Here is a 56,004-nt window from a genome sequence, read left to right on the forward strand (position 1 = left end):
GTCCAAGTCCATTTCGAAAGACGGCGGACGGACGAACTACCGTGGGCTGGTGCACATCGCCGACGGCGCGAAAGGCTCCTCGACCGCAGTCGAATGTGACGCCCTGATGTTCGACAACACGTCGACGTCGGACACGATGCCGTACATGGAGATCCAGGAATCGAACGTCGACGTCGCGCACGAGGCGACCGTCGGAAAGATCGGCGACGAAGACGTCTTCTACCTCCAGTCGCGGGGACTGGACGACGACGACGCCAAACAGATGATCGTCGCGGGCTTCATCGAACCGATCACGGAAGAGCTTCCGATCGAGTACGCTGTCGAACTCAACCGGCTGATCGAACTCGAAATGGAGGGTAGTCTCGGATAATCCCCGAGGTGATATCATGAGTACGCAGGTACACGCAAATCTGACAGCGGAACAGGTAACGGAGATCAGCGAATCGCTCGACGAGCCGGAGTGGCTCCTCGAGACACGCCTCGACGCGCTCGACGCGCTCGGCGACCTCGACATGCCGTCGGTCATCCGGACGCCCGGTCGTGACTGGACGAACCTCGACGCGCTCGAATACGAGAGCTTCGTCGACCCACTCGACTGGGCCCAGGAGAAAGACCGCGTCGACGCAGAGGGCGTCGACGTGCTCGGCTGGGAAGAGGCACTCAACGAGCACGGCGATCTGATCGAAGACCACTTCGGCAGCGTCGTCGACCCACAGCGAGATTATCTGACCGCGCTCTCGACAGCGCTGTTCAGTGCCGGCACCGTCGTCTACGTGCCAGAAGGAGTCGCCGCCGAGGACGTCAAAATCCGGACGCGGATGAACTCCCAGTCGCTGTTCAACTACACGCTCGTCATCGCGGAGGAATCCGCGAGTGTGACGATTCTGGAGCGGCAAGCCACCGGGGATGAGATCGACGGGAACCGCTACTACAGCGGTGTCGTCGAGGCCGTCGCCGGAGAGAACGCCAGCATCCAGTACGGTGCGCTCCAGGATCTCTCCGAGGAGACGTACAACTACCAGGTCAAACGCGGCCACGCCGACACCTACGCCCAGATCAACTGGATCGACGGCAACATCGGCACGCGCCTGACGAAAAGCTCCGTCGAGACACGACTGCTCGGCGACGGCAGCGAGTCCCGAATCGTCGGTGCTTTCTTCGGTCACAACGACCAGCACTTCGACATCGCCAGCCGTGTCTGGCACGAGGCCGAACACACGACGGCAGATCTCGTCACCCGAGGCGTCCTCGACGACGCCGCACGCTCGGTCTACGAGGGTGTGCAGGATGTCGGGACCGAAGCCTGGGACACCAACTCCTACCAGCGTGAGAACACGCTGATGCTCTCCGACGAGAGCGAGGCCGACGCATCCCCGAAACTGATCATCAACAACCACGACACCGAAGCGAGTCACTCCGCGACGGTCGGACAGGTCGATGCAGAGGAACTCCTCTACATGACCTCGCGTGGGATCGGCGAGCAGCAGGCGACCGACATGCTCGTGGAAGGCTTCTTCGTGCCCGTGCTCGAAGAGGTCGAAGTCGACGAACTCCGCGAGGATCTGCAGGAGAAGATCGCGGCCCGACTCCGCCAGTAAGACGTTTTTGCGGGATTTTTTGAGATTAAGTCTTGAGTGGTATCTGATTAGCTTGAGGCGTTCTTCGTAGCATGCAAAACAGCAAGAAAGCCCCGAGCTTCTGAACTCGGGGGCACCGATAGACTCGCTTCGCTCGTCTATCGAGGTCACGCTCACTATCGTTCGCGTGACACTCGTTGCGCGCTTCGCTCACTCTGTTCGCTCCAGTGCTTACGTCGTCCACCTTCGTTCAGAATCTCGCCCCTTTCAGTCCCGCCCGGTGTTGTTTTCCAGGCCAGGCGGGACTGAAAGGGGCCGTCCGTTCGCCGAGTGAGACGACGTAAGGACCGCAACGTAGTGAGGACCGCAGCGAGTCGTAACCGGCAAACGGACGGGGGCTTTCTTGCTGTATAGAGCGGTTGCAACACTTCTATTCCCCGATAAGTATTTTCTAGCCCCTCCAGAAGATACGATACATCACCCCAATCCAGCTATACAGATTCCAGGGTACACTCCACGTACTTTTTATCCTCCCCCTCGTCAGACCGCGTATGTTCGGGACGAGCGGCATCCGGGGACCAGTCGGCGAAGAAGTGACCGCAGCGCTTGCTCTGTCGGTAGGCCGTGCACTCGGTGTCGAGACAGACCGCGTCGTCGTGGGCAGAGATCCACGCGAGAGCGGAGAGACACTCCAGGATGCACTCACAGCAGGATTGCGGGAATCCGGAACGGACGTCGTCGATCTCGGAGTCGCAGCGACACCGACGATCGCCCGCAGCGTCGCCTGGGAGAACGCGGATGCTGGCGTCGCGATCACCGCCTCACACAACCCACCAGAAGACAACGGGATCAAACTCTGGCAGCCGAGCGGACAGGCCTTCGACGAATCCCGACGGGAGCGAATCACGGCCCGTATCGAGAACGAAGAAACCGATCTCGCCGACTGGGACGCGTTCGGCAGCAAAGTGACGGCAGACCACACGAGCAGCCACGCAGAGACACTGGTCGAAGCCGTGGAGATAGAGCAACCCCTCTCTGTGGTTGTCGACGTCGGAAACGGTGCGGGGAGCGTTACGGCCGAGGCGCTCGACGAACTCGGCTGTGATGTGGAGACACTGAACGCCCAGGAAGACGGCTCGTTCCCCGGGCGGCCAAGCGAGCCAACTGCCGACAACTGCCAGTCGCTCGCAGCACTGGTGGGCTCGACGGACGCTGATCTCGGTATTGCCCACGACGGCGACGCAGATCGGATGCGGGCTGTGACTGCCGACGGTGCGTTTCTCTCTGGAGACGTGATACTGGCACTGCTGGGTCGTGAGGCAGCATCAGCGGGCGAGAAAGTGGCTGTCCCGGTCGATACGAGTCTCGCTGTGGAGGATCACCTCGCCGAGGCGGACATCGAAACCACACGAACACCTGTCGGTGACGTCTACGTGGCGGAGGCCGCGAGCGAGTCAGGTGTCGCATTCGGTGGCGAACCGAGCGGGGCCTGGATCTGGCCCGAGGAAACGCTCTGTCCGGATGGCCCGCTTGCGGCCTGTAAACTGGCGGCGCTCGCGTCACAGATACCGCTCGCCGACAGACAGGCAGCCGTGAAACAGTATCCGATCCGACGAGATAGTGTCGAAGTCGACGACAAAGCGGCGGTGATGGCGGCGATTTCGGATCGTGTCGAGTCAGAGTACGACGACGTTTCGACACTGGATGGCATCCGTGTCGATCTGGCTGCGGGGTGGTTCTTGCTCCGGGCGAGTGGAACCCAGCCCCTGGTTCGGGTAACCGCCGAGGCTCGAACAGAAGACGAGCTAGCGGAGACGTACGAACGCGCAAAAGGGCTGCTGACTGAAGCGCGAGCCACTGTCGAGTAAACAGAGCAGAGAATACTAGCCGCGGCGGGTCGACCGGGCCTGGCGAACGTCAGCCCCGTCACGGATCTTGTCCTCACACTGAGGGCAAACTCTCGGTTTGTCGACTCCGTTTGGCGTGAACACCCGTGCATAATCCGTCGTTACGAAGGCACCGCAGTTCTGACATTCCGGCATACAGATTATGATGTACGGCTGGTACGTAATAACTGTTGGTGATCTGATTAACCGAGTGACAGATCAGACCGTTGCAGTGACTGTTCCGTCCTCGGCAAGATCGATCACACCGTCGAACATCTCACGGAACTCGTCGCGGAGCTGTTCGTCGTGGACACCACGGGCGAGATGGAAGAGCCCGACGGCGTCGTACTCGTCGAGCAGATCGAGAATCTGACTGACTGCTTCCTTGGCACTTTCCTCGTCGGCGTAGTAGATCATCTCCGTGATGGAGTCGAGACTGATCCGGAGCTTTCCGTCGTGTGTATCCAGAAACTCGCGGGTCTCTTCGACGACGGCGTTCAGATCTTCCGGCGTCGAGACGTATCGGACGTGGTCGCTCTGTCGACGCGTGTAGCCACGTTCGGCCGACAGCGTATCGAGAATCGTCGCGCTGTCCTCGTCGACCTCGTAGTGTTCGAGTTTCTGTTCGACCTCGCGGGCTGTCGTCCGTGTCGAAATAACCAGTGAGTGGTCGGTATCTGTTTTGAGAAACTGGGTATCGATCCGGTCTGTTTCGCCGATACTCGGGTGTAACAACAGGAGGCCAGTGCCACCGGGAATCGACTCCGGCGTGTTGTCGATCGACAGCGTGTACTGCATGTACCCAGATAGCCGGCTGCAAGGGTCTTAAGCCTGCGGGCTTTCGCCTTCGGCCATCTCGACGAGGCGGGACTGGAGCCCGGACTGGCGAACCTGCTCACCGAAGGCCGGAGCGCCAACGAGCGTGAGATCGTGGTTTTCCGCACGGTGTTTCGCTGCAGAGCTTGGTGCAGTGGCGGTCACGACGACAGCGCTATCTGCCTGGCTGCTTTCGAGTGTCGCCGCACACTGCTTGAACTGGGTTCCCGGGATGTCGCCACCGCCGGTGTCCGCCCAGATGAGCTGTCGTCGATCCGGCTCGTTTTTGATCGCCACGACGTCGTAGACTGTATCACTCGCGCCGGTAAACACCGTCGTCATCCAGCCCTCTGCCTGCCAGACTGCCGCAACGAGATCTGCGAGCTGTTTCCGGTCGAGACTGGCTAACTGCTGTTCGAGTGTCTCCGCTGGTTCGGCTGACGGAGCCGCTTCTGAGTCTGTGGCAGTCCGGTCGTCGGGAGCTGAGGTGCCATCCGATGGTACCGCGTCGGTGTCTTGTTCATCCGCTGGCGAAGCATCTGTCGCTGGGACGCCCTCGTCGTCACCTCCGAATGGCTGTCCGTCAGTCCGTTTCTGTGCCTGGATGCTGTCGAGCACCGACGTTTCCGACCGTTCGTCTCTGGCAGGTGAACTCGCTGACCGCCGACTGTGTGACTCGCTGGCTGTCGAATGGGTCCCTGGCATCGGTTCCGAATCACTCGCCGAACTGTTGTGAAAGTCGAGCCCCTCGATCCCGTCGTGCTCGGTGGCATCGACCTCGGGACTGGTCTCGGCTTCGTTGTCCACTGGCTCTGTCGGGTCGTAACTGATCGGATTGTCGGGAACACGATCGGTCGGGACCTCGCCGTCGAGACGACTGGACGTCGCATCGATACCGGCTTCGATCGCGTCGACCTGGCCCGGTCTGAGCTCCCGTGCGAGCTGGTGGGCCTGCTCGTACTGGTGTTTTGCACGTTCGTAAACCTGTTCTGACTGGTGGGCTCTCTCTTGCACGGCGAGTTTGTCGCCGGATTCGAGCCACCTGCGACCTGCCTCCATGTGGTCGCTGATCGCGTCGTCGACGATCTCGACGGTCTGTTCACGGATGAGTTCCCGGTCGGCGACGAACCCCCGCTCCGCCGATGGCCAGTCGATACCGAGCAGTTCCCGGTAGCCCTCGTGGGCCTGCCCCCACTCTTTGGCCGCTTCCTCGGGGTCGGCTACGGCGTGTGCGTGCCGGCGTTTGCTGTCTGCATCCACGAGTGGGGCCACTTTCAGGATTTCACGTTCGTTTCGGGCCCCGCGTAGCCTGGCAGTCAGGGCGCTGTCAGTCGGATTCGAACCATCGATCACCAACGCCTTCTCGTAGCCTTCGATCGCCAGATCGTAGGCGGCTGCTGCCGTTTCGTAGTCGTCGACACGCCAGTTGTCCTGTGCCCGTGCGTGTTCCCGGGCAGCGCCGGCGGCTCGGACTTCTCGCTCGATATCGACGAGCTGTCGCCAGAGTGTTTCTGCCCGCTCGTCGATCCGGTTTCTGGCAGCCGTCCCGAGTTCTGCGATCCGATTTCTGGCAGTCTTGATCGTCTCCTCGCCCGACGCGATCTGGTCGTCGGCAACGTCGTGGTTCCCATCGTCGAGTGCTCCGCGAGCTTCGGTCAGCGCCTCCTCTAATTCGTCGAGGAGACGACCTGCGTTCGCCCAGATCTGCGCGGCCTCTTCGATGTACGTTGCGACAGGGGAGGGATCACCGCGACACGGGAACGCCCAGATCTCGTCTGCCAGCGTCTCCACGGTCAGCGTGCTCGTACGGAACCGACCACTCCCGACACGGGCTTCGACGACCTCGGAGAGATCGACAGCGAGCATCCGATCACCACCGCTCTGTCCGGCAACGAACAGGATTCGAAGATCGGTCACCATCGCGAGCGTCTGGTAATCGTCGTCCGGTTCGAGGGATCGCATCTCGTCTCCCGCCTCGATCTGCAGCCCGGATTTTTTGTTGCGGAGGGCGTATTTGGGCTGTTCGTCCCCCTGGAGATAGCTCTCCAGTGGATCGCCATCGAGATACGTGTCCCCAAGGAGGCCACTGGACCCGGTGGTTGTCAGTACTTCGTGTTTGCTGCCATCGGTTAAATCGATAATTCCTCCCATACCCTGACTGAACTGTTCGAATCTATTCCGCCACCGAACGTAAATATACGGAATCCTGTTGGATAACAGATATATCTGAAGACGACACGCTCTTTTCCCGGGCACGAGTAGAGACAGCTATGACGGATACGGTAACCCCGGAACGTGAATTTGGTAACAAGGGTGGAATGAGTATGGTCGGGTGGACGATAGCTATCCTGATCGGACTGTTGTTCCTGCCCGTATTACCATTTGTTCTGCTCGTTCTCGTGATTCTACGGCTAGCTGGCTACGGTGAAATCCCGTCGTAGCCACGGACAGTTTACACTCTGTCTCGCTACCACCCTAGGCTTTTCTACGAACACGCGACCAGTTGTTCGGGATGCCCGCATTCAGCCGACTGGACGGTGATAGCGGTGGGTGAGCGAGCACTCGCGGCCTGTCCGGTCGCCGATGGAACCTCGACGACGTTCGAGTGGTACACTGCGCAGTGGGCCGCAACTCGGGAAGCAGTCCGCGACGTGTTCGATCAATCCTCGGACGCACTCTCTCGGTACGACTGGCAGTATCAACGACGAGAGGAGTGGTCGACGATGATCGATACGCTCGATTACTTGCAGTTCGAGGCGCTGTACCGAATCTCGTGCTCCGGGGTGCAGGTGTATCTCCCGCTGTGGCTGGGGTTCGGCCCGGACGACCGGACAGCGCCATCGACTGGGACCCTCCTCGAAACGCACTCCGAAACCGAGTTCGAGCTGGTGAGAGAGCAAAGCCAGCGATTGAAAACAACGCTCGGGAAGGCAGTCGAAGCGGAGGCGATCAGTCCCGACGCAGCACGGAACATCCTGCTGTCGGTGCTGTCCTCTCGACTCTGCCAGTACCCGAACTAACAGACAGAGACCGGTAAAACCGCCAGACACATGTAGACTCACGCCACAGTTCTCACTGTGAACGACCAGGGATTGCTCGCCCGGAGTTACCCGACGGCCGAGGGGGCACTCGACCTGCTGGAGACGGGGTTCGACCGCGACTATCTGGTCGTCCTCCTCGGACGCTGTCGGGTCGAGTACGACGGGCGAGCGGCAAGTTCCCTCGACGCTGGCAACCGGCTGGTGGTCACGAAACCCGACGGATCGATCCTCGTCCACACCGAGACTGGTCAGCAGCCGGTCAACTGGCAGCCACCCGGCTGTACCCACGAGGGGCGCATCGAGGGCGGAGAACTCGTCCTCGAAAGCCAGCGGTCGACACCGGACGAGGAGCTGATCGTCAGATTCGAGCGAATCGATCACGCTACCGCCTACGATGGCACCGGAGCTAGTGACGTCACGGTGAGCGGAACGGAGGCCGATCTCAAAGAGCGGATTCTGGCGGAGCCGTCACTGATCGAGCCGGGCTTCGAACCGCGGGTAACCGAACGCGACACACCAGCCGGCGCGATCGATATCTACGGCCGGGACTCGGCGGGTAACGCCGTCGCCGTCGAACTCAAGCGACGACGTGTCGGTCCGGATGCAGTCAGCCAGCTCAACCGGTACGTAGAGACACTCGACGACGAACTCCACGCCGGGATGGAACTGCGTGGCATCCTCGTCGCACCGTCGGTCACCGACCGCGCCGAGCAGTTGCTCCACAAACGGGGTCTGGAGTTCGTCTCACTGTCCCCCACAGCCGACGAATCCAGCTAGAATCAGGCTGTCTGCTTCTGTCCGGCCAGGCTCTCGATCCGGTGGGCAATAGCCAGGCTCACGTCTGCGATGGTTTCGAGTTCGGACGGTGACAGCCGCGTAAACGGGATCTCGTACTCGACGCCATCACCCGTTATCGTGAACGTTCCCGGTGTCTCTACCGCCATCAGCTGTGACTGGATCTCGGGTGTCAGAAGCTGTGAGACGTTTTCTCTCGTCCCCCGGATGACAAACGAGTTGTCGAGGTGGTCGTTGCCGGTCTGCAGCCCAGCTTCGGTACCGCCGTCTTCGACGCAGGAGAGCTGAATCGTAAACGAGGCACTGACGCCTTCGATCGGCGTCCGAAGCTCCAGATGCGTCTGTGAGAGCATATCCGGAATACTCGTCACAGCGACGACGGAACGGCCGCCTTTCAGCGATTCGAGATCGGCCAGCCGCGTGCTCGTATCCGGCTGAAATGAAGAGCCAGAGACCATCTGGTTCCACTGATAGCGGTCGTACAGCGCGATAACGACCAGTCCCGCAATCCAGAGCCCACTTACAGTGAGAAAGACGACGGGCTGAAACATCCCGCCCACGATGGGCTGGAGAAACTGGATGATGGCACCCACAGCAAGCGCAAACACTGTCCACATTGCCTGAAGCATCTGTGTGCCAGTGTACCGACGCCTGTCTCCCATCGTTGAACTCTCTGGTAGCCAGTGTCTAAAAATGACCGGTGTCGTGTTAGTTAACGGTCAGTTTCCGCTTCGAGTTGCCGTTTGACAGTGGCGAGGATGTTCATCGCCTCCAGCGGTGTCATCGTCGCGATATCGGCATCGAGTAGTTGCTCCCGGATCGTCGAATCTGCTCCAGCGTCACGTGCGTCAGTGGGTGCGCTGGCAGTCCCGTGACCGTTCGTCTGCCGCCGGCGGGCAGTTGCCGGTGTCTCGTCCGTGTGGGAGCCGAGCAGTTCCCGGGCGCGGTCGACGACGGTGGCGTCGATTCCGGCCGTCGCTGCGACCTCGACACCGTAGGAGGCATCCGCAGTGCCGCGTTCGAGTTCGTGCTCGAAGACGACGCCCTCGTCGGTCTGACGCGTCCGGAAGAAGACGTTGTAGGCGGCATCGAGACCTTCTGCGACAGCTGTAAGGTCGTGGTGGTGAGTCGCAAACAGGGTCAACGCACCGACTTCGTCGTGGAGATGTTCGGTCACAGCCTGAGCAATCGCGAAGCCGTCTGTCGTACTGGTGCCGCGACCGACCTCGTCCAGCAGGACCAGGGACTGTTCGGTGGCGTGGTCGAGGATGTCGGCCAGTTCTGTCATCTCCACCATGAACGTTGACCGCCCGCCGGCGATATCGTCGCTCGCGCCGACTCTGGTGAAAACCCGGTCGACGATCTCGATCCGGGCCTGGGCGGCGGGAACGAAACTCCCGATCTGTGCCAGGATGACGATCAGTGCAACCTGGCGCATGTACGTCGATTTCCCGCTCATATTCGGCCCCGTGATGACGGCGACACGGTTCGAAGCGTCGAAACTCGTGTCGTTGGGAACGAACGACTGCTGGGTTCGTTCGACGACCGGATGGCGGCCAGCCTCGATGTGTATTCCGTCGACTGCCGGATCGTCAGCGCTGGCGACGACCGGCCTGCTGTACTCGTACTCTGCGGCGACCGTCCCGAGAGAAACGAGCACGTCGAGTTCAGCGAGCGTCTCCGCGAGGTTCTGGATGCGTTCGGATTCGGCGGCGACCGTTCCCCGGACCTCACAGAACAGTTCGTATTCGAGTTCGTCGGCACTGTGTTCGGCCCGCATGATCTCGTCTTCCCGGGATTTGAGTTCGGGCGTGTAGTACCGTTCCGAGTTTTTCAGCGTCTGGCGACGCTCGTAGTCGTCGGGAACTTTGTCCGCGTTGGCGTCGGTCACCTCGATATAGTAGCCGTGTACCGAGTTGTGGCCCACTTTCAGCGAGTCGACCCCGGTTCGCTCGCGTTCGCTCGCTTCGAGGTCGTCGATCCACGCTTTCCCCTCGCGTTCGGTCTCCCGCAGGGTCGCGAGTTCGTCGTCGTAGCTCGGTTCGATCAATCCGCCGTCGGTTATCTCCCGGGCTGGATCTTCCTGGATCGCCTCCCCGATCAGGGTGCGGATGTCGTCCAGCGGGTCGAGATTCTCCCGGACCGATCGGAGTTTCTGACACTGTGCATCTCCGAGTTGCTCCCGCAGTGGCGGGACGAGATCGAGGGTGGCTTTCAGAGAGCGCAGATCCCGAGCGTTCGCCCGACCGCGAGCGATCCGGGAGATGAGACGTTCGATATCGTAGACGTCCCGGAGCAGTTCGTGGAGTTTCTCTCTGGTCTGGACAGTCGACAGTAGTTCACCGACGGCGTCGTGCCGGGCTTCGATCGTCTCCGGATCGATCAGCGGGCGGCGAAGCCAGTCGTCGAGCTTTCGCCGGCCGAGTGCCGAGGCTGTCTCGTCGAGTACGCCCGCGAGCGTGGCACCTTCGTGGCCGTGCACCGTCCGGCGCTCGAACAGTTCGAGACTCTCCAGTGCGACCGCATCCAGCAGCATGTACTCCCTGGGGTCGTACCGCGTCAGGTGATTGATGTACTCCAGTCGGCTCTCGGTCCCGCCGCGGGTGTACTCGGCGTACGAGAGCAAGGCTCCACAGGCCCGGATTTCGGCATCGGTCGCGAGCAGTCGCTCCGGTGCCGGGAAGTATCGCTCGACAGTTTCGCTCGCCGCCGCGAACTCGAAGGCATCGGTGTCGTACTCGCTCCGAGTGAACCCCTCGACGAGACGCTCCGGTACGTCGCCGTCGGTGAGCACCTCCGCGGGATCGAACCGACCGAGTTCGTCGGCGATCGTCTCCGCCGAGTTCGCGCTGGTCGCGTAGAAATCACCGGTCGAGACGTCGAGCACACTGCAGGCGACGGCATCATCGACAGCCACAGCAGCGACGTAGTTGTTGCGATCGGTGTCGAGGAGTTCGTCTTCGGTGAGTGTCCCGGGCGTGATGATCCGGGTGACTGCTCTGTCGACGACGCCGGTCGTCGCTTCGGGATCTTCGACCTGATCTGCGATGGCGACCCGATAACCAGCATTGAGCAGTCGTTCGATGTACGATTCCGCGTTGTCGATCGGAATGCCCGCCATCGCGTACTCGCCTGTCGAATCCTCTCGCTTCGTCAGTGTGATCTCACACTTGCGAGCGACTGTCTCCGCTGCGTCACAGAAGGCCTCGTAGAAGTCTCCAACCTGGAACAGGAGGAGTGCGTCGTCGTACTGCTCACAGAGTTCGAAATACTGGGACATCATCGGCGTCAGCTCCTCGCGCCGGTCGGCCATCTTCTGGGGTGGGCCCAGCGCCGCGTCCATAGATAACGGGCCGGCTTCTGGCGACTAATACCTTTCATCTCCGGGTCGATCCGGGAACAGATCTGACCGTTTCTGGTCGTGAAACTGAAGGGGAGTTTTTATTGTGAAATACCGGTTGCGTCTAGATGATGAACGGGAACAAACGGACACTACTGATAACCGCAGTCCTCGGAGTGACACTCCTGCTCGCTGGCTGTACGTCGGCGATCACTGGTGACTCGGACGGATCAGATGCCCTCCCCGACAACATGACTGCTGACGAGCTGCAAGAGAAGGCAGTCAGTGCGTCGGAAGATGTCGAGTCAGCGACGTTCACGATGGATATGTCGATGGATCTCGGTGACCAGGGCTCCGCAGAAATGAGCACGGATGGCGCGATGGATATGGCCGCCGAGAAGATGCGAATGGAGATGGAGATGGATACGATGGGCCAGGGCTTCGACATTACACAGTATGTCGTCGGTGAAACGATCTACCAGCAGATGGATGGCGGCTGGCAAAAGCAGAGTGTCCCGGGGTTCTGGGACCAGTCACAGTACGCCCAGCAACAGGAGGCCCTCGAATCCGCGACGGAGTTCGAGGTGACGGAGCAGACGACGGTCAACGGTAACGATGTCTACAAGATGGAGATCGACGTCGACGAAGAGCAACTCCTGGAAACCGTCCAGCAGCAGGGCAATCAGCAAGGAATGGGGAGTCTCTACGAGAATGCCGATATCTCCAACGTCGAGATGACACAGTACATCGATACAGACACCTACCAGATTCGCCAGGTCGAGATGTCGATGGATATGTCGATGATGGGTGAGGATGCCACGATGAATATGACGATGACCTACGACAGCATCAACGAACCTGTCGATATCACACTCCCCGAAGAAGCTGAAGGCGCATCGAGCGCCGGGAGCGGAACGAACTACTGACAGTGTTTGTTGCGAGTCTTTACCGCGACGGTGCAACAAGATATCTGTCACACGGCGTGAAACACCGATATCTGTGACGTGGTTACAAAAATTACCGCAACAAACACTATGACGTAGACGGAGTAATTCGCTGCAGGTGAAACACGCTACTTTTGACGGGCTGGCCCCTAGAGGAGCGTAACTGTGGCTATTACCGACAAGATCTACATCAAAAACCACCGCCAGTTAGTCTCCCAGATGGAGACCTCCTTTCCCAAAGGCGCGTTCTCGGGGGCGACGATGGATATCCTCTATCAGGGCGAGGGACTGGCCGAACTCAACGACGCGACCAGAGACCGGATTCTGGATTTCGCAGAGGACTTTCTGGACTGTGACTGTGAGTCGAACCCCCACTGTGGCTGTCCGGAGCGGAAGTTCACCAGATATCTCCTCGAACTCCGCGAGCAAGGACTCGGCCCCGATGCGATCGTCGACGTGATGGGCGACGAATACATGCTGTACGCCTACTCTGGAGACATTCTCTCATTTCTCGATAGCGGGGTTCGAACGCTCGAAGCCGCAGAGACGCTCGCCGACGTCGATGGGCGTCCAGAGGCCGAGCGACAGATTCGGGAGACCCGCGAGAACCTCGTCCGGTAAGCGACAGACTCGGGACCGGGAGCCGGGACCACATACCCTATTGTCGTCAACGGCCTACCGAGTGACAATGGAAGTTGCACTGATCACAGTCGGGGACGAGCTGCTGGCTGGTGACACGGTAAACAGCAACGCGAACTGGCTCGCCACACAGCTCACAGAGCGCGGGGTTACTGTCACACGGATCCTCTCGGTTCCCGACGATGTGGCGACGATCGCCGATCGGGTCACAGCCTACAGCGATACCTTCGATGCGGTGATCGTCACCGGCGGAATCGGGGGGACGCCCGACGACGTGACGATGGAAGCCGTCGCGGAGGCATTCGACCGCGAGATGGTCGTCAGGGAGGCGACACTCGAAGATGTCCAGCAGACGATCGCGGCCTACAAAGAGGCACGCCCGGAGCTAGATATCGAGCTGGATGTCGAGCTGGAGGCGTCGATCCCGGAGGGGAGTCGCCCGCTGCTCAACGACGAGGGACTCGCGCCGGGTTGTGTCATCGAGAACGTCTACGTCTTGCCCGGAATCCCGGGGGAGTTGAAAGCGATGTTCGAAAGCGTCAGCGAGGAGTTTTCGGGGGATAGTGTCTCGGAGTTTCTGTACACAGTCGAGCCGGAGGCGAACATCATCTGGGCGCTGGACGACGTTATGGCGCAGTTCGACGTTGTCGTCGGCTGTTATCCCGACCGTGAGAAGCAACACAACAGACTGAAACTCACCGCAACAGATCGAGAGAGTCTCGAAGCCGCGACAGCGTGGCTCCTGGAGAACGTCAACGCGAGTGAAACACCGGTCTCGCGGGACTGGGACGCCTGAGCAGTCATTCAGCCGGTCTGGATTCGGCCGAGGCACTCCGCAACGCTTCGTGGAGACCGATCACCAGTGCCGGAACGACGATCATGAAGATGTGTTCTTCGATCGGAATCCCGGCGAGTTCGTAGCCAGTCCGCATCGTGATATCGAAGACGCCGACTTCGAGCGTGTACCAGTCCCAGACGTACGCGAGCGGGTACAGCGCGACGATCGTCCGGGCTGCACTGTAGAATGCATCTGCATACGCCAGCAGTCCGAAGGCGACGGCCCCGAAAAACACCTCCGTCGCGAGGTAGGTGTACTCACCGAGGATGGTGATATCCGGGAGCATCGTCCCCGAGAGCGGGCGAAACCAGACCGCTACCAGCAGGAGGGCCAGAAAGACGTACGCACCGCGGATCAGAAGCATCGTCGCGATCGTCGGCGTGGCCCGGCGCGCGACGAGTACGATCGATCCGAAGGCGATAGCTGCCGCCGGTGTCGACGGTGGAAAGAGGCCACCGAGTGTCCCCCACAGCACGCCGATCATGCCGATCCACAGCAGCGTAGTGGCGAGTGCTCGCGCACGGTGTCGTCCCAGAAACACCGAGACAGTCTGTTTGTCGATGGACTGGTCGTAGTCGTAATCCTGTTCGTCGTCGATGATCTTCACACCGGCGAGCGTTACGAGAAAGATCACAGCAAATCCGGCGATCTCCACGGAGATAGTCGTCGTCTGAACGTAGAACCCACCGAGGATCGCGAGTGCGATTCCAGTCGGATAGCCAAGCGTCGTGGTGATCGGGTTCGTATCCAGCTGTGGCGCGTGCAGATAGCCGATAAACCAGGTCGGCAGTGTGAGGAGTGCAGCACCCGGACCGACGACGACACCCAGCGTTGCGGTACAGAGGACAAACCCGACCGCAGCACCACCCAGCGCAAGTCGACAGCCACGGCTCGTCAGTGGGTGATCGTCGTCCTCACCCCGATGATAGAAGTCGATGTACCCATCTTTGATGTGTGCTGTATACACCGCAAAAAACATCGCAGTCATATGAACCACGCCGACCGTGATTGCGAACTCGCCCGCGACGACGGCACCGAACCACGACGCGGCAAGCGGCGGCAGCATAAACACTGGATGAATCTGGGACAGTAACGCCGACAGATCCGCTCGGAGTCCTCGTTCGTGGCGAGCGATTGCCATGGCTATACATCGGTCTGGCGTGGATTAATACTGTCGACGAAAGAACAAACAGTTGTACCAGCGAAACGATACGATGGCTGTTTCGCACAGCGCTAGTATCAAAATATATCTTCCCGTATCGATTTGGAACTGACAATGCAATCACGCCGCCAGTTTCTCGGGGCCAGCACAGTAGTTGCTTCGCTGGCGCTCGCGGGATGCACTGAGAGTTCCGGATCTGTCTCATCCCGACGGTACGCAGAGCTGACGGCTGGCGCAGCAGAACAGCCCCTCTCTATCCGAGGGTACAGATTTCAGCCACTCCGTGACGTCGCGTTCGAAGATTTCGACACACTCGACACGGTTTTGGGGATCGACGCGACCAACATCGAGGATATCGTTGCTGTTGACCTCTCTCCTGAGACCGCGTCAGAAGACCGATACTGGATATTGCAGGGATCGTTCGAAGGCGAGACGGTCGCGTCGGGATTCGACGGCCCTCTACAGAGGGGACACTACGGGAACTTCGAAACCTTCGAAACGGAGTCGGCAGATTCTTCAGCTCTGTACGGAGTTAACGACGGGACAGTCGTCGTCGCGACCGATCCGAACGACTACGAGCAGGCTATCGACGGCGTACGTGGTGAGATACCGTCGCTCGTCGAGGACTACCGTGAATTCGAAAAGCTTGCCAGGACACTCGGAGATCTCGACTGGGTCACGGTTTCGATCGGAGAGACAGGCGAAAATCTCCCCGGTAACCCGGTCGCAGATGGGCGGGGGGCAGAGGTTCGATCCGGGAAATCCGGTTACAGGGTCGCCGCTGTATACGAAACCGAAGCGGTTGCGAGGGAGTATGAAACAGCCTTCAAAAGGGAGGCGACACGGACGCGGGAGACGATCTGGGATCACAAAACAGCTGTGGACGGGCGTGCAATCGTTCTGACGGCCTCAGTCCCCACAGCGGCACTCGGAGTATCCTCGACCGACCAGGCGACAGGAAGGCAGAATATACTTAACCGAAAAGAAGTGTGAGTAGGTATGCAATCACGACGCGGTTTCCTCGCGGCCAGTACGACACTCTCGGCAGTTGCAATCGCCGGATGTAGCGAAATTCTGGGCGATGGGGATGGCTCGGGAAATGGTGGATCCACTGGTGGACGATACACCGATCTGGTCGCCGAAACTGACGAGCGACCGGTCAGTGCGAATATCCAGAAGATCAGCGCGCTCGCAGCCAACGAAAACTACGCCGGTGTCACGTCCGAAAACGAGTTTCTCGGACTCGGTCCGGACGAAGTCGAGTACGCCCTCAACGTCACCCTCGGGACACCGGGCCTCCAGGGGAACGGCTACGGGATGATCTATGGTCCGTTCGTACTCGACGACGTGCGAGCAGAGATCGAGAGTCAGTTCCAGCAGATTTCGGAGATAGACGCGATCAACGGCTTCGAGACACTGGAGGCGGAGGCCGAGCAGGGAACCTTCTACTACGGAACCAACGACGAGGTGCTGGTGTTCGGGACCGGCCGTGAGCTCTACGAGACTGCGACCGGAATAGAAAGCGGTGATGGCTCGTCGGTATTCGACAGCAACGATACCCTGAACAAACTGGCAGACATCGTCGGCGATCCGACCATCGGGCAGGTACAGCTCGAACCAGAAATGCTACAGACAGATCCGACTGGCAACGCCGTCGCCGGTGCAGCGGGGATCGATCTCGGCGAAGAGGAGTCCGAATACACCTCAGGAATCACCTACGAGACCGAAGCGGAAGCCAGTGAGAACGAATCGGCTGTCGGCGACAGCGTCGTCGAAACCGAGTCTGCGATCGACAGCGTCGAAACGGAAGTCGACGGCCGAACCGTGATCGTCACCGGAACCGCGAGTACTGCCGACCTGGCCTAGACGGCAGAGAGAGACGAAACTCACTCGATAACGAACAACAGATCGCCCATATCGACGCTTTCTCCTGCCGAAACCGCGACCTGTGCGATCGTCCCGCCGTACTCGGCGACGACGTCGTTTTCCATCTTCATCGCTTCGAGCACACAGAGCACGTCACCTGCAGCGACCTCGTCACCGTCCTCGAAGTTCACTTCCAGGATCGTTCCCTGCATCTCCGCCGTGACGGTCTCACCCTCCGCGCTGACAGTCGCACTCTCGGAGTCGTCGTCACCCGGGCCAGCGCGCTCCGGGCGCTGTGTCTGCTCGCTACTGGGTTCCCGCTGGATCGGTACCCCACCACGGTCTTCGAGTTCGACCTCGAAACGCTTCCCGTCGACTTCGACGGTGTACTGGCGCTGGACCACCTCTTCGTCCGTCTCCGCTGTGGCTGTCTCCCTTCCCCACTGTGCCTGTGCCTCCTCGATCCGGCTGCGGTCGATCTCCTCGTCGAGATACTTCGTGGTGTGGGTGCCGTCGACGAATCGGTCGTCGTCCATCATGAGGCGGTGGAACGGAATGATCGTCACGATGCCGTCGATCTCGTACTCCGCGAGGGCGCGCCTGGCTCGGGCGATCGTCTCCGTGCGGTCGCCGCCGCTGACGATGAGTTTGGCGACCATCGAGTCGTAATCGGTCACCAGATCGTCGCCCTGCCGGAGCGCGTCGTCGACACGGACACCGATCCCGCCCGGCGGATCGTAGGTTTCCAGTTTCCCGCCGGTGGCTGGCGCAAACTCCTCGGCCGCGTTCTCGGCGTTGATCCGGAACTCGATCGCGTGGCCGTCGATCTCGACATCCGCCTGATCGTAGTCGATTTGCTCTCCCTGCGCGATCCGGAGTTGCCACTTGACGATATCGATCCCAGTGATCTCCTCTGTCACGCAGTGTTCGACCTGGATCCGGGTGTTGACTTCGAGAAAGTAGAAGTTCGTCTCGGGGCCGAGCGGCTCCGAGGGATCCCTGTCGGGGTCTTCTTCGACGAGGAACTCGACGGTGCCGGCGTTGACGTACTCGGCCTCGCTGACGCCGCGCCGTGCGGCTTCCCCGATCTGTTCGCGCAGTTCGTCGGAGAGTGCCGGCGAGGGAGCTTCCTCGATTACCTTCTGGTGACGGCGCTGCAGGGAGCAATCACGCTCACCGAGGTGGCGGACGTTGCCGTGGTGGTCTGCGAGAATCTGGACCTCGACGTGGCGCGGGGTTTCGAGATACCGCTCCAGATACACCGAGTCGTTGTCGAAGTACGCCTCACCCTCTCGTTTCGCGCTCTCTAGCTCTTCCTCGACAGCCTCGGGACCGTGAACGACCTTCATTCCCCGTCCGCCACCGCCCCCCTCGGCCTTGATCGCGACCGGATAGCCGTGCTCGTCGGCGAAAGCCTCGACCTCCTCGGGTTCGTCGACCGGATCGGTCGTCCCGGGGACGATGGGAACGTCCGCCTCGTCCATGATCTTCCGGGCTTTCGTCTTCTCGCCGAGATCTGCCATTCCGTCGCTCGACGGGCCGATCCAGGTGACACCCTCTGTCGCCTCGACTTTCGACGCGAACGTTGCGTTCTCGGCCAGGAAGCCGTAGCCTGGGTGGATCGCGTCTGCACCGGATCGCTTCGCGGCGTCGATGATCGCCTCGTGGTCGAGGTAGGAGTCTGCCGCCCGTGCCGGTCCGACGTTGTACGCCTCGTCGGCGTAGCGGACGTGGCTGCCGTGTCTGTCCGCCTCGCTGTAGACGGCGACGGTCTCGATGCCAATATCCGTACATGCGCGCATGACGCGGACCGCAATCTCGCCACGGTTCGCGATCAGCACTTTTTCGAAGGTTTTGTCTGTCATGGTTCGTACCTGTCAGCCCGCCCTGCTGCTGTCCATCTGTCTGTCGGTGCGTTCTGTGGGACACGTTTGGACTCGCCGCCGAGTGCTTCGAGTCGACCAGCGAACGCGAACCGGTTCCCATTCCAGTCGTCGGTGTCCGACGCATCGTCGCTGTCTGCTGCTGTAGTTCGTTCCCGGCTGTACGCCTCGACTGCTGCAGTAATCGCGGCCGCTTCGGCCGTCGATACTGCGTCCGGAAATCGGAGCCGTCGCCCGTCGATCGTTCTCTGTGTATCACTCATCGTCCTACAGTGGGATGTTCCCGTGTTTCTTGTCCGGCCCCGATTTCCGCTTTGAGCGGAGCATCTCCAGATCGCTGATCAACTGTGGCCGTGTCTCCTCGGGTTCGATTACCGCATCGACGAAACCGCGGTCTGCGGCCGTGTAGGGGTTTGCGAACTGGTCGCGGTACTCGTCGATCAACTCCCGGCGGCGGCTGTCCGGATCGTCCGCTGCTTCGAGTTCGTCGCTGTAGAGCACGTTGACAGCGCCTTTCGGCCCCATCACCGCCACCTCCGCCGAGGGCCAGGCGTAGTTGACGTCCGCGCCGATGTGTTTCGACGCCATCACGTCGTAGGCTCCACCGTAGGCCTTCCGCGTGATGACGGTCATCAGAGGAACTGTCGCCTCGGAGAAGGCATACAGCAGTTTCGCACCGTGGACGATGATGCCGTTGTGTTCCTGATCGGTCCCCGGCATGAATCCCGGCACGTCGACGAAGGTAAGAATCGGGATGTTGAACGCGTCACAGAACCGGACGAATCGGGCTGCCTTCCGGGAGGAGTCGATATCGAGCGTGCCGGCGTTGACCCGTGGCTGGTTGGCAACCACACCGATCGAGTGGCCATCCAGTCGGGCGAAGCCCGTGACGATGTTGCGAGCGAATCCTTCGGCAACTTCGAAAAACGACCCCTCGTCGGCGACGCGGTCGATCACGTCGACGATGTCGTACGGTTTCCGTGGCTGATCCGGCACGATGGAGCGTAGCTCCTCGTCCCGGCGCTCGGGATCGTCCCACGGATCGAGTCGTGGTGGGTCCTCGACGTTGTTCTGTGGAAGGTATGAGAGGAGATACCGGATATCGTCGAGGGCCTCCTCCTCGTCGGCCGCTGTGAACTGGGAGACGCCGGATTCGGAGGCGTGGGTGCTCGCCCCGCCGAGTTCGTCGAAGCCCACCTCTTCACCGGTGACCGTCTCGATCACGTCCGGCCCGGTGATGAACATGTGGCTGGTCTCCTCGACCATCATGATGAAATCGGTGATCGCCGGCGAGTAGACCGCGCCGCCGGCACACGGCCCCATGATCGCCGATATCTGGGGGATGACGCCGCTCGCGAGCTGATTTCTGTGAAAAATCTCCGCGTAGCCGGCGAGTGAGTCGATCCCCTCCTGAATTCGTGCGCCCGCGGAGTCGTTGAGACCGACGACCGGTGCGCCGGTCTCCATCGCCTTGTCCATCACCTTCGTCACTTTCTCGGCGAACACTTCACCCAACGAGCCACCGAAGACGGTGAAATCGTGTGCGAAGACGAACACCGTCCGGCCGTTGACCTCGCCGTAGCCCGTCACCACACCGTCGCCCGGAACCTGCTTTTCGTCCATATCGAAGGTGTGAGTCCGGTGGGTCCGGAACTGATCGAACTCGGTGAAGCTGCCGTCGTCCAGGAAGTACTCGATCCGCTCCCGGGCGGTGAGTTTTCCTTTCTCGTGTTGAGCCTCGATCCGGTCCTCGCCGCCGCCTTTTCGCGCCTCCTCGCGGCGCTTTCGGAGCTCCTCGATCCGCTCGCCCATCGTCATGTCGTACTCCCTGCCATCTGTTGGTCACTTCAAGCGCCAGCATCATAAAAAGGATTCCGCAACCCGCCGTGATACCGGAGATCAACCCCGTGTTTCGAGAGCCGAAACAGTATCTCCCTATTTATTGGCGCAGAGTGAATAGACGTATCTATGCGATTGATCGAGCGGTTCAAAACAGCGGTCACACTCATCAAACACAGTGTGGGTGTGATGCGGTCACACCCAAGACTCGCCCTGTTTCCGGTGTTGAGCGGCCTGTTCGGGCTTGCCTTTCTCGCACTCGTCATGACGCCGATGCTCGGGGTCCTGTCACTCGACGCCGGGACAACGACCACACAGGTTGTCGGTGTTGCGGTGATCGGAGCACTGTATCTGGGAACTGCATTTATAACGTCGTTTTTTACTGCAGCACTGGTCCACCAGACCCGGGCTGTGCTCGGTGGCGAAGAGCCAGGACTGCGGGAGGGAATCGACGGTGCCTGGGCGGTCAAGGGACCGCTGTTCGTCTGGGCGTTCATCAGCGCGACTGTCGGACTCGTCCTCGATGCGATCTCCGAGTCCGATTCGATGGTCGGCCAGATCCTCTCGGCCATCTTCGGCATCGCGTGGACGCTGATGACGTTTTTCGTCATCCCGGTGATCGTCTTCGAACAGCCGTCGATCAGAGAGATGTTCGAACGGAGCGCAGGGCTGTTCAAGGACACGTTCGGTGAGACGCCGATCAGTCTCGCCGGTGTCAGTCTCGTTGGACTGATCGCCGCCCTGCCAGCACTCGGTCCAGGAGCCTACCTGCTGTTCGTGGCCGGACAGCCGCTGCTCGGAATCCCGCTGTTCGTCGTTGGCGTGTTGATCGCACAGTTGCTCTCCTCGACGCTCCGCGGAATCGTCAAAACGTCGCTGTACTTCTACGCGACGGAGGAACAGCGTCCCGACGAGTTCGATGGCATCTTCGACCGACTCGACGAGTCCAGGTCGTCGACACCCAGCGGTGTGACGGGTGGCGGTTTCCAGTAGTGGACGACGAGAAAAAACGAGCGTTCAGGCTTCGACGGTGAGTCCAGCCTGCCGTGCTGCGTCCTCGGGGGTCGCATCCTCGTGGATGACTGCTGCGATCGCTTCAGTGATGCCGCGCGGGTCGTCGTGCTGGAAGATAGAGCGGCCCATCGACACGCCTGCTGCACCGGCATCGATCGCGCCACGAACCATCGACAGCGTCTCCATATCAGTCCCCTTGCTGCCGCCCGCGATGACGACAGGGAGACGCGTGCCCTCGACGACCTGCTCGAAGGTGTCCGGATCGCCCGAGTAGGCAGTTTTGATCACGTCCGCACCGAGTTCCTCGCCCAGTCGCGTCGCGTGTGCCAGATCCTCACCGAAGCCCTCGCCCTCCGCCCGGACGTCGTGGCCGCGGGCGTAGGTCATCGCGAGCACTGGAATGCCGTACTCCTCGGCCGTGCTGGTCACCTCGCTGAGGTCGGTGATCTGCTCCGGTTCGTACTCGCTGCCGACGTTCAGGTGAACCGAGACAGCGTCAGCGCCGGCCCTGATAGCGTCTTTGACTGTCCCGGTCATTCGCTTGTCACTCTCGTCGGGGCCGATCGACGTCGAACCATTGAGGTGGACGATGTAGCCTGCACCGTTTTTGTTGGGGTGAACGCGTGGTGCGATCCCTTTCTGGGTCAACACGGCGTCGGCGCCGCCGTCGGTGACCGCGTCGATCGTCGATTCGATATCGACCAGTCCCGTTACTGGTCCGAGTGTGATTCCGTGGTCCATCGGGACGATCAGGTGTTTGCCACCTGTCCCGATTCTGTCGAGTCGTGCAGATTTCCCGGCTGTCATTGTGTCATGGTCTGGCAAGTATCTTAATGGGCGTTCCGGTTGCGGCCCGCGTTGCGCCTATCCCACTCGTCGGGTGGCCTGCCGGCTCGTTCATCGCCCGGCCTGTGGGGGGGCACCTGCCAGTGCGCCCTCTTTCAGCTCCCGTGCTTTCTCTTCGAGTCGGTCCGCGACGACGGCGGTATCCTCTCCGTCTTCCGCACCTGCTGCGACGATATCGACGAGTGCGGAGCCGACGATCACACCATCCGCGCCGGCCGAGACGATCCGGTCGGCGTGTTCGCCGGTCTTGATCCCGAAACCGACCGCTTTCGGGACGTCCCAGTCAGCGATCCGGGCCAGCGAACGTTCGGTATGGTCGGAGACATCGTCGCGCGCACCCGTCGTCCCGAGTCGCGCCTGGACGTAGACGTATCCCGAGACGTGTTCCTGCATCGCATCGAGTCGGTCGCCCTCGGTCGTCGGCGCGACGATGAAGACGAGATCCAGGCCGAACTCGTCGCAGGCCTCGCGCAGCGGGCCAGCCTCCTCCGCCGGGAGATCCGGCACGACGAAGCCCTCGATACCAGCCTCCGCAGCAGCCTCGACGAACGGCCGTGGCCCTTCCTCGTCACCGTACTGGTAGATCAGGTTGTAGTAGGTCATACAGACCAGCGGGACATCCACGTCGAGTTCGGTCACGAACTCCAGATACCGCTCGACGGTCATGCCGGCATCGAGCGCGCGAACGATCGCTTCCTGGATGGTGGATCCTTCCGCGATCGGTTCCGAAAAGGGGAGGCCGAGTTCGATCGCGTCAGCCCCGCCACGTTCCAGTGCCTCGACGTACTCGATGGAGGCCTCGTAGGATGGGTCGCCGGCCGCGAGGTACGGGACGAAGGCAGCCTCGTCAGCGAAAGCGGATTCGAGGCTCACAGGCCACCACCCCCGAGTTCGCGGAACAGCGTCATGTCGGGTGCCATATCGAGGTCGCGGTTCCCGGTCTCCTCGATCACGGTCTCCAGATCTTTGTCGCCGCGTCCAGAGACGTTGACGACGACGATGTCGCCGAGATCATCGCTGGTCTCGTCGGAGTCAGGGCCTTCCATGGCTTCGAGATAACCGAAGGCGTGAGCGGTCTCCAGCGCCGGAATGATCCCCTCGTCCTGGGAGAGCCGATGGAAGGCTTCGAGTGCTAGCTCGTCGGGGACGTTGACCGGGTGCACCCTGCCCTCGTCGACGAGGTGGGCGAGCTCCGGCCCGACACCCGCGTAGTCGAGGCCTGCAGAGACAGAATGAGATTCCATGATCTGGCCGTCGCTGTCCTGGAGCAGTTTCGTCCGCGCGCCGTGGAGAACCCCCTCCTCGCCGGTCGAGAGTGACGCCGAGTTCGGCGCGACGCCGGCTTCTTCGTCGACATCGAGCGAGGAGCCACCGGCCTCGACGGCGTAGAGGTCGACCTCGGAATCGTCGACGAAATGATGGAAGGTACCCATCGTGTTCGAGCCGCCGCCCGCACAGGCCAGAACACTGTCCGGGAGTCGACCTTCTTTCTCCTGGATCTGCTCGCGGGCCTCCTCGGAGATCACAGCCTGGAAATCCCGAACCATCGCGGGGAACGGATGTGGACCCACGACGGAACCGATCACGTAGTGGGTGTTCTCGACGGTCGTCGCCCAGTCACGCATCGTCTCACTGATCGCCTCCTTGAGCGTGCCCCGACCCGTGGTGACCGGATTGACCTCCGCGCCGTTCGTCCGCATCCGGAAGACGTTGGGTCGCTGTCGGGCGATATCGGTCTCGCCCATGTAGATCTCACACGGCATATCGAGGTGGGCCGCAGCCATCGCCGTGGCGGTGCCGTGCTGGCCTGCGCCAGTCTCGGCGATGATGCGCTCTTTCCCCATGTACTTCGCCAGCAGCACCTGCCCGAGGGCGTTGTTGAGTTTGTGTGCGCCGCCGTGGAGCAGATCCTCGCGTTTGAGATAGACCGCGGTGTCGTACCGTTCAGAGAGTTGCTCTGCGTGCTGGAGCGGCAGCGGTCGGCCGCCGAAATCCGCTATCCGCTGGTGGAACTCGTCCATGAAGCCCTCGGCGTTTTCGAGGACGTACCGCTCGTATGCGTCTGTGAGTTCTTCGATCGCCGGCATCAACGCCTCCGGCACGTACTGTCCGCCATACTCGCCAAATTTGCTATCCGTACTCATTGTGTCTCCTGTGTGCGCTCCACTGCCGTTAGTTCCTCGGTGTTCGTCCGCACGTCACCGTCCATGATCGCCGACCCGACGAGTAGGCCATCGGCACCGGCCCCACGCATCCGGCGCACGTCCTCGGGGTCGCTGATTCCGCTCTCGGCGATGAGCGTCACGCCCTCTGGGACCTCCGGAGCAACAGTTTCGAAGGTCGCCAGATCGACCGTCAGTTTTGCCAGATCGCGGTTGTTGACACCGATGATATCCGCGCCCGCGTCGACGGCTTCCTCCAGTTCCTCGGTCGAGTGTATCTCGACGAGTACCTGAAACCCCCGATCAGCGGCTGCGTCGAGAAGTCCCGTCAGGTCGTCGACGAACCGGGCGATCAACAGGATGATATCGGCCGCGACAGTATCCAGTTGCTCCTCCCGGAGGACGAAATCTTTCCGAAGCACTGGGACGTCGACAGCCTCCCGGATTCGTTCCAGATTCTCGGGCGTGCCGCCGAAATGGTCCGGTTCCGTCAGTACCGAGAGCGCGCTGGCCCCACCTGCGACCATCTCTTCGGCCAGTTCGACCGGGTCGTCGTCGCGCTCCCCGTCGGTCGTCGGCGAGGTGGGTTTGACCTCGGCGATGATCGGAACGCGCCCCTCCGCCTCGGCCCGCGCGAAGGCGTCGGAAAGCGACCGGGCGTCGACGTTCACTCGCTCACCGTTCTCGTCGCGCTCCCGGGCGGTTTCCAGAATCGACTGGACCGCCGGTGCGACCTCCTCTCTATCGTCCATTACTGAACACTAATGGACAGAGATGTACATAAGACTTGTGTCCCGGGCTCGAACGCTCCGTCCACACGGCTATCGCTCGAAGACGAGCGCGTAGTGATACGGCGGTAGCTCGACGTAATCAGTTCGGGAGAATCCAGCCGCCTCGAGTACTGCAGTCTCCGTTTCGTCGGGAGACATCCGAAGTTCGGTCGGCGGGCCGCGAGACTCGCCAGCAATCGTCGTCTGTTCACTCGGCTCGTCGTGCCAGTTGATAACGATAAGCCGACCAGCGGGAGCGAGGGCGTCGAAAACCGCCTTGACGAGCTCAGCCTGGTCGCCGACGCCGTGGAACGTGTTCGCAATTACGACACAGTCGACTGGTTCGGGGAGATGCTGTGTCAACTCCCGGGCATCACCACAGCAGAATTCGATGTTTTCGATCCGCTGCAAAGCAGCCAGGTCAGCGAGTTCGTCGAGCAGTGACTGCTCGATATCGAGTGCGTAGACAGTCTCGGGATCGGTTATCCGAGCGGCGGGCAACACAAAGTAGCCGTTCCCGCAGCCGATCTCTGCTACAGTCATTCCCTCGCGAACGCCGAGCGCTCGCAGCGTTTCGCCGGGCGTCGGCCACAGTCGGCCCCACCAGTCCCAGTCCGGTTGGGCCGTGTTCTGGAATCGAGTCATACCTAGAATATGAACAGAGGGCTGCAAGTCAGTTCTGATACAGGTGCCGCCCCCGACCGACTGCAGACTGGAACGCACGGCTCGGGAGATCGTGCCGTCGATTCCGGCACAACCGTCGGGGAAAGGACCGTTTAACCGTGATCCACCCTAACACCGACGTATGGCAGACCTCTCCGGGAAGACGGTCGGTGTCGTCGGTGGCGGGTTCGGTGGACTCTCTACGGCCTGCTATCTGGCAGACGCCGGTGCAGACGTGACGCTACTGGAAAAAAACGAGCAACTCGGCGGCCGGGCGAGCCGGCTGGAGAAGGATGGATTCACGTTCGATATGGGGCCGTCGTGGTATCTCATGCCCGACGTCTTCGAACGGTTTTTCGCCCACTTCGATCACGAGCCGTCGGATTACTACGAGCTGGAACAGCTCGATCCACACTACCGGATCTTCTTCAAAGACGGCGATCAGATCGACGTCCGCGGTGACCGCGAGCACATGCGCAACGTGTTCGAATCCTACGAGGGCGGCGCTGGCGACCGCTTCGAGGAGTATCTCGACACCAGCCAGGAGCACTACGAGATCTCGATGGAGCAGTTCGTCTACGAGGATCGATCGAAACTCCGGGACTGGGTCGATCCGGACGTGATGCGAGCGGCTCCTGTGGGGCTCAAGTTGACCGGCTCAATGCAGAGCTACGTCGAGGAGTATTTCGAGAATCCGAAACTCCAGCAGATCATGCAGTACTCGCTTGTGTTCCTCGGTGGCGCGCCGAAGAACACGCCGGCGCTGTACAACATCATGAGCCACGTCGATTTCAATCTCGGCGTCTACTACCCCGAGGGCGGACTCGGCGGTGTCGTCGACGCGGTGGTCGATCTCGGCGAGGAACTGGGCGTGACCTACGAGACGGACAGCGAAGTGACGAGCCTGACGAAGGGCAAAGATTCGTTCCAGCTCGAAATCGAGGACGGAAAGCAGGAGTTCCGTTTCGACAACGTGGTGGTCAACGCGGATTACGCCCACGTCGAGCAGGATCTCATGCCGGAACACGAACGCCAGTACGACGAGGGCTACTGGGAGAAACGGACCTACGCACCCTCCGCGTACCTCCTGTACATGGGTGTCGAGGGCGACGTCGAGGAACTCCGTCACCACACGCTGGTCCTGCCCGAAAACTGGGACAGCCACTTCGAGCAGATATTCGACAACCCGGCGTGGCCCGACGAGCCAGCATACTACATCTGTGTCCCCTCGAAAACAGACGACAGCGTCGCGCCGGAGGGACACAGCAACCTCTTCGTGCTGGTCCCGGTCGCGCCGGGACTCTCCGACAGCGAGCGCGTCCGCGAGAAATACCGCGAGAAAATCCTCGACGATATCGCCGAGAACACTGGCGTCGAACTCCACGACCGGATCGTCACCGAAGAGCAGTTCTGTGTCTCCGATTTCGCCAGCCGGTACAACGCCACGCAGGGCACTGCGCTCGGGCTGGCACACACGCTCCGCCAGACTGCGCTCCTGCGTCCGAACAACCGCTCCTCGGCGGTCGATGGGCTGTACTTCACCGGATCGTTCACGACGCCGGGGATCGGCGTGCCGATGTGTCTGATCAGCGGCCAGCACGCAGCCGACGCGCTGATCGAAGACCAGGGCACGCTGACGCCGTCACAGGACTGATAACCGGGCAATGTAATATCCTGGATCACTGACTGGGTGGTACATCGTGACTGACGTCGGTGACAGGCTGTCGGCGCTTGCGCCCTCGGAGCAGACGTTCCTGGGGTATCTGTTCTGGCTCTCGCGACCCCGCTTCTGGTTCTATCTCGCCGGCCCGGTCATCGTCGGTGTCGTCTACGGCGCGTCGTCGCAGGCCGATCTCTTCACGCCACTGACTGTCGAACTGTTTCTGTACTTCCTGATCCCGGCAAATATTTTCCTGTACGGGATCAACGACATCTTCGACGCCGACATCGACCAGCTCAATCCCAAAAAGTCGGAGGGTGGACGCGAACTCCAGTTTCAGGGCAGCATTGGTGTGATGGCGACGGTCGTCATCGCAGCCCTGGTGGGTGTCGGCTTCGTTCCGTTTCTACCCAGAGAAGCGACAGCAGCCCTGGCCGGCTTCTACCTGCTCGGAACTGCCTACAGCGCACCGCCCGTCCGCCTGAAAACCAAGCCGCTACTGGATTCGGTCTCGAACGGACTCTACATAATGCCCGGGCTGGTGGCCTACGCTGCAGTCACTGGCAGTTTGCCGCCCGCGCTCGTGATCGCGGGGAGCTGGCTCTGGACGATGGGGATGCACACCTTCTCGGCGATTCCGGATATAGAGCCGGATCGAGCGGCCGGAATCCGGACGACAGCGACAGTGCTCGGGAAGAAACAAACCTACGCCTACTGCGCGGGCTGCTGGCTCGGTGCCGCTGTGCTGATGGGGCTAGTCCATCCGTTCTTCGCCGCAGTCTTCGGTATCTATCCGCTCTTCACCGCCGGGATCGTGGTGGCAGAGATCGACGTGGACCGCGCATACTGGTGGTTCCCGTTTCTCAACTTCGTCGCTGGAACGGTACTCTCGCTGGGGGGCATCTGGAGGATGCTCTATGTCTGATGGGCCAGAGTCCGGAACGACGCTGGAACAGGTCGAGCGTGCACTCCGCGATAGAGCCGCGTTCGAGCAGTCACTCGACGAGCTGGTCTCGAACAACCGGTTCACGATCGCGGTCGTCTTTCCAGTCGTCGGCGCGATTACGCTGCTGGCAAGTGCGGAGGGTGTACTGCCAGATCCGCTTGCATTCAACCCGTATTTCGTCCTCTTCGGCGTCTTCGTGATGCGACTGCCGCTCATCTCGGGGCTCGCTCCACTGGTCGACCGTCGTGCGGGCGCAGCGCTGCTGGCGTTGATCAGCTACACCTACGCGATCGAATACGTCGGTGCGACAACAGGGCTCCCGTACGGGGAGTTCAGCTACGTCGTCTCGCTCGGGCCGATGCTGTTCGGGACGATCCCGTACGCGCTTCCGCTGTTTTTCATCCCGCTCGTCGTCAACAGCTACCTGCTCACCGTGCTCCTGCTCGGCGAGAGTGCCAGACGGGCCGTGATCCGACTCCCGGTCGTCGCGGCGACAGTCGTCGCGATCGATCTGGTGCTCGATCCGGCCGCGGTGGCGCTTGGGTTCTGGGAATTCTCCGACGGCGTGTTCTACGGTGTTCCGGCGATAAACTACGCGGGCTGGGTCCTCAGCGCGGTCGTTGCGACGGTTTTGATCGATATCGCCTTCCCCAGAACGGCGTTGCTCGACCGCATAACAGGCTGTGAATATATGCTCGACGACATGGTGAGTTTCGTCCTCCTGTGGGGGACGATCAACGTCTTCTACGGGGCCTGGATTCCGGCCGTGATCGCGGCCCTGTTCGGTCTGTCACTGTTGCGTCTCGACAGGTTCGATTTCGACGTCGGCAGGACGATTCCGGGTCGATAGACAGTTATTCCGGAGATGGAACGCCGTGTTCGGCTTCATCGGAGTAGCCTTCGTCGGTCGGGATCGCACTGACGTTCCGAAACACGGTCACTGGATCGCCGTACCGCCGCCAGTTCCACCAGGTGCGTGCGACCATCCACAGTTTGCGGGCTCTGGAGAGACTGGGGCGAGAAGAGAGAACGTCGAAGTTCCGTTCGCGGATCAGTTTGTGGTGTTCCGCATAGAGAACAGCAGCCAGCAGGACCGCGAACTGACAGTCTTCGGGGAGATGTTCGATCCCCTTGACACCCTCGCGGTAGAGATTTTCAGTCCGTCGAAGCTCCGACTGGATCGCACGCCGGAACTCGGGGGTACACTCCTCGCGTTCGATCTCTTCGGCGGAGATACCATATCTGTCCAGTGTCTCCATCGGGAGGTAGATCCGGTCGAGTTCACGGATATCCTCCCGGACGTCCCGGATAAAGTTCGTCAGCTGGAAGGCCTCGCCGAGTGCCATGGCGTGTGGCCGTGCGCGCTCCGGATGATCGACGTCCATCACTGCAGTCATCATATTGCCGACCGCAGCGGCTGAGCCCCGCATATACGCCTCGAGATCCTCGTAACTCTCGTAGCGGTCGGTATCAACGTCCATCAGCATGGCGTCGATGAACTTGTCGACCTCCTCGTCGGTGATCCCCGCCTGTGCACGAACTGTATCGAAGGCTTCGATTACTGGCTCGTCGATATCGCCCTCTCCGAGTGCTGCCGACCGAATCTCTTCGAGTTGCGCACGCTGCTCGGCCGCCGTCGTGCCGGCACCGTCATCGACGACCTCGTCGGCGATCCGGAAAAATCCATACAGAACGTACGTTTGCTCACGGATGCGCTCCGGAAGCAACCGTGTCGCATAATAGAAGGTCTGGCCTGTCTCCTTGTGGATGGCCTTCCCTTGTTCGAGCTGGGGGTCGTTCACAACACAATTTTGGGCGCTTCAAAGTTAAAGCTGGTTGTTGCTTTGGGGTAATTTTTTCCGGGAGAATCCGGCAAAAACGGCGTACCTTACTGGTATACGTCGGGATTTATACCACGAGATAAAATATCAGATTCAGTCAGTGGCGTAGCCGAGCGCGGTGTCGATCCGGCCAAGTTCCGGGCCGGAGGTGTCGTTGCCGACGATGTATCCGGAGTCGTTTGCGATCAGTCCGGAGCCGACGAGCGGGCCACCGTAGTTGATCGTTCCGATGTCAGCAGGGACATCGAGGTGGGCCTCGATCTCGTCGAGCTGTTCGTCGGTCGACTTCGGGTGACAGAGCACACCGCGGTTCGTCGCGACGCCGGCGGTGCCGACGGTCCGGACCCCGGCGATATCGCCCCGCTGGACCGGGACATCCAGCCCGTCTTTGACAGCCTGGACGGATTTCCGGGGGAGATCAGGGTGGACGTACGCCCCGTTGTCGTTCGCGAGCACGACGTTGCCGGCAGCGTTGATGCGTCCGGGAAGCTCGGTCACCGACAGCTCGGTCGCTTCGGCGATCTGCTCCCGTTCGCGCTCCCGCAAGCGGTTGCTGACGAGCAGTCCGTTGCTGTTGCCGACAGCCAGAGCCCCGACAGTGCCGGAGCCACCGACCGTAGTCGGGACTACCTGGACAGCGAGTTCCTCACCGCAGGCCTCGCGGAGATCCGCCTCGATGTCCGGCCGAACGAGCAGACAGTCGTTGGTCGCCCTGGCAAACACGCCAATATACGGCGACCCTGCAAATGCCGCGCGGAGCAACGTTACTCTGCGGGTTCTGCTTCGACGACGCCTTCGCCTTCCTCCTCGAAGCGCGCCGCGCGAATCCTGATCTTGCTCGGTGGCTTCGATCGACCGTTCGCCCAGATTGCCTCGTTGATCGAGGGATCGAGACGGACAGCGTCTTCGGGGACCGAGAAATGCTGCGCGAGATGCTCTCTGACGACCGACATAGCCTTGCCGGCACCCTTTGTCTGTGAGCCCTTCCGTGCTTTGCGAAGCGGCACCGTGATGATGCGCTCCTCGAAATCACTCGCGCTCATTCGTCCGTGTCACTCCGTCGCCAGTGGCGTCGTTTCGGGTTGCGCATGACGTCACGGTCGGTTTTGACCATGACCCACGCCGGAACGCGGACGTTCTGGTTTTCCAGTTTCGCGAGACGCTTCTTTTTCGCTTTCGACTTTTTACCCATAGTATACGCGTTTACCTCGTCCCCGCTTATATGTGTGTCCCTTTGGGTGAATCGACGTCCCCGGGTTTACTCCTGCCAGCCCGCACGCTGTTCGTGTTCGGCTGCCAGCGACTCGATCTCGCCGGGATCGAACGATCCGCGTTCTGTGACGAACTGATCGATCGCCGAGGGTGGTGTCAGATCGAACGTCGGGTTTTCGACGGTGATCGGTGCCGTCCCGTCGTAGAGTTCGCTGGCTGCCCGCTCCTCCAGATCGATCGTCCGTTCGTGACTGATCTTGTCGGTTGCAGTGCCGACGAGGACGGGAACGTCTGCGTCCGTCGCCGACAGCGCTCCAGGGCGAGTGCCAACCTTATTTATAAGACAGCCATCGCTGAAGACAGTATCTGCACCGACGACGAAACAGTCAGCTTCCCACTCGACGAGCGTGTGAGGAAAGGCCGCATCACTGGTCAGCGTCACGTCCAGTTCCGAGGAGAGCTGTTCCGCGACCTCGGTGCCCTCACTGCCAGGCCGGCTCTCCGCCAGGAGTACTGCCCCGGGTTCCCCCTCGTCGATGGCTGCGAGGACTGTCCCGGACCGGGAGAGGGTCGCCACGCGCTTATCCGTGATCGCTGCACCGAGGGTTGTCGCAGCACCACGATCTGCCTCGATGGCGGATTTAATCGCATCCCTGGCGTTGGATTCGACTTCGGCCGGTTCGACCGTGGAGCCCTTGGAGAGGACCCGGTTCACACGGTTTCTGACGACCGTCATCGCTGGGCGGGCCGCCAGTAGTTCGCTGCCGACGGCCTCCACAGAGTCGTACTCACTCTCCCGCCCCCTTGCGAGGAGCGCGGCCTCGTCCCGTAAAACCTCCAGCGCGCGAAGTGAGATGTATGCAGAGCCATGTGTACTGTCAGATGCGACGGTCACTACTGTCGGTCGAACCCGGTCGTAGGACCGCCACAGGTCGGGCACAGTCTCACGGTCGAGTATTTTTGTTGGAGAGACCCACTCGAACTCTGTCGACTCCCAGTCTGTCTGGACAGCCCGGTGAGTACAGTCGAAGAGATACGGATGGATACGCCACGTGCGGCCCAGGTCCTCGTCTACGACCTCGAATGGATCACCAGCAGTCAGTAGCTGGCAGTCCGATTCCGGGTCGAGTCCCGTTTCTTCGCGGATCTCCCGCTCGATCTGACTGTCAGGGTCGCCCTCCGCATATCCAGAAACGGCCGCCCACTTGCCCCGATAGCTACCGACGTCCTCACTCCGCTGCAACAGGAGCACGTCGCCGTCGTTCCGGAGAAATCCGGTGACAACAGACCGCTGGTCCATCGCTCACCTGTCGCGTTCGACGACGAACTCCGCGAATTCGCGGAGATACGCTTTCGCCTCCGAATCAGCTGCCTCGGTCGCTTCGAGGGCTTCGAGGGCTTTCGTCGACTCTTCTCGTGCCCGTTCGGTCGCTTCTTCGGGTGAGAGATCCGTCACTTCGACCAGCGAGGGACGTTCCATCGCTGCGTCGTGGCCCGTGGGCTTGCCGAGTTGGCTCGCGTCCGCGGTGGCGTCGAGCACGTCGTCGCGCATCTGGAAGGCGACGCCGACCCGTTCTGCGTACTGCCCGAACGCTTCGACCGTGTAGGTGTCGGCATCGGCGGCAATCGCGCCCAGCTCTGCGGCGGCACGGAACAGCGCGCCGGTTTTCCGGCGTGCGAGCTCCATGTACGCTGCTTCGTCGACCGGCACCTCGACGAGTTCGGTCGCTTCACCCTCGCCGAGCTGGACCATCGCTTCGGCGACAGCCTGCATCGCGCGCTCGTTCGAGGAGAACAGCTCGAAAGCCTCGCCGATCAGCCCGTCCGAGGCCGTGATCGCAGGACCGAAGCCGAACTCCGTCCAGGCAGCGGGTGTGCCACGGCGCAGTTCCGATTCGTCGATGATGTCGTCGATGACCAGCGAGGCGTTGTGGACGAGTTCGATACCGACGGCGAAATCGATCGCGTCGTCCATGTCGCCATCGAGTGCGTCACAGACCAGCACCGTCACTGTCGGTCGGACACGTTTGCCGCCGGACAGCGAGACGTGTTCCATCTGTCCGCGCAGCCCAGCCGGTTCAGTCTCCTCGAGTACCGCTTCGAGTCGTTGCTCGATGCGGTCCCGACGGCGCTCCAGATACTCCATTACGGGTACGTACGGACTAGGCAAGCAAGTAGGTGACGAACATCACTGCAATAGCTGACCCAGTCGCCGGATTTTTAGGTGGTAGTCCCGTATAAAAGAGAGACAGCAAATGTATGGCAATACTTCCTTCGGTGACAGTTCGTCTAGTCCGGAGTTAAACGACGATCAACGTAAAGCGCTCCGGCAGGAACTCTCGACGGTTGCTGCGCGCACACGTGAACTTCTGCCCGGCGAATTTGTCGTCGGCTCCGAACTCGTCGAGAGTTCGAGCGGTCCGCGCGCGACTGTCGCCGTCCGCCCACCTGTGGGCGGGATTGTAAGCGCTGATTACTCGCTCGATGGCGAGTACACCATCGACGAAACCGAACGAGAGGATCTCGCAGTCGGACTCGCTGCCAGTGCTGCACTCCAGGTCAAACAGGCCCAGAACGGAAACACCTCACAGACTGCCCGATAACGGTTGACCACCTCGACGTTCGATTCTTCGACATTTTCGACACTGTTGTTCACTCGTCGCCGAACTACCAGTCCGTCACCCGGTGGGCTGGGCTGGAGGTCGGTAGAAGAGGACGTAGCCGACACAGGCTGCTGCCGGGAGACTGGAGACGAACAGGGAACTCACCAGTCCCACAGCCGAAAACTGCGCCACGAGCAACCCGATCAAAAGCACGACTGCGATCCCGAAAAGCGAGAGATCGTGACGTGTGGCATCTACCGGGGAAACACCCATTGTCCGCTTCTCGAACGGGCCATAATTAAATATTATTACCCTAAACAAGAGACTCCCCGGAGAACCCTTCGGTACACGTATCGCGGGGGTTTTCTCCTTTGGTAGCACTCATTAATTATATAACAACTATAATCAAATATATACAGTCACGCAACCAAACGAATAGATAGATGATCGAGGCGTGGGAGTTGCGAAAAGAGTACGGAGGATTCGTCGCCGTCGAGGGGAGTTCGTTCAGCGTCGATCGTGGCGAGGTGTTCGGTATTATCGGCCCGAACGGGGCCGGAAAAACGACCACGTTGAAGATGCTCGCGGGGCTGCTCGAACCGACCGCCGGCGAGGCGGAGGTCGCCGGCTACGACGTCAGCGAGACCGAAATGCGCCACCAGCTCGGATTTCTCCCGGAGGAGTCGCCACTGTACGAGGAGATGACACCGAAGACCTATCTCGACTTTTTTGCAGATCTGTACGACGTCGATTCTGCCGTCGCACGCGAGCGAAGAGAGGAGACACTCGACGATCTCGATCTGGAGCACCGTAATCGCCAGCTCGGCGATATGTCGAAAGGGATGAAACGGAAAGTCGCCATCGCTCGCTCGTTGATCAACGATCCCGAAGTGTTGATCTACGACGAGCCGGCGAGCGGCCTCGACCCACTGACGACCAACTACATTATCGAGTTTACCGAGCGTCTGGCCGAGGAAGGGAAGACGATCATTTTCAGTGCACACAACCTGTTTCACGTCGAGTCGATCTGCGATCGGGTCGCCATCATGAACGAGGGGGAGATCGTCGCACGGGGTGATCTCGACCGGCTACAGGACGAGTACGGCGAGACGACCTACCACGTCTACACGACAGTCGAGATTCCCGAGAGCGTCAGGGAGAACGGCCGCTACCGCACGGTCGTCGAGAGCATGGAGGCCGTCGACGAGAGACGCGAGCAGGCACAGGCGGCCGGGGGTGAAGTCGTCGATATCCGAACCGAACAGTCCAGTCTCGAAGAGGTGTTCCTGAACGTCGCACAGTCCGGGAGGCCGGGACAGTGAACCCGCGGAAACTGCTCCGGATCGCCCGCTGGGAAGTGACGAAAAACGCCGGCGGACTCGACAGACGAACGATCGCAGTCGTCGTCGTCGCCGTCGCGGGCCTGGCTCTCGTCGCACCGGTCGTCGGTGTCGGCGGGGTCGGCGTCGACGATGGGATCTACCGCGTCGCAGTCGACGACGACAGCCAGTACGACGACGTCGTCGCGAACGATTCCACGTTTACGGTTCGTGAGGCGAGCAGTCGAGACGCTCTGGAGCGTGGCACCGTCGATCTCTGGATCGGCGAACGCGGTGTCGAACCTGCGGATAGTCGCAAAGGAGCAGCCGCCTACGAGGAGTTACGCGAGAGCGCCAGCACGTACAACAATCAGCAACTCGCAAAGGAGGGTAACCAGACTGCCGCCTTTCCCGTCTCCGTAACTGTCCAGTTCCGTGAGCAGGCCTCGCTGAACACGAGTCTCGGAGCCGGTAGTGGGAACAGTGACGGAGATGACTCGCCAGCGACCGATCCGGACGACGACTCTCCCAGCACCGGCGGTGACGACTCCGAGACGGATCAATCTGGCACCGAGGACGATGCGACGGGATCGGTGGGAGACGACGACAGCACAGCTGACGGGAATACGGGTGGTGCACCACCTGGTGGCGTCACCGGCCCACTCTCCGAAGACGAACTCTCCGGATCGCCTGCGGATATCAACCCACCCTTTCCCTTCCAGTCGCTGGTGCTCGCCTTTATTTTCGTGATACCGCTCAACTTCCTGATACAGGCATACGGGAGTACGATGCTCTCCGAGCGGCTGAAGCGCCGCGGTGAACTGCTACTCGTCTCACCGGTAACCAGGCTCGACATCATCGGTGGCAAAACGCTGCCGTACTTCGCGGGAGCGATGGTCACAGAAGGGGCAATCGCGGTCGGACTCGTCTACGTCGCACGCGGCGAACTGGGTGGGCTGATCTCGATGCTCGCCATCATGCCGCTCGTGTTGCTGTTTCTCGGAGCCACGTTCCTGGGTTCGATGTTTGCCCGGTCGTTCAAGGAACTGACCTTCGTCACGGTGACGATCACGGTCGTGCTGACGAGTTACGCGTTCGTTCCGGCCATCTTCACGGATATCGACTCACTGGCGCTGATCTCTCCGCTGACGTTGGTCGTCAGGGATCTCCAGGGGGAGGCGATCGGATTCCAGGGATTCATCTTCTCGACACTGCCACCCTTGCTCTCGGCGCTGGTCTTCTTCGGGCTCGGCTCGGGGCTGTACCGCGAGGAGGATATGTTCGACCAGCGGTCGATCTCGGGCAAGGTTCTCGACGCGCTCGCGGGGCCGATCTCCCGACCGTACCACGTCGGGGTAATGACGATGATTCTCATCCCGTTCGTGTTCGTTATCCAGTTGCTCGCGATCGCGTTGCTTTTCGCGACGGGCGATCTCTCGGTTCCACTCATCCTCGTCGTCGTCGCCGTCGTCGAGGAGATCGCGAAGAGCCTGCACATCTACGCGTCCTACGACCACAACCGGTTCGACGCGACGGCGAGGGTCGCTATCGTGCTGGGGATCGCGAGCGGTGTCGGCTTCTTCCTGGGTGAGAAGATCGCCCTGCTCGCCCAGCTCGTGGGATTGCAGAATCTGGCCGTCGCGGAAGCGGGGCTCTCTGGCGGGGTTGCAGATGTCAGTGGCCCCGTGGTGATCTTGTTCCTGCTCGCACCGCTGGTCTTGCACATCGTGACGGCAGCCATCTCGGCACTCGGTGCCCGGAAGAACCGGCGAGCCTACCTGCTGGCGCTGGCCGTCGCGATTGCGGTGCACTTCGTCTACAACTTTACGGTGGTGAGAAGCTTTGTTTAATCCACTCGATATCACGGGCGACAGCAGAGTGACGATTGCCGGCCGAGAGATCTCCGCGCTCAGCCGGGAGAAGACGATCGTACTGGCGCTGATCATCCAGCTATTTATCGCTGCCTTCTCCTCGTTTCTCGTCGTCGGGCTCACGTCGCTGTACGATCCGGGCTCGGCGGGCGGTGAGATCGAGGTCGGCGTCTCCGGGGACCAGCAGGACAAGCTCCTGGATGCGATCGCGCAGTCCGACTCTGTCAGCGCGACGGTCTACGAGAGTCGGGCAGCGGCTCTCGAAGCGTTCGAGAACAGAGCGGTCAACGCGGCACTGACAGCCCGGAGTAAACAGACCGAACAGGGCAACCGGATAGCGGTCGATGCAGCGGTGCCGGCAGAGAGTCTGGAGACGACGCTCATCGTCGTGACGTTGCGTGATCTCCTCTCGGATCTCGAAGACTCCGAACGCAGCGTCCGGACAGAGTATCTGGAGTTCTCGCCAGTCGAGATCGCCGACGACCCAGCCGGCACTGGCTCAGATTTCACCCAGTATTTCAGCTTCACCTACACCATACTGCTCCCACTCCTGCTCTTTTTGCCGCCTTTCATCAGTGGCTCGGTGGTCGTCGACTCAGTCACAGAGGAGATCGAACGCGGCACGCTAGAGCTGTTGCGTGTCGCGCCAATCTCGCTTACTGATATCGTCGACGGCAAAGCCTTCGCGATGATACTACTCGCGCCGCTGCAGGCACTGCTGTGGATCGCGTTGCTCCAGTTCAACGATATACCGATCTCGTATATTCCGTTACTAGCGTTGCTCGTCCTCGCGACGGCGACGATTACGACAGCGATCGGGCTGTTGCTCGGCTTGCTCACGGGGACACGCCAGAAAGCACAGCTGCTGTACTCGATGATCGTGTTGCTGTTGTTCGGTGGCGCGGCGGCACTGCCCGAGCATCCGGCGACGACGGCTGCATTGCTCGCTGTCGACAGTCCGACCGTGACGACGTTCGCCCACGTCGCCGGATACACACTGGTCGCGATCGCTGGCTACGCCGTCATCCGGTGGTACGTCGGCAGGCTCGATCCCGAATCGTTGTAAACCGAGCGCGAACAGGGAGAATTTAACCCTGTACTCGTAACGCGTGGTATGTCCGACGACCAGGGTGGGTTCGAGGACGTTCGTGAGACCCTCGACGGCCACCCGATCCGCAGCCTGCTCGCCTACGCCCGGCCCTACTGGCTGCGATTGCTGGCCGGCGTCGTCACCTCCTTCGCGACACGGTTCGCCAGGCTCGTGCCGCCGATCATCGTCGCGACGGCGATCGACCGCGTCGTTCTCCAGTCCGGCGAACCCGGGCTGCTCTCAGATGCCGGACTGGTTCCCGGCGGCGAGATAACCGGTGAGGCTGCACGCATCGCGCTTCTCGAACAGCTCGTCGTCATCGCGATCCTGGCCTATCTCGTCAGGTCGGCGACCCGGTTTGCCTCGCGGTATCTGCTCCAGTCGGCCGCTCAGAAGGTCCAGCGCGATCTCCGCAACGATACCTACGACCACATCCAGCACCTCTCGATGGACTTTTTCGTCTCACACCAGACCGGCGGCATGATGTCGATTCTCAACAGCGACATCAACCGTCTCGAACAGTTTCTCAACACCGAGTTCCGCCAGCTGATCCGTGTTGTGGCGACAGTCGGCGGTATCTCGGTCGTGCTCTGGACCTACTCGCCGAAGCTGGCACTGATCGCGCTGGCTCCAGTGCCGATCATCGGACTCGCGAGTGGTCTGTTCCTGCGGTGGATCGAGCCACGGTACAAATCGATCCGGGAGACGGTGGCCCGGTTGAACACGCGTCTGGAGAACAATCTCGGCGGGACGGCCGTGATCAAGACGTTCAATCGCCACGCCTTCGAGCGTGATCGAGTCGCCGACGAAAGCCAGAGCTATCACGACGAGAAAGTGGCAGCGCTACGGATTCGCCGGGCCTTCTTCGCCTCGCTCCGGTTGACGACCGGTGTCGTCTTCGTCCTGGTGCTGTACATCGGCGGGAGAGACATCATCTTCGACAACCCCGGCGCGCTCTCGACGGGTGCTTTCGCTTTGTTTTTCCTCTATCTGCGCCGGCTGTACTCCCCGATGCGCCGAGTCGGGAAGTCCGCCAACAAGTACCAGCTCGCGAAATCAAGCGCAGAGCGTGTCTTCGGCCTGCTCGGAAGGGAGCCGACCGTGACCGAACCGGTAGATCCACACGAACCCGACTCTGTGATCGGCGACGTCGCCTTCGAGGCTGTGACCTTCAGCTACGGCGATCGCGAGCCCGTGCTCCGGGATATATCACTCGACGTCCCGGCCGGGACGACGATCGGGCTCGCAGGGCCGACCGGGGCAGGCAAATCGACACTGCTGAAGCTGCTCCCGCGGTTCCACGACGTCGATTCCGGGACCGTACGTGTCGACGGTGTCGACGTCCGCGAGTACGGGCTCCGGGCGCTGCGCGAGGAGATCGCGATCGTCGAGCAGAATCCGTACCTGTTCTCGGGAACCGTCGCGGAGAACATCGCCTACGGTGATCGGGGTGTCTTAGAAGCGGAGTGGAAGGGTGAATCCACCGAGCAGGACGGGGATGCCAGAAAGAGAGTCGTCGAGGCCGCGAAAGCCGCCGAGGCCCACGAGTTCATCAGCGATCTACCGGAAGGATACGATACACTCGTCGGCGAGCGAGGGATCAAACTCTCCGGCGGGCAACGCCAGCGCCTCGCAATCGCCCGAGCGCTGCTCAACGATCCGTCGATCATCGTCTTCGACGAGGCAACCTCCGACGTGGATACGGAGACAGAAGAACTGATCCAGGAGAGTCTCGAACGCCTCATCGAGAACCGGACAGCGTTCGTGATCGCACACCGGCTCTCGACGATCCAGACCGCCGACCGCATCATCGTCATGGACGACGGCGAAATCGTCGAATCGGGCACCCACGAGGAGTTACTCGACCTCGATGGCGAGTACGCAGCCCTCTGGCAGGCACAGGGCGACTCCGAAACGACCGTTCGTGCGATCAAAGAGTAAGATTACTCGTCCCGAAGCAGTTCGTCGTCACCGTGGCGCTCCCGGAGTTCCTGTAGCTGGGCCTGCTGTTCCCGGATTCGTGGTGTCTGTCCTTCGTAGACACGTTCGAACATATCGTCGGGGTCGGGGTCGACTTTCTCCGCCTCGTCGATCATACCTGCAATTTCGTCCTCGATCCGCTGTTTCATACTCGCGATCTGTTCGTCGTCGAGCAGTCCGCGCTCCCGGAGGAAGGTTTCGTAGCGCGCAATCGGATCGTACTCCCGCCAGCGCTCGACCTCGTCCTCCTCACGGTAGACGTCCGGATCGTCGACTGTCGTGTGCGCGCCGAGTCGGTACATGACTGCCTCGATAAGGGTCGGGCGTGCTGCGCTGCCGATATCTGCCTCCGGTGGCGCCGGCTCTTCGGCTTTCGCCCGTTCGACGGCCTGGCGAGTCACCTCGTAGACTGCGAGTGGATCCATCCCGTCGACACGCAGTCCCCGGAACCCGTAGGCGTCTGCTTTCTGTGCGATCGTCCGGCTCGCAGTCTGGTTGTCCCGGCCGATCGAGATAGCGTACTGGTTGTTGTTACAGAAGAAAATCGCCGGGACGTCGTAGACGCCGGCGAAGTTGAGCGCCTCGTGGAAATCCCCCTCCGAGGTCGCGCCGTCGCCGAAGTGACAGACGACGGCCGTCTCGTCACCCTTCAGTTTGGCTGCCCAGGCCATCCCGGTCGCGTGGGGGAGCTGGCTGCCGATCGAGATATTCAGCGGGAAGATATATCGATCCGCGAGTGCGCCGTTGCCGCGTTCGTACCCCATCCAGTACAGCAGATACTCGTAGGAGAGGCCACGAGCGCCGACAGCGCCGTGCTCGCGGTACTGGTAGGCAATCCAGTCGTCGTCGGCGAGGGCGTGTGTCGAGGCCACCTGGGCGGCCTCCTGGCCTGCGAGGGGTGGATACGTGCCGATCCGACCCTGTCGGTGGAGCGTGATCGCCCGCTCGTCGAGATGCCGGGCGAACTGCATCTGCTCGTAGATCTCGACCATCGTCTCTTCGGAGAGATCTGGTACTGTCGCGTCCGACCGGACTGTTCCGTCACGGTCCAGAATCTGGACGAGATTATCGTCGGTAGGCAGAGTTCCGGTCGCAGTCATACTGAACTGAAGCCAGGCCAGGCGCAAAATTCTTGTTGTGGATCACAGTTGTGGAGGTAGATTATTAAACACGACAGGCGTTGTCTGGCAATATGACAGGCGCCGGGTCGATCGATTCGATCGACGAAGATATCGCGCTCGCGTTCGGGCTGTTTGCACTCACGGACGCCGAGATCCACGAGGCTGCGTCGGCAGCGGATGTAACTCGGTGGGAGCTAGAGGAGGCAATCGAACGGGCTGGAATGAGTGAACTGTTCGATCTAGACGAGGACAAAGACGCCTCGGAGACCATCGACGATCTATTCGAAGACGATCACTGATCGGACGGCCTGTTCGAAGGCGATCACTGATCCCTGAAAGTCAACCACTCCGAGACTTCCCCGATCAAACTCAGGACGGTCGCCGGGCTTTCGCCGACCGTCGTAATGTGGCCCATCTTCCGGAGGTTGTACACCTCACGTTTTCCGTACCAGTGCAGTGAGATCGTATCAGTCCGGAGAGCATCTTCGACGCCGTACAGTGTCGCATCCTGTCGGGAGTCGACATCACCGAGGATGTTCGCGAGTGCAGTCAGTTCGCGTCGCTCGGTCGTCCCGAGTGGGAGTCCCGTCACAGCCCGGAGGTGCTGTTCGAACTGTGAGGTGTGACAGCCCTCGATGGTCCAGTGCCCGGAGTTGTGCGGTCGGGGCGCGATCTCGTTGAGCAGAATCTCGCCATCGGGGGTCTCGAACAGTTCGATTCCGTAGACGCCGCGGCCGGTCATCTCCGTGAGAATATCCTCGGCGACGCTGATCGCACGTTCCTGAACCGCTTCACTCGTGCGCGGCGGTGAGACAGTTTGCCGAAGGATCTCTTCCTCGTGGATCGTCTCGGTGACAGGGAACGTATCGACTTCCTCCTCTCCCTTGCAGCCGATAATCGCCAGTTCGCGGTCGTAATCGACGAACTTCTCGACCATCGCTGGACCCTCGATGGCCTCGAATGCGTCCTCGACATCCGCCTCGGTTTCGACGAGGATGTTCCCGCGTCCGTCGTACCCTCCCTCACGGGCCTTGAGCATCGCTGGATAGCCAAAGTCTTCGAGCGCTGCGCGGAGGTCCTCGGCAGAGTCGACCGTCCGGAAATCGGGGACGGGGATTCCTGCCTCTTCGAGTCGGCGCTTCTGGACGAGTTTGTCCTGAATCAGTCGCAATGTCTCCGGGGCTGGATGAACCGGTGTCCCAGTTTCCTCGCTGACAGCGTCGAGAACGTCCGGGTCCGCGAGTTCGATCTCGAAGGTGAGAATATCCGCTCGCTCGGCGAGTTCGTGAAGGGTCTGTTCGTCGTCGAAATCGCCGACGATCTGGTCACGGACGACCGGTGATGCCGGACAGTCGGGTGTCGGATCGGAGACCACGAGTTCGATCCCGAGCGGACCGGCGGCCTCACCGAGCATCCGGCCTAGCTGGCCACCACCGACGACACCGACCGTAATTCCTGGCGTGCTGATTGGCATACACCGAGGTTTCCGACGCGCGCGCAAAAGCATTTGTTCTCTGTGTACGTCGTCGTGCTGTGGCGTGTGAAAGCATGTCAGGGGACGAGAACTTTGGCTTCTCTCAGAATCCGGAGTGTTTTCCAGCATACGAAGCTTCAAAGAGAGAAAGACGACGTTTACAGAATTTTCCAGCAATTTCCGGGCCTTTGCTAAACATTTGATTGGGATTTTTTGCTATGATTCGATTCTTTCGGAACCTTTATTCATCTACTCGGCATCCGTATAGATGCAATGGCAAACGGTAAGGTAGACTTCTTCCACGACACGGGCGGTTACGGTTTCATCGAGACTGAGGATTCCGACGAGGACGTTTTCTTCCACATGGAGGACGTTGGCGGCGAGGATCTTGCAGAAGGTACAGAGATCGAATTCGAGATCGAGGACGCTCCAAAAGGTCCACGCGCGACGAACGTCGTCCGCCTCTAAATCGGATTTAAAGTGTCGTCTTCTGACGACGCACAACCAAATTTTCTCGACAGCTACTCCGACAGTGCCGACTCTAGCAGTTATTGATGCAGCGCAAGCCGGACAGCATCAGAGATCGCGCCGACCCGGGCAGCGTGTTCGTAGGACTCCTCTCTGATCCCGTTCGTGACGTAGGCGAATCCAACGTCCAGTTCCGGATCGCCCCACCCGAAAATACTCCCGAGTCCGGCGTGGCCGAACATCCGTTCGTGGCTGTAGTTACCGAACATGTCGTTCGCGAGTCCACCAGTCCAGAATCCGAGCGCGTACCGGGCCGGCCGCGAGAGCGTGCCATCTGATTCGGTTTCGGCGTAGGTCTCTGTGGCGTGTTCGACTGTCTCCGGAGAGAGCAACTCTGTTCCGTCGAGACTTCCACCGTTGGCCATACAGGCGTAAAACCGGGCCATCTCGCTGGCCGTACCCACCCCGTTCGCTGCCGGGATGACTGCGCGTTTGATCTCCGACCGGTTGAACGTCGCCGCCGAATCTGATGCGGGAATACCGAGTCCCTCCTCCGGGTCCCGACAGCGGTCGAACATCTCGAAGCCTGCAAGGGTCGCGACAGCATCGGGATCACCGTCGCCGACTCCAATCGAGGTATTCGATAGCCCGAGTGGCTCGAAGACGCGCTTTTCAGTCTCCTCACGGACTGGCGTCCCAGTCACTCGCTCGATCAGTTCGCCGACGATCCAGCCGTAGTTGAAGGTGTGATAGGCGGGCTGTTCGCCGGGTGGGAAGGCCGGCTCAACGTCCTCCATCGCCTCGACGATCGCCTCCCAGTCGCCCCACTTGTCGGGTTGCTGGTCGAGTTCGCTGAACGGTACGCCCGCCGTATGGCTAAGTACCTGTTCGACGGTTATCGCTGCCTTCTGTGATCCCTCCTCCGCGAACTCCGGCCAGTGGTCGACGATCGGGTCGTCGTAGTCGAGTTCCCCCTCTTCGACCAACTGGTGGACGACCGTGCCGACGTATGGTTTCGTACACGAGAAGATGAGATGCTGTGTCTCCGTTGTTGTCGCATCACCATCCGGGGCAGTCTGCCCACCCGCAAAGTTTACGACGAGTTCGCCCTCGGCGTAGACTGCGAGCTGGCCCCCGTGATGGAGTCCAACCTCCAGCTGGCGTTCGAAGAGATTCTGTAGTTTCTCGACGGCGTCTGCGTCAATTGTCACCATATCTGTACCTCAAGTGGTGAGTGATTAAAGTTAACGGAGATGAATATTCGAGACGGAAACTGAACGATGGAAACTCAGTGTGATTGTTCGTAAAACAATCCGGATACCAGCCAGAGGTGGACGGCTGCACCGAGCAGTGCTGTCAGCTGGCCCGCAGTCGAGGGAATCGTACTGGCGGTGAGCTGTCCACCGACATCGACGAGGAGCCCAGCCAGGAGAAGACCCATCGCGGCGGTCGCAGTCCGGTCGCCAGCGAGCGGAAAGGAGCCGACAGCAGGTGGGTAGAACTGGTAGGAGATACCCACGATCGTCAGTCCGAGCAAGCCGAGCAGGTTCAGACGGGCGTGCGAAGCGATCCGGGCAGGCGTGACACCATCCACTGCGAACAGAATTCCGAAACTCGCAGCCAGAATTCCGCAGAAACCACCGCCAACAACGCCGTAAAATCCGACAGGCCGTCTGTCGGAGCGATAGAAAAGGATGACGACGGCAAGCCCGAACCCGACGACAGCGCTGGCCTGGAGTATTGCCCCCAGTACAAAGAACTGGCCGGAGGGAAGCGACGCCGCGAGAACTGTGGGGGCAACTGCGCCCGCAGGGAGAACGAGCCAGGCCAGTGGTTCGGGCGGCGGTGCCGAAAAGAACCTGGGAACGAGTCGAAACCCGACAGAGAAAACGATCAGCCCACCGGCTCCGGCTGCGAGCAGATGCGTTGCACGCGGTGGATAGCCGTCGAAAAGTGGTGGCACAGCCGAGTTGACCGCGAGCAGTTCGGAGGAGCCGACGAGGAGGTAGCAAAATGCAATCAGCATGAACGGGTTCGCGAACCGATCGATCGACGCCAGCTGTGCCTTCGATTCGCTGGTTCCCGTCTCGCTGCCGGTGAGATTGTCGCGGATACTCCAGCCGATTGTCACAGCAAAAACGAGGACAGCACCGATCCACAGCAGACCACCGGTAGTGCTCAGCAAGTCATTCGATCGATGAACGCCGACAGTCAGAAACCCTGTTCCACCGACGGCGGAGACGAAGTGGACCGGCACGAGCTTCGTCGTCGACAGCTCCCGGTCGAAGTAAGTTGGGACCAGCGAGTACGCCTTCCCGAAGACTGTGTGAAAAACAAAGCCCAGCAGCGCGGGCAGAATCCAGGTCCGTTGGCTGACGCCGACGAGGACGACTGCCTGCCAGACGACCAGCCAGCAGGCACCCACGAAGACGAACCGGCGAGCCCACTGGGACGTTCGAAGTGCAGTCGTCATGTGTCCTTAATTCCAGTTTTCTGATAAAAAACCGATCACTCTCGATGCATTCGAAAAGAAGTTACAGTGACGATTCAACCTTGTTACGGATATGTTCGGCCTTGGGCACACATCAGGCTTTTTAAATACCACTGTGAGTTATCACAGGGTAATGGATAGACGAAAATTCATTTCGGCAGTCGGTACTGGGACGATGATCGCAGTCGCCGGCTGTTCGGTCGAAGATTCAGACGATGGAGGGGAAGCAAACAACACCGGTGGGAACGATACCAACACCAGCGACGACACCATGGACGACGGCACCGAGGAGTCTCCGGAGGACGAAACTTCCGAACTCGTCGTCGCGACCTACGCACCGTTCATCGACGCGCCATCGACGAGTCCCGGTGACTGGCTCAAAGAGGAGTTCGAATCCCGGTTCGACGCCGAGATCACCTATCAGACCCCGAGTGGGGAGTTGAACCACTACATCGAACAGCAGAATGCCGGCCAGGAGATCGAAGCCGACGTCTACGTCGGCCTCACCACTGACGGACTCGTCCGTGCAGACGAGAACGCGACCGAACAGCTCTTCGAGCGGGATATCGACGTGGAGGGGCAGGAAAACGTCAAAGAGGGTCTCAAATTCGATCCGGAGGGGCGTGCGATTCCCTTCGATACGGGGTACATCTCCCTGGTGTACGACAGTACCGAAATGGAGGCTCCCGAAACGTTCGATGGACTCCTCGAAGAGGAATACAGAGGCGACCTTATCGCACAGGATCCTGCCAGCTCGGAAACTGGTCGTGCGTTCCTGTTGCACACCATCCACGAGTACGGCGAGGATGGCTATCTTGATTACTGGGAGAATCTGCAAGATAACGACGTTCGCGTACTCGGTTCGTGGAGTGATGCCTATGCGAGCTGGGGTGAAGGGGAAGCACCGATGGTCGTCTCCTACTCGACCGATCAGGTGTTCGCCGAAGGGGAAGGCGAGGATCTCGCAAAACACCAGATCCGATTCCTCAACGATCAGGGCTACGCCAACCCGGAGGGGGTCGGGATCTTCACAAATACGGACAATCCGAGTCTCGCACGCGAGTTCATCAGCTTCCTGCTGGAACCGGACGTACAGGGTGAGATCGCACAGCGAAACGTCTCGTTCCCGGCGACGGACAACGCCGAGCTGCCAGAAGACTACGCCGAACTCGCACAGGAGCCACCGGAACCGGTCACCTTCAGCTACGACGAGCTACAGGGCTCGGTAGATGGATGGGTCGAGGACTGGGAGCGACAGTTCGCAAGTAACTGAACAGTGTCCAGCGCCCGCTCGGAACGGACTGTTCGAGACCGGATCGAGCGGCGCATTCTTGCGATTTTCGGGCTGAGTACTGTCCTGTTGCTGCTCGGGATGTTCTACTACCCGGTCGGGACCGTCTTTATCGAAGCGATCGTAGTCGACGGGAGCGCGACGATCTCCGTCTTTCTGGATATTCTCAGAGATCCGTTCTACTTCGGCGAGACTGCACGCCTGTTCGCGGGTGAATCACCGGGCTGGGACCTGTTTAGACCAGGACGGGAACTGGGTCTCGTCGAGTTCACGGCCTGGCAGGCCGTTCTCTCGACGCTGGCGAGTCTCGCCCTCGGCTTGCCGCTGGCATACCTCCTCGCGCGTTTCGAGTTCCGGGGTCGACGGACGCTACGCTCGCTGACGATTCTCCCATTCGTTCTCCCCTCGATCATGGTCGCGGTCGGATTCGTCGCGACCTTCGGGAGCAACGGGACAGTGAACGACGTACTCGGCCTGTTCGGACTGGGTTCGATCAACATGACCGGGACACTCAAAATCATTATTCTCGCCCACGCCTTCTACAACGCACCGCTGGTCGCGCGGATCGTCGCCGCATCCTGGGAGACTGTCGACGCGAGCGCAGTCGAGACAGCCAGGAGCCTGGGTGCGGGGCCGTTGCGGGCCTTCTGGGACGTGGTCGCTCCCCAACTGTATCCCGCAGTGTTGATGAGCGCGGCACTGACCTTCGTTTTCACCTTCGGAACCTTCCCGATCGTACTCGCACTTGGCGATCTCTCACTGGCGACGGTCGAGGTGTGGGTCAACCGACTCATCGGACGGTTCAACTACGCCGAAGCCGCCGGGCTGGCCATTATCGAGCTCGCAATCTCGCTTTCGGTTCTGTATGCCTACCTGCGCTACGAGGCAAAGCAGTCGAATCAGGCCCGTGGTGTCAGACCCCTTCCGCGGAAATCGCTGCGACCGGCCTCGCGGTCGCCCCGTGAACTGCTTCCCCGGATCGGACTCGGCGTGTACTCACTGATCGCACTGGTCGTCTTCGTCGCACCGATCGTGAGTATGATCTACGCGAGCCTGACGGGGCCGACTGGCTTCACACTCGATCACTTCCAGTTTCTGATCGAGCGCCAGACCGGCGGTGCGGATTTCCAGATCCAGCCCTGGCCGGCGATTCGAAACTCCCTGGTCTTCGGATTCGCGACCCTGCTCGTTGCTCTCCCGATGGGAGTAACGGTCGCCGTGCTCACAACGCGCAAATACCGCGGGCGAAAACTGGTCGATGTAGTCACGATGGCGCCGCTGGCTGTCTCCGGAATCATCGTCGGACTCGGACTGCTCCGGGGGCTGGTGTTCGGGGTCGAAATCGCCGGTTACCGGATCTTCGTCGGCGGCGCGATCGCGATTATCGCCGCCCACGCCGTCGCTGGCTACCCCTTCGTCGTCCGGACAGTCGCACCGGGACTCGAAAAGCTCGATCCCCAGCTGCTCGAATCGGCCCGCTCGCTCGGCGCCTCACGAGCACGGGCCTTGCTGGATGTGGAACTCCCACTTGTCTGGCCGGGCGTCGTCGCCGGTGCAGCATTCGCCTTCGCGATCTCTATCGGCGAGTTCTCCGCGACGATCATTCTCGCCGAGGGGGCGAATCAGTACACGATGCCAATCGCGATCGAACGGTTCATCGGGCGACGGCTCGGACCGGCAACAGCAATGGGAGTCGTGTTGCTGTTCGTCACGAGCCTCTCCTTCGTGGTCATCGAACGAATCGGAGGTGAACACAGTGGCCTCTGAACCGGCTGTCGAACTCACCGCCGTACGCAAAGAGTACGGGAAGACGATGGCACTCGACGGTATCTCTTTTGCCGTCGAACCCAGCGAATTCTTCACACTGGTCGGTCCCTCCGGCTGTGGGAAGACGACGACACTCCGGCTGGTCGGTGGGTTCGAACAGCCGACGAGTGGCACGGTCCAGTTCGGTGGACGCGATGTCTCGGGGTTGCCGCCGGAGGATCGAGACGTGGGTGTGGTCTTCCAGAACTACGCGCTGTTTCCCCACATGACCGTCAGCGAAAATATCGCGTACGGACTCAACTTCTCGGAGCCACCCGGAGACGTCACCGACGAGGAGCGTGTCAGCGAACTGCTGGAACTGGTCGATCTCGCGGGGATGGAAGATCGCGATCCAGCAGCGCTATCGGGCGGACAGAAACAGCGGGTTGCGATGGCGCGTGCGCTCGCACCCGGCCCGGAGATACTCCTGCTGGACGAGCCGATGAGTGCACTCGACGCCCAGCTCCGGGAGCGGCTGCGCATCACGATCCGCGAGATCCAGCAGGAACTCGGGATCACGACGATCTACGTGACCCACGACCAGGAGGAGGCGCTGGCGATCTCCGATCGAGTGGCAGTCGTCAACGACGGCGGGATCGAACAGATCGGTACACCCGAACAGATCTACGACGAACCCAAAACGGAGTTCGTGGCCGAGTTCATCGGCGACAACAACGTCTTCACTGGCGTGATCACTGCACTCGACGAGACAGTAACCGTCGATCTGGGCGAGGAGACCGTCGACGTCGCACCGGCAGACACTCTCGATGAGCCGACTGTGGGCGACAGGATGCGTTTCTGTGTTCGACCGGAAGACTTCGTCGTTGGTCAGGAGCGAAACAGTATCAGGGCCCACGTCGAAAGTGCGGAGTTTCTCGGTGACAGAACGCGGGTCCATCTTAGCTGGGGAGGAACAGAGCTACTCGCGCTGACAGACGAACCACTCGATGGCGAGGTGTCGCTCGGATTCGAGCCGGCCGACGCCCACATCATCTCCCAGTATTAGCTTCTGATGCGGATGATCCCGGAGCGGAAGACCTGCTGGTTCGGGACGATATACTCCTCACCGTCGGTTTCGATCCGTGTCACAAACATGTCCACTTCCTGGACGATCCCGCGTTTGTCGTCGATTCTGACCTCGTCACCGATGGTGTATGGCTCGATCAAGAGCAGGTAGATGCCTGCTGCACCGGCCGCGAGGAAGTCCTTGGCAGCGATGCCGACGAGAAAGACGAGACCGAAGGCGTAGGCACCGAGGAGGACGAGCAGGGCTGTGGTCGCGACGCCGAGCTGTGCGAGTGCAATCAGTGCGGCGATATAGAAGATGCTGTACTTCGCGATATCGCCGAGAATCGACGCCTCGGGGAGTTTGACCGAGCGGAGCCGTTCTTTGATCACAATTTTCGCCTTGTCGCCGGCGATCAGGCCGATGATGATCGCGAGCACGGCGATAAACAGTCGTGGCAGATTCCGTGTGACCTGCGTCCAGAACACCTCGTAATCGAGCAGTCGCGCGACGTTGAACGCGACGATGATCGCGAGCGTGTAGACGAACAGGCCGAGCAGTGTCGCGATGATGCCGCCTGTCGAGGTGCCGAAGCGATTGACGCTGCGCTCGAAGGCAGTCCCCTCGACAGCGTCGTTCATCCCCGTCCGTTCGAAAAGCGAGTGGACCCACCGCCAGACGAAATAGGAGATCACCGCGCCGGTGAGCAAAATCGTGACTGCGACAGTAAAGGCCGCTTCCTCCGAAAAGAGCCGTCGAACGAGTCGCCCAACGTCGATTGGCATCAGTACTCCTCCGGATCGAGTTCGAGTATCAGTTCACCGGCCTTGAAGGCCCGAACCATCCCGTCACTCTCGGAGAGGACGATCGCAGTCGCGTTCGTATCCCGCGTGATCGCACCGGCAGCCATGTGTCTGGCACCCAGTCCCTTCGGGATATCGACCCCTTCGGCGGCGGGTTCGAGATACCGGTACGCCGAGACGATCTTTCCACCATCCGAGATGACGAAGGCACCGTCGAGCCGGGAGAACTCCTTGAGCATGACGTTCACGATCGGATCACCGACGTGGACGTGGGATTTCTCGAACGGGTTGTACGAAAGCGGCCGGGATTTGTTCATCACCTTGCCGGCATCACCGACGACGAACAGCGCACCGACGGGCTTGCCTTTCTGGCCCTTCTTGCCGAGTTCGATCGCGACCTCGAAGACGTCACGAACCACATCTGGGTCGGCCCGGGAGTTGACGAAGAGGTCGTACAGCCCGGTGTGAGTGAACTCGTCAGCACGGACCCTGACGATCGTGTCGATATCACCGCTATCCATGAACGTCGTCAGACAGAGGATCTCGTCACCTTCGTCGATGAGTTCCGCGTCCATCGCACCCTCCAGCCCGTAGCGAATCCGACCGTCCAGGTCGTTGAACTCGAGTGGCAGAGAGACGAACTGATCCGCTTCGACTGCATTTTCCGTCCCCACGACGATCGTCTCAGTATCGTCGTTGTCGAACCGCTCGAACGTTCCCGAATCCTGCGTATACAGTAACACTGCATCGATATCTTCGACGACTTCGTCCAGCATCTCTCCCAGCCCGGTCATTAGTGTATCAACTCCCGATACCGGAAAAAAGGTTGCGGCCTGTCCCCGGGTCTTCGTGCACTCTGTAGCGACGCCAGAGTAAACGACCGATCGCTCGTTACCGCCTGCGGAGGACGACGATATACCGGGTCAAGGATCTGTGGACGCGGCGGTTGAACGCGGCCTCTGTCTGCCAGCCAGCCTGGTGTGCAGGCTGGGCCCAGGGTTTGTCGCCGACGACGACACACCGGGGTGCGATCCGTCTGGCCTCCGTCAACGTCTCCTGGATGAGTTGGCCCAGATTCCCCTCGATTTTCGACTGGCGGCCGTAGGGTGCATCGAACACCACCGCATCGGCAGCTCCGGAGGCGATGGGAAGTGAGGCACCGTCACCCCGGACGACGCCCCAGCCGCCGTCGAGGGCATCGTCGAGATTCTCCTGGGTTCCCCGGACCATCTTCCCCTGGACGTCGACACCGATCACGTCGGCACCGACCAGGCCGGCCTCGATCAGGATCCCGCCGGTGCCACACATCGGATCGAGAACCGTCGCACCCGGTCGAGCACCGGCGATGTTCACCAGTGCCCGGGCGAGGTCAGAATCCATACTGCCGGGCTGGAAGAAGGGTCGATCTGTCGGTTTTCGCGCCGTGAAATCGCGGTTCGCCTCCGACGCGAGCCACCCCAGCGCACAGAGGTCCTCGGAGAAAAGCGCCCGGAGTTCGTGGGTCGGATGCTCCAGATCGACCGTGAACCCCCTGTCGACGAGTTCGTCACCCAGTTCGCGCTCGACCTGCTGCGTGTCGATCCCGGTCGTCGACCGGACGTCGACCGCCCGGACTGCGACCGAGCCCTCGCGGTCGATAGAAGCGACCGAGAGGAGATCGCGAGCGTCCTCGGCAGTCGGCTCTGCCTTCCCGATCAGCTCACTCGCACGGTGACAGTACGCGAGATACTCGAATCTGTCCGTGAGTCCACGCGCTGTGGCCAGTCCGGGTGCGACGACCGAGCAGTCACTGACCGCGTGTTCGGCCTCGTAGGCCGCGAACTCGTCGTCCTGTCCTGCGAGTTCGAGAATGTACACGGCTTCACTGACGGCCGAACCGACAAGAGCGTATCGGTTGGCCCAACTGCAGACACAGACCGTCACCTCGACGATTCGGCAGCACGAACACTGGTATAAACAGAAAATACCACAAACCGGATAGATCAACCACTGTGTTCAGTTTGCGGGCTCACGAACCTTTATAAGGTTTAAATACGTGATTTAAATTGAGACATGGTTGATCCCAAGGAGACAATCAATATCGAAAACGTCGTTGCGTCGACGGGTATCGGGCAGGAGCTTGACCTTCAGAGTGTCGCGATGGATCTGGAGGGCGCGGATTACGATCCGGAGCAGTTCCCGGGACTCGTCTACCGGACACAGGAGCCGAAATCGGCTGCGCTGATCTTCCGGTCGGGGAAAATCGTCTGTACCGGTGCCAAGAGCACTGACGACGTCCACCAGAGTCTGCGGATCGTCTTCGACAAACTCCGCGAGCTCAACATCCAGGTCGAGGACGAGCCGGAGATCATCGTTCAGAATATCGTCACCTCTGCGGATCTCGGTCGGAATCTCAACCTGAACGCCATCGCGATCGGGCTCGGCCTCGAAAAGATCGAGTACGAACCCGAGCAGTTCCCCGGCCTCGTCTACCGGCTGGAAGATCCCGACGTCGTGGCCCTCCTCTTTGGCTCCGGCAAGCTCGTCATCACCGGCGGGAAACAGCCCGACGACGCGAAGGAAGCTGTCGACAAGATCGTTACTCGACTCGAAGATCTGAGTCTGCTCGACTGATCTACGGTCGTTTCCAGACTGCTGCATCGAAACGGTATTATAAGTTCTCAGATAGAAGATGTTTTTCTGCCGGTTCGTGGTCGATCTCGTACCCCTGCGGAGTTTCGGCGACGTCGGTTACAACGTAAAACTGGATCTCCTGTTCCTGGCTGGTCATTACGGGAAACTCGTAGTTGTCAGCCTCGTAGTCCGGTGACTCACCAGCCTCGACTCTGTCGGCGACGAAGCCACGATGGTCCGCGATACGCTGTTCGGTCACCTCGCGTGAAATCCGGGGGATCTCCGCGGTCTGTGAGCCGAAATGATCCAGAAAGGACCGGTCGCGTTCGTAGCCGACAGAGTTCCGGCCCGCGACCATCGCAGCCAGAGTCGTCGTCCCCGTCCCCCAGAACGGATCGAGGACGGTATCGCCGTAGATGGAGTACATGTTGACGAGACGGTACGGGATCTCGAAGGGGAAGGCAGCGGCCCTGTCCCGTAGTTCGTCCTGGGAGAGATCCTGTAGTCGGCCACGGATCTCCGTCCAGAGATCGGTAAACCACCGATTTCGCTCCTCCCAGAAGTACGCCGCCTCGTAACGGCGGTCGGCACCGGGTTCGAACTCCCGGCGATAGCCGTTCCGGAAAACGAGGATGTACTCGTGTTCGAGCGTGACGTAGGCGCTGGGTGGCAACATCCCCGACCCCATGAATTTCGCGGCGCTGTTTGCGGGTTTGTGCCAGAGAATATCCGGCAGTGGATCGAACCCGCGCTGTTCGAAGGCCTCGGTGATCCGCGAATGGTTGGGGTAGACCCGGAACCGGCCGCCGATCGTCCGGGTCGCGTCCCCGATGTTGATACAGGCGATCCCGCCGGGGGCGAGGACACGTTCGATCTCGTCCCAGACCGAATCGAGTACCTCGTGCATCGCCTCGAAGGCCGCCTCGCCGTCGCCAGCAGCCAGTTGCTCCTCGACGGTCGGAGAGAGCTCCGCGAACAGCTCGTCCCACATCTCGATCATCGGGTACGGGGGAGAGGTGACGACCAGTTCGACGCTGTTCGACTCGATCGCCGACAGATCGCGTGCGTCGGTGGGGTGAATCCGATGGGTCGTCGTGAGCCCCTCGTCCGATCCAACTGAGTCCGTCGTCGACTCGTGGCTGTCAGCCCGATCCGAGTTGTCGTCGTCGGCCATCTTACTCGACCAGTCGTTCGATCTCGGTGACGAGGATATCACTCGCGCCGACAGCTTTCAGATCAGTGATCGTCTCGAACACGCGCCCTTCCGCGACGACCGCGTGGACAGCAACCTGGTCGGTCCCGGCGATGTCCATCACCGTCGGCCCGCTCATTCCCGGCAACACGTCTTTGATCGTCTCTAGTTCGTCCTCGGGTGCGTTGAGCATGAGATACCGCTTGTCATCCGCATCGAGAACCGAACCGAGTGCCGTCGAAACCTGTTCGACCTTCGGCTCATCGGCAACATCACCACGGGCGAACAGCCGGACAGAGGAGGAGAGAATCTCCTCGATTTCGACGAGCCGGTTCATCCGCAGGGTAGTCCCGGTGGAGGTGATATCGACGATGCCGTCAGCCATATCGACGTGCGGGGTTAGCTCCGTCGCACCAGAGACTTCTGTGATATCTACGTCGACAGCCTGCTCGTCGAAGTAGGCCTCGGTAATCGCGGGGAACTCCGTCGCGATCGTCCCGCCGTCGAGGTCGGCGAGCGAGTCGACATCACCGTCTTCCGGGACAGCCAGGACGATCCGGCAGTTTCCGTAGTCGAGATCGAGCAACTCCACGAGATCGGTCTCGGACTCCTGTTCCTGATCGTAGCCGGTGATGCCGAGATCTGCCGCCCCGTCTGCGACGTACTCCGGGATATCGCCAGCCCGTGCGAAGAGGACAGTGACGTCGGGATCGACAGTATCGGCGTACAGTTTCCGGTCTGCGCCGTCGATGAGGTGTAGCCCGGCCCGTTCCAGGAGATCGAGTGTCGGCTCGTGAAGGCGGCCCTTGTTGGGCACAGCAATACGCATACTCCCGATTGCCCGCCCTGGGTCAACTGTTTTTCGACAGCGGAGTACCGAGATACAAAGGCTCTTTTTTCATCATGCCCTACAGCTACGCAATGGAAGAGCCTGATGGGCCCGGCGAGGACCGCTGTGAGTCCTGTGGCGAGGTACTGAAGCCATCGGATCGGTACTGCCCCTCGTGTGGCACAGTGACCGGCCACTCGGAACGTGGGCAGCCAGCGACCAGTGACGGCGACGATTCCGAACGGTCGGAGGCCGAGTGGGGTGCCGAGTCGCGGGCCGACACTGAACTCCAGAACGGCGGTTGGGA

The 56,004-nt window shown here is 60.8% G+C and carries 57 protein-coding genes (1 of these 57 only partly in view); 27 read left to right on the forward strand and 30 right to left on the reverse strand.

Features of this window, described 5'->3' with window-relative positions; translation table 11 throughout:
* From EOW68_RS11350 to glmM, 3 genes are all read left to right on the forward strand, one after another.
* On the forward strand, window positions 1-370 hold a 370-nt coding region (locus EOW68_RS11350), incomplete at its 5' end, for a SufD family Fe-S cluster assembly protein (RefSeq protein WP_431358886.1).
* Window positions 371-386: 16 nt separating this feature from the next.
* On the forward strand, window positions 387-1,598 hold the full coding sequence (gene sufD, locus EOW68_RS11355) for a Fe-S cluster assembly protein SufD (protein WP_128225280.1): 1,212 nt from the start codon (window positions 387-389) through the stop codon (window positions 1,596-1,598).
* A 530-nt stretch (window positions 1,599-2,128) separates the two neighbouring features.
* The gene (gene glmM / locus EOW68_RS11360; protein ID WP_128225281.1) at window positions 2,129-3,445 is read left to right on the forward strand and encodes a phosphoglucosamine mutase; all 1,317 of its coding nucleotides are present in this window, start codon (window positions 2,129-2,131) and stop codon (window positions 3,443-3,445) included.
* 15 nt (window positions 3,446-3,460) lie between these two features.
* On the opposite strand, the gene EOW68_RS18710 is transcribed toward glmM, so the two are convergent.
* The 3 genes from EOW68_RS18710 to EOW68_RS11370 form a co-directional block, all read right to left on the reverse strand.
* Window positions 3,461-3,619, reverse strand: a complete 159-nt coding sequence (locus EOW68_RS18710; protein ID WP_431358887.1) for a DUF7563 family protein — start codon at window positions 3,617-3,619, stop codon at window positions 3,461-3,463.
* A gap of 63 nt (window positions 3,620-3,682) precedes the next feature.
* Window positions 3,683-4,261, reverse strand: coding sequence for a DUF7090 family protein (locus tag EOW68_RS11365; RefSeq protein ID WP_128225282.1), 579 nt, complete (start codon window positions 4,259-4,261; stop codon window positions 3,683-3,685).
* A 27-nt stretch (window positions 4,262-4,288) separates the two neighbouring features.
* On the reverse strand, window positions 4,289-6,430 hold the full coding sequence (locus EOW68_RS11370) for a restriction endonuclease (RefSeq protein WP_128225283.1): 2,142 nt from the start codon (window positions 6,428-6,430) through the stop codon (window positions 4,289-4,291).
* A gap of 119 nt (window positions 6,431-6,549) precedes the next feature.
* Between EOW68_RS11370 and EOW68_RS18715 the strand changes: the two genes are divergently transcribed.
* The 3 genes from EOW68_RS18715 to nucS all read left to right on the forward strand — a co-directional run bounded on the left by EOW68_RS18715 (window position 6,550) and on the right by nucS (window position 8,097).
* Window positions 6,550-6,720 carry a DUF7535 family protein gene (locus EOW68_RS18715; RefSeq protein WP_431358888.1) on the forward strand — a complete coding sequence of 57 codons (171 nt, stop codon included), beginning with the start codon at window positions 6,550-6,552 and terminating at the stop codon, window positions 6,718-6,720.
* A 105-nt stretch (window positions 6,721-6,825) separates the two neighbouring features.
* On the forward strand, window positions 6,826-7,299 hold the full coding sequence (locus EOW68_RS11375; RefSeq protein ID WP_128225284.1) for a hypothetical protein: 474 nt from the start codon (window positions 6,826-6,828) through the stop codon (window positions 7,297-7,299).
* A 57-nt stretch (window positions 7,300-7,356) separates the two neighbouring features.
* On the forward strand, window positions 7,357-8,097 hold the full coding sequence (nucS, locus tag EOW68_RS11380) for an endonuclease NucS (RefSeq protein ID WP_431358889.1): 741 nt from the start codon (window positions 7,357-7,359) through the stop codon (window positions 8,095-8,097).
* A 2-nt stretch (window positions 8,098-8,099) separates the two neighbouring features.
* On the opposite strand, the gene EOW68_RS11385 is transcribed toward nucS, so the two are convergent.
* Window positions 8,100-8,777, reverse strand: coding sequence for a hypothetical protein (locus EOW68_RS11385; protein ID WP_128225285.1), 678 nt, complete (start codon window positions 8,775-8,777; stop codon window positions 8,100-8,102).
* Between the two features lie 50 nt (window positions 8,778-8,827).
* Complete coding sequence (mutS, locus tag EOW68_RS11390) at window positions 8,828-11,458, reverse strand: DNA mismatch repair protein MutS (RefSeq protein WP_128225286.1); 2,631 nt, start codon at window positions 11,456-11,458, stop codon at window positions 8,828-8,830.
* A gap of 125 nt (window positions 11,459-11,583) precedes the next feature.
* Here mutS and EOW68_RS11395 point away from each other — a divergent pair, with 125 nt between their 5' ends.
* The 3 genes from EOW68_RS11395 (at window position 11,584) to EOW68_RS11405 (ending at window position 13,834) form a co-directional block, all read left to right on the forward strand.
* A complete protein-coding gene (locus tag EOW68_RS11395) occupies window positions 11,584-12,381 on the forward strand; it encodes a DUF6612 family protein (RefSeq protein ID WP_128225287.1) in 798 nt (265 codons plus the stop codon).
* A 183-nt stretch (window positions 12,382-12,564) separates the two neighbouring features.
* Window positions 12,565-13,020 carry a DUF5814 domain-containing protein gene (locus EOW68_RS11400; RefSeq protein WP_128225288.1) on the forward strand — a complete coding sequence of 152 codons (456 nt, stop codon included), beginning with the start codon at window positions 12,565-12,567 and terminating at the stop codon, window positions 13,018-13,020.
* Window positions 13,021-13,087: 67 nt separating this feature from the next.
* Entirely contained in the window at window positions 13,088-13,834 is a 747-nt protein-coding gene (locus EOW68_RS11405) for a competence/damage-inducible protein A (protein ID WP_128225289.1), read from the forward strand.
* 4 nt (window positions 13,835-13,838) lie between these two features.
* Here the strand turns inward: EOW68_RS11405 and EOW68_RS11410 are convergent, their stop codons facing one another.
* Window positions 13,839-15,017, reverse strand: a complete 1,179-nt coding sequence (locus EOW68_RS11410) for a UbiA family prenyltransferase (RefSeq protein ID WP_128225290.1) — start codon at window positions 15,015-15,017, stop codon at window positions 13,839-13,841.
* A gap of 135 nt (window positions 15,018-15,152) precedes the next feature.
* Here EOW68_RS11410 and EOW68_RS11415 point away from each other — a divergent pair, with 135 nt between their 5' ends.
* Window positions 15,153-16,031, forward strand: a complete 879-nt coding sequence (locus EOW68_RS11415; protein ID WP_128225291.1) for a hypothetical protein — start codon at window positions 15,153-15,155, stop codon at window positions 16,029-16,031.
* A 6-nt stretch (window positions 16,032-16,037) separates the two neighbouring features.
* The gene (locus tag EOW68_RS11420) at window positions 16,038-16,904 is read left to right on the forward strand and encodes a hypothetical protein (RefSeq protein WP_128225292.1); all 867 of its coding nucleotides are present in this window, start codon (window positions 16,038-16,040) and stop codon (window positions 16,902-16,904) included.
* A 20-nt stretch (window positions 16,905-16,924) separates the two neighbouring features.
* Here the strand turns inward: EOW68_RS11420 and EOW68_RS11425 are convergent, their stop codons facing one another.
* Genes EOW68_RS11425 through EOW68_RS11435 form a run of 3 tightly spaced genes read right to left on the reverse strand, consistent with a single transcriptional unit; the run spans window position 16,925 to window position 20,599 of the window.
* The gene (locus EOW68_RS11425) at window positions 16,925-18,769 is read right to left on the reverse strand and encodes an acetyl-CoA carboxylase biotin carboxylase subunit (RefSeq protein ID WP_128225293.1); all 1,845 of its coding nucleotides are present in this window, start codon (window positions 18,767-18,769) and stop codon (window positions 16,925-16,927) included.
* Entirely contained in the window at window positions 18,766-19,050 is a 285-nt protein-coding gene (locus tag EOW68_RS11430) for a DUF8022 family protein (protein WP_431358890.1), read from the reverse strand. The genes EOW68_RS11425 and EOW68_RS11430 overlap by 4 nt, the downstream gene beginning before the upstream one ends.
* Window positions 19,051-19,054: 4 nt before the next feature.
* The gene (locus tag EOW68_RS11435; protein ID WP_431358902.1) at window positions 19,055-20,599 is read right to left on the reverse strand and encodes an acyl-CoA carboxylase subunit beta; all 1,545 of its coding nucleotides are present in this window, start codon (window positions 20,597-20,599) and stop codon (window positions 19,055-19,057) included.
* A 156-nt stretch (window positions 20,600-20,755) separates the two neighbouring features.
* On the opposite strand from EOW68_RS11435, the gene EOW68_RS11440 reads away from it, so the two are divergent.
* The gene (locus EOW68_RS11440; protein WP_128225295.1) at window positions 20,756-21,619 is read left to right on the forward strand and encodes a DUF6159 family protein; all 864 of its coding nucleotides are present in this window, start codon (window positions 20,756-20,758) and stop codon (window positions 21,617-21,619) included.
* Window positions 21,620-21,643: 24 nt separating this feature from the next.
* Here EOW68_RS11440 and EOW68_RS11445 read toward each other — a convergent pair whose 3' ends face one another.
* From EOW68_RS11445 to EOW68_RS11465, 5 genes are all read right to left on the reverse strand, one after another.
* Window positions 21,644-22,447: a 2-amino-3,7-dideoxy-D-threo-hept-6-ulosonate synthase gene (locus tag EOW68_RS11445; RefSeq protein ID WP_128225296.1), complete on the reverse strand. Its 804-nt coding sequence runs from the start codon at window positions 22,445-22,447 to the stop codon at window positions 21,644-21,646.
* 90 nt (window positions 22,448-22,537) lie between these two features.
* Window positions 22,538-23,359 (reverse strand): tryptophan synthase subunit alpha, encoded by an 822-nt coding sequence (trpA, locus tag EOW68_RS11450; protein ID WP_128225297.1) that lies wholly within the window; start codon window positions 23,357-23,359, stop codon window positions 22,538-22,540.
* The gene (gene trpB / locus EOW68_RS11455; protein ID WP_128225298.1) at window positions 23,356-24,630 is read right to left on the reverse strand and encodes a tryptophan synthase subunit beta; all 1,275 of its coding nucleotides are present in this window, start codon (window positions 24,628-24,630) and stop codon (window positions 23,356-23,358) included. Before trpB ends, trpA begins: the two co-directional genes overlap by 4 nt.
* Window positions 24,627-25,400, reverse strand: a complete 774-nt coding sequence (gene trpC, locus EOW68_RS11460) for an indole-3-glycerol phosphate synthase (protein ID WP_128225299.1) — start codon at window positions 25,398-25,400, stop codon at window positions 24,627-24,629. The genes trpB and trpC overlap by 4 nt, the downstream gene beginning before the upstream one ends.
* A 69-nt stretch (window positions 25,401-25,469) precedes the next feature.
* Window positions 25,470-26,063, reverse strand: a complete 594-nt coding sequence (locus tag EOW68_RS11465; protein WP_128225300.1) for a class I SAM-dependent methyltransferase — start codon at window positions 26,061-26,063, stop codon at window positions 25,470-25,472.
* Between the two features lie 160 nt (window positions 26,064-26,223).
* On the opposite strand from EOW68_RS11465, the gene EOW68_RS11470 reads away from it, so the two are divergent.
* Genes EOW68_RS11470 through cruF form a run of 3 tightly spaced genes read left to right on the forward strand, consistent with a single transcriptional unit; the run spans window position 26,224 to window position 29,537 of the window.
* Window positions 26,224-27,735 carry a phytoene desaturase family protein gene (locus EOW68_RS11470; RefSeq protein ID WP_128225301.1) on the forward strand — a complete coding sequence of 504 codons (1,512 nt, stop codon included), beginning with the start codon at window positions 26,224-26,226 and terminating at the stop codon, window positions 27,733-27,735.
* Between the two features lie 46 nt (window positions 27,736-27,781).
* Window positions 27,782-28,666, forward strand: coding sequence for a prenyltransferase (locus EOW68_RS11475; RefSeq protein ID WP_431358891.1), 885 nt, complete (start codon window positions 27,782-27,784; stop codon window positions 28,664-28,666).
* Entirely contained in the window at window positions 28,659-29,537 is an 879-nt protein-coding gene (cruF, locus tag EOW68_RS11480) for a bisanhydrobacterioruberin hydratase (protein ID WP_128225303.1), read from the forward strand. The genes EOW68_RS11475 and cruF overlap by 8 nt, the downstream gene beginning before the upstream one ends.
* Before the next feature lie 4 nt (window positions 29,538-29,541).
* Here the strand turns inward: cruF and EOW68_RS11485 are convergent, their stop codons facing one another.
* The 6 genes from EOW68_RS11485 to EOW68_RS11510 all read right to left on the reverse strand — a co-directional run bounded on the left by EOW68_RS11485 (window position 29,542) and on the right by EOW68_RS11510 (window position 33,886).
* Window positions 29,542-30,489, reverse strand: a complete 948-nt coding sequence (locus EOW68_RS11485) for a phytoene/squalene synthase family protein (protein ID WP_128225304.1) — start codon at window positions 30,487-30,489, stop codon at window positions 29,542-29,544.
* 132 nt (window positions 30,490-30,621) lie between these two features.
* A complete protein-coding gene (locus tag EOW68_RS11490; RefSeq protein WP_128225305.1) occupies window positions 30,622-31,290 on the reverse strand; it encodes a translation initiation factor IF-6 in 669 nt (222 codons plus the stop codon).
* A 2-nt stretch (window positions 31,291-31,292) separates the two neighbouring features.
* A complete protein-coding gene (locus EOW68_RS11495) occupies window positions 31,293-31,571 on the reverse strand; it encodes a 50S ribosomal protein L31e (protein WP_128225306.1) in 279 nt (92 codons plus the stop codon).
* Entirely contained in the window at window positions 31,568-31,720 is a 153-nt protein-coding gene (locus EOW68_RS11500) for a 50S ribosomal protein L39e (protein ID WP_128225307.1), read from the reverse strand. The genes EOW68_RS11495 and EOW68_RS11500 overlap by 4 nt, the downstream gene beginning before the upstream one ends.
* A gap of 66 nt (window positions 31,721-31,786) precedes the next feature.
* Complete coding sequence (locus EOW68_RS11505) at window positions 31,787-33,040, reverse strand: eIF2B alpha/beta/delta subunit family protein (protein WP_128225308.1); 1,254 nt, start codon at window positions 33,038-33,040, stop codon at window positions 31,787-31,789.
* 3 nt (window positions 33,041-33,043) lie between these two features.
* Complete coding sequence (locus EOW68_RS11510; RefSeq protein ID WP_128225309.1) at window positions 33,044-33,886, reverse strand: polyprenyl synthetase family protein; 843 nt, start codon at window positions 33,884-33,886, stop codon at window positions 33,044-33,046.
* 109 nt (window positions 33,887-33,995) lie between these two features.
* Between EOW68_RS11510 and EOW68_RS11515 the strand changes: the two genes are divergently transcribed.
* Entirely contained in the window at window positions 33,996-34,343 is a 348-nt protein-coding gene (locus tag EOW68_RS11515; protein WP_128225310.1) for a DUF5811 family protein, read from the forward strand.
* Window positions 34,344-34,418: 75 nt separating this feature from the next.
* Here the strand turns inward: EOW68_RS11515 and EOW68_RS11520 are convergent, their stop codons facing one another.
* Window positions 34,419-34,616, reverse strand: a complete 198-nt coding sequence (locus tag EOW68_RS11520) for a DUF8015 family protein (RefSeq protein ID WP_128225311.1) — start codon at window positions 34,614-34,616, stop codon at window positions 34,419-34,421.
* Window positions 34,617-34,786: 170 nt separating this feature from the next.
* Between EOW68_RS11520 and EOW68_RS11525 the strand changes: the two genes are divergently transcribed.
* The 4 genes from EOW68_RS11525 to EOW68_RS11540 are packed head-to-tail and all read left to right on the forward strand — an operon-like array spanning window position 34,787 to window position 40,564.
* Window positions 34,787-35,665 carry an ABC transporter ATP-binding protein gene (locus tag EOW68_RS11525; protein ID WP_128225312.1) on the forward strand — a complete coding sequence of 293 codons (879 nt, stop codon included), beginning with the start codon at window positions 34,787-34,789 and terminating at the stop codon, window positions 35,663-35,665.
* Entirely contained in the window at window positions 35,662-37,512 is a 1,851-nt protein-coding gene (locus EOW68_RS11530; protein ID WP_128225313.1) for a PrsW family glutamic-type intramembrane protease, read from the forward strand. Before EOW68_RS11525 ends, EOW68_RS11530 begins: the two co-directional genes overlap by 4 nt.
* The gene (locus EOW68_RS11535; RefSeq protein ID WP_431358892.1) at window positions 37,505-38,599 is read left to right on the forward strand and encodes an ABC transporter permease; all 1,095 of its coding nucleotides are present in this window, start codon (window positions 37,505-37,507) and stop codon (window positions 38,597-38,599) included. The genes EOW68_RS11530 and EOW68_RS11535 overlap by 8 nt, the downstream gene beginning before the upstream one ends.
* A gap of 48 nt (window positions 38,600-38,647) precedes the next feature.
* Window positions 38,648-40,564, forward strand: coding sequence for an ABC transporter ATP-binding protein (locus tag EOW68_RS11540; RefSeq protein WP_128225314.1), 1,917 nt, complete (start codon window positions 38,648-38,650; stop codon window positions 40,562-40,564).
* A 2-nt stretch (window positions 40,565-40,566) separates the two neighbouring features.
* Here EOW68_RS11540 and pdhA read toward each other — a convergent pair whose 3' ends face one another.
* On the reverse strand, window positions 40,567-41,703 hold the full coding sequence (gene pdhA, locus EOW68_RS11545; protein ID WP_128225315.1) for a pyruvate dehydrogenase (acetyl-transferring) E1 component subunit alpha: 1,137 nt from the start codon (window positions 41,701-41,703) through the stop codon (window positions 40,567-40,569).
* A gap of 92 nt (window positions 41,704-41,795) precedes the next feature.
* On the opposite strand from pdhA, the gene EOW68_RS11550 reads away from it, so the two are divergent.
* Window positions 41,796-42,023, forward strand: coding sequence for a hypothetical protein (locus tag EOW68_RS11550; RefSeq protein ID WP_128225316.1), 228 nt, complete (start codon window positions 41,796-41,798; stop codon window positions 42,021-42,023).
* Between the two features lie 23 nt (window positions 42,024-42,046).
* Here the strand turns inward: EOW68_RS11550 and EOW68_RS11555 are convergent, their stop codons facing one another.
* Complete coding sequence (locus tag EOW68_RS11555; RefSeq protein WP_128225317.1) at window positions 42,047-43,198, reverse strand: 5-(carboxyamino)imidazole ribonucleotide synthase; 1,152 nt, start codon at window positions 43,196-43,198, stop codon at window positions 42,047-42,049.
* Window positions 43,199-43,471: 273 nt separating this feature from the next.
* Here EOW68_RS11555 and EOW68_RS11560 point away from each other — a divergent pair, with 273 nt between their 5' ends.
* The gene (locus EOW68_RS11560; protein WP_128225318.1) at window positions 43,472-43,666 is read left to right on the forward strand and encodes a cold-shock protein; all 195 of its coding nucleotides are present in this window, start codon (window positions 43,472-43,474) and stop codon (window positions 43,664-43,666) included.
* An 80-nt stretch (window positions 43,667-43,746) separates the two neighbouring features.
* On the opposite strand, the gene EOW68_RS11565 is transcribed toward EOW68_RS11560, so the two are convergent.
* Both EOW68_RS11565 and EOW68_RS11570 read right to left on the reverse strand, forming a co-directional pair.
* On the reverse strand, window positions 43,747-44,880 hold the full coding sequence (locus EOW68_RS11565; RefSeq protein WP_128225319.1) for a serine hydrolase domain-containing protein: 1,134 nt from the start codon (window positions 44,878-44,880) through the stop codon (window positions 43,747-43,749).
* Between the two features lie 74 nt (window positions 44,881-44,954).
* A complete protein-coding gene (locus EOW68_RS11570) occupies window positions 44,955-46,139 on the reverse strand; it encodes a hypothetical protein (protein ID WP_128225320.1) in 1,185 nt (394 codons plus the stop codon).
* Between the two features lie 151 nt (window positions 46,140-46,290).
* Between EOW68_RS11570 and EOW68_RS11575 the strand changes: the two genes are divergently transcribed.
* Genes EOW68_RS11575 through EOW68_RS11585 form a run of 3 tightly spaced genes read left to right on the forward strand, consistent with a single transcriptional unit; the run spans window position 46,291 to window position 50,260 of the window.
* Window positions 46,291-47,430, forward strand: coding sequence for a thiamine ABC transporter substrate-binding protein (locus EOW68_RS11575; protein ID WP_128225321.1), 1,140 nt, complete (start codon window positions 46,291-46,293; stop codon window positions 47,428-47,430).
* 3 nt (window positions 47,431-47,433) lie between these two features.
* On the forward strand, window positions 47,434-49,215 hold the full coding sequence (locus tag EOW68_RS11580; RefSeq protein WP_431358893.1) for an ABC transporter permease: 1,782 nt from the start codon (window positions 47,434-47,436) through the stop codon (window positions 49,213-49,215).
* Window positions 49,196-50,260: an ABC transporter ATP-binding protein gene (locus tag EOW68_RS11585; protein WP_431358894.1), complete on the forward strand. Its 1,065-nt coding sequence runs from the start codon at window positions 49,196-49,198 to the stop codon at window positions 50,258-50,260. Before EOW68_RS11580 ends, EOW68_RS11585 begins: the two co-directional genes overlap by 20 nt.
* Here EOW68_RS11585 and EOW68_RS11590 read toward each other — a convergent pair.
* The 3 genes from EOW68_RS11590 to EOW68_RS11600 all read right to left on the reverse strand — a co-directional run bounded on the left by EOW68_RS11590 (window position 50,257) and on the right by EOW68_RS11600 (window position 52,920).
* Window positions 50,257-51,045 carry a mechanosensitive ion channel domain-containing protein gene (locus tag EOW68_RS11590; RefSeq protein WP_128225322.1) on the reverse strand — a complete coding sequence of 263 codons (789 nt, stop codon included), beginning with the start codon at window positions 51,043-51,045 and terminating at the stop codon, window positions 50,257-50,259. The two genes, EOW68_RS11585 and EOW68_RS11590, sit on opposite strands and share 4 nt — an antisense overlap.
* Window positions 51,045-51,857 (reverse strand): diadenylate cyclase DacZ, encoded by an 813-nt coding sequence (dacZ, locus tag EOW68_RS11595; RefSeq protein WP_128225323.1) that lies wholly within the window; start codon window positions 51,855-51,857, stop codon window positions 51,045-51,047. Before dacZ ends, EOW68_RS11590 begins: the two co-directional genes overlap by 1 nt.
* A 97-nt stretch (window positions 51,858-51,954) precedes the next feature.
* Window positions 51,955-52,920, reverse strand: a complete 966-nt coding sequence (locus tag EOW68_RS11600) for a methyltransferase domain-containing protein (RefSeq protein ID WP_128225324.1) — start codon at window positions 52,918-52,920, stop codon at window positions 51,955-51,957.
* A gap of 195 nt (window positions 52,921-53,115) precedes the next feature.
* Here EOW68_RS11600 and EOW68_RS11605 point away from each other — a divergent pair, with 195 nt between their 5' ends.
* Window positions 53,116-53,676 (forward strand): TATA-box-binding protein, encoded by a 561-nt coding sequence (locus EOW68_RS11605; protein WP_128225325.1) that lies wholly within the window; start codon window positions 53,116-53,118, stop codon window positions 53,674-53,676.
* A 37-nt stretch (window positions 53,677-53,713) separates the two neighbouring features.
* On the opposite strand, the gene EOW68_RS11610 is transcribed toward EOW68_RS11605, so the two are convergent.
* Both EOW68_RS11610 and hisG read right to left on the reverse strand, forming a co-directional pair.
* Window positions 53,714-54,850, reverse strand: coding sequence for a DNA-methyltransferase (locus tag EOW68_RS11610; RefSeq protein WP_128225326.1), 1,137 nt, complete (start codon window positions 54,848-54,850; stop codon window positions 53,714-53,716).
* 1 nt (window position 54,851) lies between these two features.
* Entirely contained in the window at window positions 54,852-55,697 is an 846-nt protein-coding gene (gene hisG / locus EOW68_RS11615) for an ATP phosphoribosyltransferase (protein WP_128225327.1), read from the reverse strand.
* 92 nt (window positions 55,698-55,789) lie between these two features.
* Between hisG and EOW68_RS11620 the strand changes: the two genes are divergently transcribed.
* Window positions 55,790-56,004, forward strand: partial view of a CPBP family glutamic-type intramembrane protease gene (locus tag EOW68_RS11620; RefSeq protein ID WP_431358895.1) — the 5' portion only. Its footprint extends 919 nt past the window's final position; the window shows 215 of its 1,134 coding nt (coding positions 1-215); its start codon is at window positions 55,790-55,792; its stop codon lies beyond the right edge, outside the window.

The sequence above is a fragment of the Halovenus amylolytica genome (assembly GCA_004015825.1).
GTDB classification, from domain to species: Archaea; Halobacteriota; Halobacteria; order Halobacteriales; family Haloarculaceae; genus Halovenus; species Halovenus amylolytica.

Excerpts from the sequence above, each read along its gene's own strand:
- sufD (WP_128225280.1), top strand. The coding sequence starts at position 387 with ATGAGTACGCAGGTACACGCAAATCTGACAGCGGAACAGGTAACGGAG.
- glmM (WP_128225281.1), top strand. The coding sequence starts at position 2,129 with ATGTTCGGGACGAGCGGCATCCGGGGACCAGTCGGCGAAGAAGTGACC.
- EOW68_RS18710 (WP_431358887.1), bottom strand. The coding sequence starts at position 3,619 with ATGCCGGAATGTCAGAACTGCGGTGCCTTCGTAACGACGGATTATGCA.
- EOW68_RS11365 (WP_128225282.1), bottom strand. The coding sequence starts at position 4,261 with ATGCAGTACACGCTGTCGATCGACAACACGCCGGAGTCGATTCCCGGT.
- EOW68_RS11370 (WP_128225283.1), bottom strand. The coding sequence starts at position 6,430 with ATGGGAGGAATTATCGATTTAACCGATGGCAGCAAACACGAAGTACTG.
- EOW68_RS18715 (WP_431358888.1), top strand. The coding sequence starts at position 6,550 with ATGACGGATACGGTAACCCCGGAACGTGAATTTGGTAACAAGGGTGGA.
- EOW68_RS11385 (WP_128225285.1), bottom strand. The coding sequence starts at position 8,777 with ATGGGAGACAGGCGTCGGTACACTGGCACACAGATGCTTCAGGCAATG.
- mutS (WP_128225286.1), bottom strand. The coding sequence starts at position 11,458 with ATGGACGCGGCGCTGGGCCCACCCCAGAAGATGGCCGACCGGCGCGAG.
- EOW68_RS11395 (WP_128225287.1), top strand. The coding sequence starts at position 11,584 with ATGATGAACGGGAACAAACGGACACTACTGATAACCGCAGTCCTCGGA.
- EOW68_RS11405 (WP_128225289.1), top strand. The coding sequence starts at position 13,088 with ATGGAAGTTGCACTGATCACAGTCGGGGACGAGCTGCTGGCTGGTGAC.
- EOW68_RS11410 (WP_128225290.1), bottom strand. The coding sequence starts at position 15,017 with ATGGCAATCGCTCGCCACGAACGAGGACTCCGAGCGGATCTGTCGGCG.
- EOW68_RS11415 (WP_128225291.1), top strand. The coding sequence starts at position 15,153 with ATGCAATCACGCCGCCAGTTTCTCGGGGCCAGCACAGTAGTTGCTTCG.
- EOW68_RS11420 (WP_128225292.1), top strand. The coding sequence starts at position 16,038 with ATGCAATCACGACGCGGTTTCCTCGCGGCCAGTACGACACTCTCGGCA.
- EOW68_RS11425 (WP_128225293.1), bottom strand. The coding sequence starts at position 18,769 with ATGACAGACAAAACCTTCGAAAAAGTGCTGATCGCGAACCGTGGCGAG.
- EOW68_RS11430 (WP_431358890.1), bottom strand. The coding sequence starts at position 19,050 with ATGAGTGATACACAGAGAACGATCGACGGGCGACGGCTCCGATTTCCG.
- EOW68_RS11435 (WP_431358902.1), bottom strand. The coding sequence starts at position 20,599 with ATGGGCGAGCGGATCGAGGAGCTCCGAAAGCGCCGCGAGGAGGCGCGA.
- EOW68_RS11440 (WP_128225295.1), top strand. The coding sequence starts at position 20,756 with ATGCGATTGATCGAGCGGTTCAAAACAGCGGTCACACTCATCAAACAC.
- EOW68_RS11445 (WP_128225296.1), bottom strand. The coding sequence starts at position 22,447 with ATGACAGCCGGGAAATCTGCACGACTCGACAGAATCGGGACAGGTGGC.
- trpB (WP_128225298.1), bottom strand. The coding sequence starts at position 24,630 with ATGAGTACGGATAGCAAATTTGGCGAGTATGGCGGACAGTACGTGCCG.
- trpC (WP_128225299.1), bottom strand. The coding sequence starts at position 25,400 with ATGGACGATAGAGAGGAGGTCGCACCGGCGGTCCAGTCGATTCTGGAA.
- EOW68_RS11465 (WP_128225300.1), bottom strand. The coding sequence starts at position 26,063 with ATGACTCGATTCCAGAACACGGCCCAACCGGACTGGGACTGGTGGGGC.
- EOW68_RS11470 (WP_128225301.1), top strand. The coding sequence starts at position 26,224 with ATGGCAGACCTCTCCGGGAAGACGGTCGGTGTCGTCGGTGGCGGGTTC.
- cruF (WP_128225303.1), top strand. The coding sequence starts at position 28,659 with ATGTCTGATGGGCCAGAGTCCGGAACGACGCTGGAACAGGTCGAGCGT.
- EOW68_RS11495 (WP_128225306.1), bottom strand. The coding sequence starts at position 31,571 with ATGAGCGCGAGTGATTTCGAGGAGCGCATCATCACGGTGCCGCTTCGC.
- EOW68_RS11500 (WP_128225307.1), bottom strand. The coding sequence starts at position 31,720 with ATGGGTAAAAAGTCGAAAGCGAAAAAGAAGCGTCTCGCGAAACTGGAA.
- EOW68_RS11505 (WP_128225308.1), bottom strand. The coding sequence starts at position 33,040 with ATGGACCAGCGGTCTGTTGTCACCGGATTTCTCCGGAACGACGGCGAC.
- EOW68_RS11510 (WP_128225309.1), bottom strand. The coding sequence starts at position 33,886 with ATGGAGTATCTGGAGCGCCGTCGGGACCGCATCGAGCAACGACTCGAA.
- EOW68_RS11515 (WP_128225310.1), top strand. The coding sequence starts at position 33,996 with ATGTATGGCAATACTTCCTTCGGTGACAGTTCGTCTAGTCCGGAGTTA.
- EOW68_RS11520 (WP_128225311.1), bottom strand. The coding sequence starts at position 34,616 with ATGGGTGTTTCCCCGGTAGATGCCACACGTCACGATCTCTCGCTTTTC.
- EOW68_RS11525 (WP_128225312.1), top strand. The coding sequence starts at position 34,787 with ATGATCGAGGCGTGGGAGTTGCGAAAAGAGTACGGAGGATTCGTCGCC.
- EOW68_RS11540 (WP_128225314.1), top strand. The coding sequence starts at position 38,648 with ATGTCCGACGACCAGGGTGGGTTCGAGGACGTTCGTGAGACCCTCGAC.
- pdhA (WP_128225315.1), bottom strand. The coding sequence starts at position 41,703 with ATGACTGCGACCGGAACTCTGCCTACCGACGATAATCTCGTCCAGATT.
- EOW68_RS11550 (WP_128225316.1), top strand. The coding sequence starts at position 41,796 with ATGACAGGCGCCGGGTCGATCGATTCGATCGACGAAGATATCGCGCTC.
- EOW68_RS11555 (WP_128225317.1), bottom strand. The coding sequence starts at position 43,198 with ATGCCAATCAGCACGCCAGGAATTACGGTCGGTGTCGTCGGTGGTGGC.
- EOW68_RS11560 (WP_128225318.1), top strand. The coding sequence starts at position 43,472 with ATGGCAAACGGTAAGGTAGACTTCTTCCACGACACGGGCGGTTACGGT.
- EOW68_RS11565 (WP_128225319.1), bottom strand. The coding sequence starts at position 44,880 with ATGGTGACAATTGACGCAGACGCCGTCGAGAAACTACAGAATCTCTTC.
- EOW68_RS11570 (WP_128225320.1), bottom strand. The coding sequence starts at position 46,139 with ATGACGACTGCACTTCGAACGTCCCAGTGGGCTCGCCGGTTCGTCTTC.
- EOW68_RS11575 (WP_128225321.1), top strand. The coding sequence starts at position 46,291 with ATGGATAGACGAAAATTCATTTCGGCAGTCGGTACTGGGACGATGATC.
- EOW68_RS11590 (WP_128225322.1), bottom strand. The coding sequence starts at position 51,045 with ATGCCAATCGACGTTGGGCGACTCGTTCGACGGCTCTTTTCGGAGGAA.
- dacZ (WP_128225323.1), bottom strand. The coding sequence starts at position 51,857 with ATGACCGGGCTGGGAGAGATGCTGGACGAAGTCGTCGAAGATATCGAT.
- EOW68_RS11605 (WP_128225325.1), top strand. The coding sequence starts at position 53,116 with ATGGTTGATCCCAAGGAGACAATCAATATCGAAAACGTCGTTGCGTCG.
- EOW68_RS11610 (WP_128225326.1), bottom strand. The coding sequence starts at position 54,850 with ATGGCCGACGACGACAACTCGGATCGGGCTGACAGCCACGAGTCGACG.
- hisG (WP_128225327.1), bottom strand. The coding sequence starts at position 55,697 with ATGCGTATTGCTGTGCCCAACAAGGGCCGCCTTCACGAGCCGACACTC.